Origin of the sequence: Streptomyces antarcticus (genome assembly GCF_026627255.1) — a bacterium.
Taxonomy (GTDB): domain Bacteria; phylum Actinomycetota; class Actinomycetes; order Streptomycetales; family Streptomycetaceae; genus Streptomyces; species Streptomyces antarcticus.
Window position 1 is genome coordinate 1 of sequence record NZ_JAPNLM010000036.1, and the last position, 55961, is coordinate 55961.

Sequence of the window (55961 nt, forward strand, 5' to 3'; positions counted from 1 at the left end):
AGGCCCTGCTCGCTCTCGCGCCGCCACCCGAAACCGGCGACAACGATCACTGACGGAGCCGGGCGCTACTGAGCCGCGCCTGTCAGGGACGCGGACCAAGAGGGCCCGGGACCACCGAAACTGCCCGTCCCCGCCCCTGTCGCCGTACGCCCCCCAGTGTCCATGCACGCAGCGTAACGCCCCCTCCCGGCCCTACGGGGAGATGCCGGGGGTCGTCACCACCGCCGGTGCACGGTGGCCTTGGCGCCGGTCACCAGGCTCGCCGGTGGAACGTCATCGGCCACGACGGCTCCGGCGGCGATCACGGCGTCACGGCCGATGCTGACACCGGGCAGGATCGTGGCACCCGCTCCGATCCACACGTTCTCCGCGACGTCGATGGGCGCGCCGGTGAGGTACAGCCGCCGCTCCTCGGGATCGACGGGGTGGCCGCTGGTGATGAACGTGACCTTCGGGCCGACCATCACGCGCTCCCCGAGCCGGATTCCGGCGTAGTCCAGGAACGTGCAGTTCTGGTTGATGAACACACGCTCGGCGAGGTCGAGGTGCAGACCGTGGTCCGTGTAGAACGGCGGATGGATCGTGACTCTCGGCGGCAGCGGCCCGCCGAGGATCTGCTCCAGCAGTGCGGCCTTGCCCGCTGCGTCCTCGAAGGGCAGGACGTTCAGGCGGGAGGTGAGCCCGGTGACCCGCAGGACCCTCTCCGCCATGGCCTGGAACTCGGCACTGTGGATGCGCAAGAGACGGTCGCTGGGCATGCCGCGATCCTGTCCCGCGAACGCGATCCGGCCAAGACCCATCCGGGGGGTTTCGTACGGCGCTTCGTGACGGCTCAGGCTCAGGCTCAGGCCCCCGCTCAGGCCTTCAGGGTCGCCCGCAGCGGGAGGTCGCCGGCGCTGCGGCCCGCCAGCACGGTGTACGCGCCCGGCTCCAGGACCCAGGCGCGGGCCTCGGGGGGACCAGTACCGCAGGGCCCGCGCGGAAAACCGGTACGTACGCCGTCATGCGCTCCCCCGGCGCGGCCGCCACGGCCGCCCAGCCGGCCAGCCAGCGCACCGGGCGGTCGACGGCCGAGTCGGGCCGGGCCAGGTGGAGCTGGACCACCTCGCGGCCCCGGCGGGCACCGGTGTTGCGGAGCACGACGGGGATCTCGTACCCGTCGGGCGCCGGTTCGGGCGGGCCCAGGTGCTCGTACTCCCAGGTGGTGTAGCCGAGCCCGTGCCCGAACCAGTACGCGGGGATGGTGCCCGCCCGCAGCCACGCGCGGTGGCCGATGTGCAGCCCCTCCTCGTACGGGAGGACCCCGCGGGTGGGGCGGGTGGTGCGGACGGGGGCGTCGGCGAGGGTGGCGGGCCAGGTGGTGGAGAGGCGGCCGCCGGGCTCGGAGCGGCCGAGGAGGACGTCGGCCAGGGCGTGGCCCCCCTCCTGCCCGGGGAACCAGGTGAGGAGGACGGCGCCGGGGGCGGCGCGCCAGGGCAGGTCGACGGGCCCGCCGACGTTGACGACGACGACGGTGCGGGGGTTCACCCGGACGAACTCCCGCACCAACTCGTCCTGCGGCGGCGGGAGTCGCAGGGTCGCCCGGTCGTGTCCCTCGGATTCGGCACCTTCGGTGGTCCCGACGGCCACGACCGCGGCATCGGCCTCGCGGGCGGCCTCCACGGCGGCGGCCAGGGCGTCCGCCGGGTCGGGGCCGGGTGGGGCGGCGGTCAGGACGGTCGCCCGGCCGGTGCCGGGAGCCAGCTCGCGGCGGGCGAGAGGCGCACGAAGGACCCTGTCAACGCCCGCGCCAGTCACTCCACTTGTCAGACGCCCACCGGAAAGGCCGCCTGGAACGCGAGCCTCACGTCCGCCCCGTCGGCGACCCTCCCGAGCACCTCGTCCAGAGCGAGGAAGGCAGCCCACCGCTCCTCACCGGCCGCCCGGGCCACGTGCCCGGCCAAGAGGTCTTCCAGCTCGGGGATCCGCTTCCCCTTCCACACCTTGTCGGCGACACTGACCAGCAACTCCTCGACACTGACGCCCGGCTCCCCCCACGTGGCATGGGTGGCGGCGAACCTGGCCCGTGCCGGGCCGAACCCGTGGGCGAGCAGCAGCTCGTGTCCCGCGGGCTCGTGCGCGGAGCCCGGCCCACTGAGTTCCCCGGTGTGCACGGCCTTGCCGATGTCGTGGGTCGCCGCCCCGAAGAGGACGTCCGCACGATCGAAGATCAGTCCCGGGCAGTACCGGGCCAGCCAGTCCGCCAGCTCGTACGCGACGTCGTGCACCAACCGCAGGTGCGCCGCCAGCCGGGGCGGCGCGGCCAGTGTCCTGAGCAGAGCCGACACCTCGGACGGCAGCGGGCGCACCGGCGGCTCGCTGGGCGCGGTGAGCGCCCGTGAGAGGAGGTCGGCCCCGCGGTCCGCGGGGGTGGGGGTGGGGGTGGGGGTGGGGCTGCTCTGCGGTTCCGGTTCCATCAGAGGAGTGTGCACGGGCGGTACGGGCGGGCAGGCCGGGCCCCCGCAGCCCTGGCGGGAGGGCGCGCGGGCTGCCGGGGCCGGGCCGGGTCGGTCACTCGTACTCCGTACCGCCCTTGCGGGTCAGGTACGCCGGGCTGACGGCCTTCGCGATGGCGCGGCCGCCCAGCACCGGGCTGTACCGCTCGGCCGCCGGCCTGATGACGACCCCCTCGCGCAGGTGGAGCTGCCGCCCGGAAACGGTCTCGCGACCGCTCGCCAGCTCCAGCACCGTGCCGAGCTCGTACGACCCCTCGTACAACCGCGGCACCAGCGGCAGTTCGCCGCCGGCCAGGACCCCGGCCGGGTCCAGCCACCGCACCTGTCCGTCGATCTCGGCGGAGACGTCGAAGACGGCGTACCCGGGCGGCGCCTCGGCGGCGCGTACGCTGGTCCCGTACGCCAGGTCCTGTACGCCCGCTCCGTACACCTCGCCGAAGATCCCGATCCGGGTCGCGCCGAGCCGGGCGGCGAGGGCCGCGGCGACCGCGGGGACGCCGTGGCCGCGTACGGCCCGCCAGTACAGGTTCCGCTCGTCCTCCTTGAGCGCCAGGCCCTTCGAGCCGAAGCCCTTGGAGGAGACCAGTGACCGTTCGCCGTCGACGACGTAGGTGAACAGCGAGGCGGTGCCGTGCAGTTTCTCCGTGAGGACGACCGGCTCTCCGGCCTCGAATATGCCGGGATAGCGCTGGAGGTTCTCGATGTCGACCCACGGCATCAGGTCCGGGGCGGACTCGACGTCACCGCTCATCGTCGTGGGTACGGGTGGCGACCACTTGGTGATGCCGAGCAGCTCCGCGAAGTCCGTGCCCTGTTCGGCGGCGCGCGCCAGGTCGACGTCCGCGAGGGCACGCGGCCGGCACACCAGCCCCTGGGAGATCTCGCCGCGCAGCCGGACCGCTTTGACCCGGTCCGCGGAACCCCCGGCGAGCTTCCCCGTCAGACCCAGCTCCTCAATCAAAGCGGGCGGCAGAACGGCTTGTTCGGGGATGTAGAGCGCGAACTCACCGGTTGCGTAAGCGCCCTTGGCGACGACAGCGCGGTAGAGGCCGACTTGGGCGAGGTCCAGGGCGTCGGCGTTCGGGTGCTCGTGGACGGTCAGTTCTTCGGCGGTGACCCGCAAGGTCGACATGGGAAGGCTCCTCGTACGTTTCGGTCCCGGCCGGACGCGCGCCCGTCCGGGCGGCGCGGCGGGGCGCGGCGACGTCCCCACTCTCGTCCACTGATTTCGCCTGGTCCAGCGCGTATCGCGGTGCTAGTCTGCCGCGCCCCGGCGATCACGGCCTGGCAGCATGGGCTCCACCGGCCCGCTCGGTACGTCACGCAGGAGGACCCCATGACCCCTCGCCCGGTCACCGTCGTCACCGGCGGCAGCAGGGGCATCGGCGCGGCCGTCTGCCTGCGGCTCGCCGCCGACGGGCACGACCTGGCCCTGGGGTATCTCCGCGACGAGGGGGCCGCCGCATCCGTCGCCGGGCAGGCCCGGGCCCTCGGCGCCCGTTGTGTGACCGTGCGCGGCGACACGTCCGAGGAGTGCGGCGTAGAGCGGCTCTTCGACATCGCGGGGGCCGAACTGGGCACGGTGAGCGGGCTGGTGAACAACGCGGGCGTGACCGGTCCGCTGGGCCGGCTCGCCGACGCCGCGACCGGGGACCTGCGGCGCGTGGTCGACGTGAACCTCTTCGGCTACCTGCTGTGCTGCCGCCGCGCCGCACGCGACATGGCGGCGTCCGGTGGCGGGTCGATCGTGAACGTGTCCTCGGCGGCCGCCACCCTCGGCAGCCCCGGGGACTACGTGCACTACGCGGCGACCAAGGCGGCCACCGACGCGCTGACCGTGGGACTCTCCAAGGAGCTCGGCCCGGACCGCATCCGGGTGAACGCCGTGGCCCCCGGCATCATCGAGACCGATATGCACGCGGCGATGGGCGACCCCGGCCGCCCCGCGCGGGCCGCGGCCGGCATCCCTCTCGGACGGGCCGGGCGGGCCGAGGAGGTCGCCGGGGCGGTCGCGTGGCTGCTGTCCCCGAACGCCTCCTACACGACGGGCGCCGTCCTCCGCGTCGCCGGAGGCCGCTGACGTCCCGCCGGGCCCGTCACCGCTTGGCCGGACCGTATCCGGCAAAGCCCCCTTGGGGCTTCGTAGTCCACCCGGACCCGGGCAGATCAGCCCAGGCGCACCGGGACGACGTCATACACGGGGACGATGCCTCGGTGGTCCAGCCCCGCCCCGGCCTGTGCCTCGCGCCCCGGCCCGGGCGATCGGGGCGTTGCGCTCGCCTTCCGCAGGCCTTGCGGCAGCAGCATTTCCTTGATCGCGACCGCCCGGTTGAGCGCCTGATCGAAGCCGCGCCACGCCCGGCCGCATCCAGCCCTGGCCCACTGGCCCGTCCAGGCGATACCGCGCGTCCGATACCGCACGTCCACATGGCCGTTGACGCCACCTGCAATGGTCGTCACGACATCCGCGTACCGCCGAAGCGGCGCGTGGATCAGCGCTCGGCCCCGCCCTCGGCGACCGGCAGGAGACTCCGGCGGAGCGCCCCGACACCGGGAGGGTGTCTTTCCCTAGTCGAACGCCGCCTGCGTGGCCGGGCCGTAGATCCCCTTCGGGTCGCCCTCGATGCCGCGGTCGCTCTGGAGCTGGGCCACACCGCGCCGGGTCTGGGCGTCGTAGACGCCGTTGACGGTGACGTACGTGAACCCCTGCCCGTGGAGCCGCTGCTGCAGGGCGCGTACCTCGGCCCCGCGGTCTCCCGGGCGCAGGGTGCCGTCATCGGCCGGCCGAGGCGCGGCCGAGGCACTCGGCGGGGGCTTCGGATCCCGGCTGCCGGACGGGCCGGGTGCCGGGGAGGAGGACGCGGTCCCGGCGGGGGCCGGGGTGGCCCGCGTCGAGGGGGTAGCCCCCGGTGCGGCCCCGGTGGCGGGGCCGTCGGCGGCGGGGTCGTCGGCGGCGGCGCCCGGGTTGCGCTGCGGGAGCACCGGCACGGAGAGCCCGGGCGGCCGTACGGACCGGTCCGGTTCCGGGTCGGGCCCGCTGAGCAGGAGCGCCAGTCCGCCGCCGACCACGGCCAGCGCGAGCAGGGCGAGGAGGGCCGCCGGCAGCCTGCCGGCGCGTCCCCGCCCCGAGCCGGGGCCGGGGTTGGCACCGGCACCGGAGCCGGAGGGACCGTCGGGGTCACAGCCGAAGGCCGGTCCCGTCCCGCTGGCGGGGGCCGGGGTGGTTCGGGTGCCCGGGATCGGCCCGGGGTAGGTGACCGGCCCGGTCTGCGGCCAGGCCGGACCCGTCGAGCCGGACGGGCGGCCCGAGGGGGCCACGTAAGGGCGTACGAGAAGGTGATCGTCGGGCACGGTCCGGCTCTCGTGGAAGGCGTGGAACATCATTGTCTCCCGGCGGGAACGGGGGGCCGGCACCGCGGTGCGGTACGGCCCGCCCACCCCTCCGGTCAGGCCCTGCGGCGCCGCGCGACGAGGACCATGGCCGTTCCGGTGGCCAGTACGGCGCCGCCGCCGACCGCGAGTTCCACCGTCACCACGCCGCCGCCCGTGCGGGCGAGGCCGCCGGGGCCGCCGCCCTGGCCCTCGATCCGGGGCCCGGCGGAGGCGCTGGGGGCGGCCGAGCCGTCCGGTGTGGCCGTCGGCGCCCGACCCGGCGCCGCGCTCCCGCCCGGAGCCGCCTCGGACGGGGGCACGGACGGGGGATCGGCCGGCGGCGGGCCCGTGCCTGTGCCCGTGCCCGCCGGGTCGGGTGTTCCGGGCGCCGCCGCACCGGGCTCGACAGGCGCCGGGACGCGGGGCAGGCAGCCGCTGAAGGGGAGGTGACGGGTGCCCGCGCCGCCCGCGCCGGTCAGCGACCGGGCGATGACGGAGCCGTTGACCGGACCGTCCCCGGCACCGAGGTCGACGTCCGCGTCGGGCGCGAGGATGCTGCCGGGCCAGGCCGCCGCGCCGTCCTTCACCACGCGCGTGGCCCCTGGAAGGTTCCACAGCAGTTTCGAGCGGATCACTCCGCCCGCCGCGCTGGCCGAGGTTCCCTCCGTCACCTCGCGCCCCTCCCCTTCGTCCCACAGCAGGAAGCGGGTGGCGCCCGCCGCTCCCTGCCGGTATCCGGCGCCCTCCACAGTGATCACCGTGGTCGCGCCGACCGGGACCGCGAGCCGGATCTCCGCCGCCTTCTCCAGTTCGGCCGCGGGGACGACGAAGGTGTTGTACCGGACATCGGTACCGGTGAACCGGAGACTCGATCCCGTCGATCCCGTCGGCCTCTCCGCCCCCGCGAGCCCCATCGGCCCCAGCGTCCGCCACTGCGCGGCGGACGACCGGCCCGCTTCTGCGAGGCCTGCCGAGACCCGGCGCAGCGTGGCGAACTCGGCCGCGAAGTCGACGGGCGAAGGGCCCTCGGTCATCGTGCCCGCCGGTGCCTCGGCGCGGCCGGTGAGGGTGCCGCCATGGACGCCGTTCCCGTGCAGCACCCGTACCCCGCCGGTGACATCGCCCGCGACGATCAGGGCGTTGCCGCCCGGGAGCGCCCGCGCCTCCGCGGCTCCGAGGTCCCGGCCGACCGTGGAGCCGCCGGGGAAGCCGGCGTCCCCGCCGACCGCGACGGCCCCCGCGGCGCCCCGGCCGCCCGGACCGCGCCGGTTGTCCCCGGCGGTGAACTCGCCGTAGCGGCCCGCGATGCCGAGTACGTCCGCACACCCGGCCGCGGCCGAGACCGCCTGCTCCCGTACGGCCGCGGGCCCGGTCGCACGATCCGCCGCCGGGGCCGCCGACGGGGCCGCGGAGGCGGGCGGCCCGGAGGCGAGCGCTCCGAGCAGGCCGGCGATCGTGGCCGCGGTGGCCAGCGACGCGCGGGCGGGTATCCACATGTGAGGCATCTCCGAAGTGCGGCGCAAGCGGTGCTGCTTGGTCGGCGCACTCTTTCCCTCCGGGATGCCCCGGGTCAAGCCGGATGCCCGATCCACCCGAATCCGCCCACTCTGTCGCTACGGGCCCTACTGCGCCGCCCCGCCGGTCAGTTGGGGATCCCGTCCCTCAGACGGCCCGACGTACCCCAGACCGCCGCCGCGGCGAGGAGCATCAGGGCGACTCCGCTGAGGGGTGCGGCGGGCGCGGAGATCCCGTCCACGGCGAGACCGCCGAGCAGCGCGCCCGCGGCGATGACCGGGTTGAACCTGGCCACCATGAGCGAGGACGCCGCCTCGGTGCCCGCCTGCGCCGACGTGATCATCCAGCCCTGCAGGCTCGCCGACACCCCTCCGTACGCCAGCCCCCGGACGAGCAGCAGCACGGTCCCGGCGACCGCGCCCGGGGGGACGGCAACGAGCGAGGATCACGGTGAGGGAGGCGCTGACCACGAGCAGCGTCCGGCGCGCATCGCGCGGACGGACCGGGAAGTTGCCCGCGACGGCGGCCACGCCGTAGCCGAGCAAGAGCCTGCTGACGTGGTGGGCGGCGACCCCGGAGACGTCCTGGAGGACCGGCCGGACGAACGTATAGGCGGCCAACCGCCCGGAGCCACGAGGGAGGTGACGATCACACTGACGCGGACCCCGCGGAGCGGCCGAGGAGCTCGGGGAAGGCGATGTGGCGGGTCGGCGGCAGCGGGGGCAGCAGCAGGAGCGGGGCGGCGAGTGTGAGGAGGCCGAGGACGCCGACCGCGCCGAAGGCGGTCCACCGGCCGCCGACTTCGCCGAGGCGACGGCCCAGAGGCCGCCGACGCTGACGCCGACCAGCAGCCGGGCCGCCAGGACGACGGTGAAGTCAGGGGCGAGGGCGGCGGCGAGGTTCGCGACGGCCATCAGGGCGATCAGCACGCACAGCACGAACCGCCGGTCGAGGCGGCCGGAGCCGACGGCGACAAGGGGCGCGCGGAACCCGGCGACGAGTCCGGGCACGTGGAGCATCGGCCCGGCGGTTCCGTCGGAGACGCCGAGGTCGGAGCCGACTCGGGTGAGCAGGCCGACGGGCAGCAGCTCGGAGGTGATCAGGCCGAAGATCCCGAGCGCGACGGCTCTCCTTCCGGCCGCCCAGCCCTTCCACACGCCGCGCCCGGACCCCCCGACCCCTGCCGGGGCATCGGGCCGCGCTCCCGCCCATGCGCCGGGCGCGGTCCGGCGCCCCGAAGGGGCCGCGCCGAGCTCAGCGGCTGCGAGGGGAGCGGGTGTTGGGAGAGACGTGCTGGGCGTAAAGGCTCCGTGGGCCTGGTGGGCCTGGTAGACGGGGTGGGGCTCGGGGGACGACGGCGGGTTGCCGGGCGCGGCGGCTGAGGTCATGGATCGGTACTCCGTACGGGCAGCAGGGCGGGAGGCAGGACACGGCGGTGCGGGGCGAGCGGGGGGGCCGCCTCCCCCGTCACCCGTACGGTCGTACCGAATCCCCCGCCCGCTCCGGCAATTCCCGCCGCGGCAACCGGGCCGCCGGTCGGGGCCCGTGCGCGGGCGCCGCCGGCCGGCCGGCGCGATGGCGGATCGTTTCGGCACAACGGCCCCCGTCACCCGGACGCGTGAGCCGCCGGATCCAGCCGGCCGGGCCGTACGGCAAGGTGGTCGGATGCAGTTGCGCCGGGCCGTGCCCCTCTCCCTCGTCGCGCTCCTCGCGAGCGCCGGCTGTGTCTCCGTCGGCCCAGACTCCCCCGTTCCGGTACCGGGTTCCTTACCGCCCGTCGGCGCCCCCGACCGGCCGGCCGCGCCGTCGGCCCTGCCGCTGGGGGAGCTGCCCGCCCCGGCCGCGGACGATCCGCGCCCGGCCCCGGACGCGTCCGCCGGGCGGCCGCCCGCCAAGGCGGCCCGGCCCCTCCCCGGCAGGTCCGCGAAGCCGGCCGCGCCCCGGCGGGCCCGGCCGCCCGGGCCGACGACCCCCCACCCGCGCCGCAAGCAGGTGGCGCCGCCCGGCATGGACGAGTTGTGCGCGGCCGCGGACGGGACCGTGCCCCCGTCGGTCGTCGACCTGTGCCTGCGGGAGTACGGTCGCTGACCGGGGCGGGTGCCGCGGGCCGCACCCCTCCCGGCACGGTGGACCGGCGCCCACGGCCACCGCTCGGCCGGACCCGACTGACCGGCCGACCGGCCGACCGACCGACCGGCGACGGGACTCCGACGACACGATCTAGGCTGCCGGGATGCGACGCGTGCTGGTGGTCGGGATCAGCGGGGCCGGGAAGTCCACCATGGCCCGGGCCCTGGAGGGACGGCTCGGGCTGCCGTTCCACGAGCTGGACGCGCTGCACTTCAGCGGTCCCGGGTGGGCGGTGAGCCCCACCTTCGCCGAGGACACCGCGCGGCTGGCGGGCACCGAGCGGTGGGTCTTCGACTCGCTCGGCTACCCGGACGTCCGTGACCTGCTGTGGGAGCGGGCCGACACCGTCGTCTGGCTGGACCACCCCCGGCACGTCGTCATGCGACGGGTGCTGCTCCGCTCGCTGCACCGGAGCCTGACGCGCGAGCGACTGTTCGGCGGGAACCGGGAGTCCTGGCGGGAATGGCTGCGCGCCGACCACCCCGCGTGGTGGGCCTGGCGGCAGTACGGGCCGCGCCGCGCCGAGATCCTGCGCCGGTCCGGCGACCCGCGGTTCGCCCCGCTGGAGCTCGTCCGGCTCCGGTCGCCCCGCGCGGCCGAGGCCTGGCTGCGGGAGCCGGGCGGAGCCGCGTAACACGGCCGGGGCCGCGTCGGGGACGGGTCAGGGGCGACGGCCGCAGACCCGGGCGCAGCGCAGGGCCGTGTCGCGGCGGGCGGTGCGCAGGCGGCGCACGGTGTCGTGTCCGCGGCGGCGCCACTCGGCCCGGGGCAGGCCGGCCCGCTGCCCACCGCCGGTGATGAGGGCGTTGACGGGGGTCATCGGGTCGGCGGCCAGGCCCTTGGCGAGCAGGACGCCGATCACGAGCGGCACCAAGGCAACGGCCAGGGCGGAACCGGCGGTGGTCACGTGTCGCAGGTGCGGGCGGGGCGTCGTGCCGTGCGGGGCCTCGGAAGTCATGGCCCCATTCGACCATCGGGGGCGCGGCGGGGAATCGGGGCGGATACTCAGGCCGTTGGGCATGAGGTACTCAGACAGCGGGGCGGGGTGGTGGGTGATGGCGGTACCCGGGCAGGGCTTCGAGCCCGCGACGGGCGACGAACGGGAGCCGCCGTCCGGTCCGGTGCCGCCGTCCGGATCGGTGCCGCCGTCCGGGCGGGAGCGCGAGCTCCGCACGGCGTACGAGGGGATGTTGCAGATCCGCCGTCTGGTCAACGGGCCGGCGGGGGCGGCGGTTCCCGCGCCGTGGGAGGTACGGCAGCCCGCGCGCGCGGTGGCTCTCGCGCTGGAGGCGGCGGGGTTCGCGCCGTCGGCGGTGGACGCGGAGGGCCGGCGGACACGGACCGGCTACCGGGTGGCCGACGGAGCCGAACCGGGGCGGGCGGAGGTGACCTGGCCCGGCCCGCCGGGCGGGGGCGCCGCCGAGGAGGAGCAGGAGCGGCTCACGGCCTGCGCGGGCGTGCTGGAGGGGCTCGGGTGGGTGTGCCTGCTCTACCGGGGCCCCCGGAGGCGCCGGTTCCTGGAGGTGGAACCCCCGCGCTGACCCCGGCCCCCGGCGGGCTCCCCGCCTGACTGCCCGGCTGCCCGGCTGCCTGCACAGCCGCCCGACTACCCGCCTGCCCGACCACGCGCCCACCCGACCGCGCGCCGGGCTGTCCGGCGGCCGAAATTCGCTACCCGCTGCCGGGACCGTACGGGCACAATCGCCCGGTGGGCATGCTCGAAGCGGCGGCGGAACGCATCGGCCGGGGCGAGACCGTGGAGTTCCGGCCGACGGGCGGGTCCATGGTGCCGCTGATCCGCAGCGGGCAGCGGGTCCGCGTCGCACCGGCCGATCCGGTGCTGGTCGAGGCCGGGGACATCGTCCTGGCGCGCGTGCGCGGGACCGTGTACCTGCACCTGGTCTCGGCGGTGGACGCCTCGCGCGGGCGGGTGCGGATCAGCAACAACCGGGGCCGCGTCAACGGCTGGACCGGCCACGACCGGGTGTTCGGCATCTGCCTCGCCGTGGACGGCGTCGAGCGCTCCGGCGCCGCCGCCAAGGCACGTAAGGCCGGGCCCACGGACCCGGGCGGCACCACAGGCACCACAGGCACCACAGCACCCAGGCCGCGCCGCGGCCGTCCGTTCTCCCCTTCGTCTCGGCCGACGGGCGCCTCGAGCTGCTGCCGCTGCTTCCCGCACACGCCGCCGAGATGGCGTCCGTCCTGGCCGACCCGGCCCTGCACGCCTTCACCGGTGGTGCTCCCCTCGGGCCCGACGCGCTCCGCGCCCGGTACGAACGGCTCGCCGCCGGTTCTCCCGATCCCTCGGCCGTGTGGCTCAACTGGGTGCTGAGGCTGCGTACGGAGGGATGCCTCATCGGCACCGTCCAGGCCACGATCACCCCGGCGCGGGACGTCGCCGAGGTCGCCTGGGTCGTCGGTACCCCCTGGCAGGGCCGCGGACTGGCCACCGGGGCGGCCCGCGCGCTCGCCGCGTGGCTGCGGGACGTACCGGTGGGCCGTCTGGTCGCGCACGTCCATCCCGGTCACGCCGCGTCGGCGGCGGTCGCCGCCGCCTGCGGGCTGCGGCAGACCCCGTACCGGCAGGACGGCGAGGTCCGCTGGGAGTCGACCGGCGGGGGCCGGACCGGTGTCGGTTCGGGGTGAGCAGGATCGACCCGCGTGTCCCCGAGTGCGCGGGCCCGATCACGTACGTCACCTCGCGGTCGCCGCGCGGCCCGAACACGGCAGCGTGCGTGCCCCGCCCCTTCACCGTCGGCCAGTACGGTGCGCGGCAGTACGGCGGGATCGTGGCGCAACGTCGCCCGGTGCGTGTCGAAGCCGTCCGGCGTCAGCGGTACCGGTCGGCGACGGCCGCCGCCGTCTCGGCGACCGCGCGGCGCAGCTCGGGCGGGCCCAGGACCTCGGCCTCGACGCCCAGCCGGAGCAGATCGCCGACCGCGACGGCCCGGGACTCGACGGGTAGATGGAGCCGTACCCAGCCCCGCTCGTCGGCCGGTTCGGCCTCGGCGAGCGCTCGCACACCCGCGGACCCGAACCACATCGGCAGCAGCTTCCGGCCCCGGGGGGAGAGGCGCAGTTCGGCGGTCTCCTGGTGCAGCGCCTCGGTGAGGCGGCCGGTGGACCGGCGCCAGTACGCGGCGAGGTCGAACCCGACGGGCCGTTCGAATGCGTCGTCCGTGGTGTCCACGGCCAGGAACCGGGCCACCCGGTAGGTCCGTACGGTGCCCTCGGCCTCGGCGACGAGGTACCAGATGCCGCCCTTGACGACGAGCCCGAGGGGGCGCAGCACGCGGTGCACCTCGCCGCTCCAGCGGCGGTAGTGGGTCCGCAGCACCCGCTGGTCCCAGACGGCCTGGGCGATCCGCGCGAGGTGCGGTACGGGCTCGGCGTCCCGGAACCAGGCGGGTGCGTCGAGGTGGAAGCGGTCCTGGAGGTGGCGGACCCGGCCGGCGAGGGCCGCCGGGAGCGCCGCCTGGAGTTTCAGCTGGGCGGCGGCCAGGTCGGCGCCGAAGCCGAGGTCCCGGGCCGGCCCCGGTGCTCCGGCGAGGAAGAGCGAGCCCGCCTGAGCATCGGTGAGACCGGTGAGGCGGGTGCGGTAGCCGTCCGCGAGCCGGTAGCCGCCGGCGGGGCCGCGGTCGGCGTGTACGGGGACGCCGGAGGCGCCGAGGGCCTCGATGTCCCGGTAGACGGTGCGGACGGACACCTCCAGCTCGGCGGCGAGCTGGGGCGCGGTCATGTGGCCGCGGTTCTGCAGCAGGAGGAGGAGGGTGAGGAGCCGGTCGGCGCGCATGGCGTCATTGTCGCCGCACCGCCCGGCCGTACTGCCCCGCCGTACCCGTCGGCCGTGCCCGCAACCGTCCGCACCTGTCCGCCGTACCGCCCCGCCGTACCCGCCAGCCGTACCTGACAGGAGGTGTCAGGTACGGCTGGCAGCCTGTGGGCACCACCGGGTCGGCCCCCGGTCAGCCGCTGACCGGGCCTTGGTCGTCCCCCTGTTCAACTGCCGGGCGGAGCTGCCGTCCGGCCTGCCGAGAGGACCGCCATGTCCACGTTCACCCCCGACCGGGCCCGGAGCCCGGAGCCATCGACCGCCTCCGTGGAGACCTCCTCCGTGGAGACCGCCGGCCGTTTCACGTACGCGGGCTGGGAGGAGCTTCCCGTCGGGTCCCCCGACGGCGCCCCGCGGCTCGCCCGCGCCCTCGTCACGAACACCTTCACCGGCGGTGTGGAGGCGTCCGGGACCAGTTGCGCGTACACGATCGCGTACACCGGGGAGAGCGTCGGCTCTTACACCGGCATGGAGCTGCTCTCCGGCAGCGTGGACGGCCGTAGGGGCTCGTTCGTCCTGGAGGAGTCCGGCACTTTCGACGCCGGCGGCACCACCTGCCGTTTCGCGGTGGTCCCCGGCTCCGGCACCGGGGACCTGACCGGCCTCAGCGGGTCCGGCGGGTTCACCCACCGCCACGGGGAGGCTTCGGTCGCGTACGCCTTCAGCTACCGGCTGGGCTGAGCGCGCCGCGGTCGTCCGGGTGGCGCGGCAGGCGCAGCGCGTTGGCGACCACCACGAGGGTGGAGCCCTCGTGGACGAGGACCGTGGGGCCGGTCCCCAGGCCCCGGGGGCCGTACCGCGGCTGACGGACGCGCCTCCCGGGTCCCCGGCGCCGGGCCACGCGGCGCCGGGCCACGCGGTACCGGGCCACGCGGTACCGGGCCACGCGGCGCCGGGCTACGCGGCGCCGGGCTACGCGGTACCCGTCATCTGGGCGAACACCACCACGTTGCTGTCGTAGTAGTTCTTCTTCGGGTCGAAGTCGCCGCCGCAGGTCACCAGGCGCAGGCCCGCGTGGTCGAGGTTCTTGTAGACCTCGAGCGTCGGGAACTCCGCCTTCGGGTACTCGGCGACCCTGTTCACCGTGAAGGTGACCGTCTTGTTGTCCTGCCTGGTCACCTTGATCGTGTCGCCGGCCTTCATCGTCTTCAGCTTCTCGAACACGGCCGAAGCGCCGTTCCAGGTGACGTGGCCCGCGATCACGGCCGGACCCTGGGATCCGGGGGTGGGGCCCGGCTCGTACCAGCCCGCGAGACCGGGGTCCTTCGGGGTCTCCATGGTTCCGTCCGCGTTCTGCCGGAGCGTCTCCAGGGAGCTGGAGACGCCGAGCGACGGGATCGAGATCTTCTGCGGCGCGGAGCGGGCGAGGGCGGGCTTGGCCTGGCCTCCTCCCGTACCCGTACCGCCGGACGCCCCGGCTCCGGGTGACGCGCCGGGGCCGCCCGGGGACACCTCCCCGGCGGGGGTGTCCGCGCCGCCGGCGGCCGGCGCCCCGCCCGGCTGGGCCTGTCCCTGGGGGGCCTGCCCCTGCGGGGTGGAGGGGGCCGCCGGGTCCTGGCCGGAGCATCCCGCGAGGAGCAGCGCGGCGAGGGCGGTGGCGGCCAGGGGGCCCGCGGCCCGGCGGCGGGGCCGCGCGGTGGACGCGCCGGGCTCGGTGACGCGGGTCGGGGCCGGCTTCACGCGGCGCCGCCCGTACGGTCCCTGCGGACGGGGACGGCGGTGACCCGCCTCCGTGCGGCCGTCACCGCGCCGACCGCCGCCACGGACAGGGCGATGGCCGCCCCGGCCATCGTCGCCGTCGGCGCCGACGCGCCCTGCGGGGCGGAGCCGCCCGTCTCGATGCCGCCGACCGGGATGGAGCCCACGGCCGCCCCCTTGACCTCTCCGCAGTTGGTCGGAGCCGTGGCCTCCTGGGGGAGCTTCGGGTCGAGCTCGCTCTTCCCGGCTCCCTCGAAGTCGTACTTGTCGTTGTTGTTGCGGTCGATCCCGTGCTGCACGACGTGCAGGTCCTTGATGCTGTCGACCACGTCCTGCCCGACGGGGATCGTCCGCTTGTAGGAGACCTTTCCCTGCTTGTCGGCGACGGGCATGCGGTCCACGGCGAGACCGCTGGCCGCCTCGGTGCTCCCGGACGTGGTGAGGGAGATGTTGATGTCGCCGTAGTCGACCGTGGCCTCGGTGTTGCTGAGGATCCCGTCGCCGTCGGTGTCATCGCTGGCGTCGGGGCAATGGAAGTCGTGGGCCTTGGTGGAGCCGTGCAGGTGCTGGGCCGACGGCTGTCCGGGCACCATGCCCTCGGACTCGATCTGCACGGTGAGCTGCCTGCCCTTGAGGCTGAGCATGACGGTCCCCCGGGCACCGGAGCCGTTCAGCTGCGCCAGGTCGATCTGGTACGCCTTCCCGCCGTCCGCGAGAGCTGGGCCGGAGAGGCCGACGGTCAGGAACACGGCGGCGGGTACGGCGGCGAGTGCCACGAGGCGGCCGGTGCGCTTGGCTATCACATTCGCTCCTGTTCCATGGATTCCCGGTATGGGAATCGCAGATCGTACGGGGTTGAAAAGAGTTCCCGAAGAGGGTCTCGCTCCTTCTTCGGGGCACCAACACCCTTGGATTGGTGCTTCTTTGAAGAATCTTCCGAATGCCTGACAGCCTGCGTCCCGGCCTGCGAGAACACTTCGGAACAGAGGATCGAAGAACGTTCCGGGCAGGCGGATGACAGCCTGCGCGGATGCCGCCGCACAAACGCTCGCGCATGCGGAGCGAATTGAAGGGCGAATTGTTCGGGGCGCCCGGGGGTGCCGCGGCCACGCCGCGGTACCGGATATCAGGCGACCACACACGGGGCCCCTGCGGTGAATTCGAGGGGCGCCGTCAGGCGGCTGTCCTCATCGCGGTCGACAGCGGGCCGCCGGTCATCCAGAGGCGCGCCATCTCGTCCGCCAGGACGGGCGACCGGGCGGCCTCGCAGAGCATCTCCGACAGCACGAGGATCGCCCGTGCGGTGCACTTCGGATCAGTGTTCCGGTGGAGCCAGATGATCGCGTTGACCATGGACCTCCGTCCCAGGGGAAGGCACGCCCGCCCCACGTCGGCCGCCGCCTCGAGGGAGCGGCCTCCGCCGAACGGCAGGGCTTCCGCTCTTCGGATGCCCGGTGGCGCGACCGAGTCGCGCACATGGCGGAAATGGGCTTCCGGCGGGGCCTGCCCGTTTTCGAAGGTGTTGCGGAACCCGACGAGGCGAATCCCCGGATTGTGCACTCGGAGTTCGATGTAGAGCTCGACGAAAAGGCCTCTCTGCTGCATGCGCACGGGGAGGTAACGCACCCTTGCCTCCCCGCCCCCCGCATTCTCCGAAAAGCCCCGCACCTCCGCCGCCTTGGACCGGATGGTCGACGCGAGGAGCCGGTACTCCTCGACGGAGGCGCACTCCACCGAAAACGACACGGGGTCCGGCATGACGGCGCGCATCAGGTGGCGGCGCCGGAACTCGGACTTCCCGGAGGGAAATCGACCGCGATCGTTTCGGTCCTGCCGCACTCACGCACGGAACATCCACCGCCTTTCACATGTCCCCGGCCGCCGACGGCCGGCGCCGTCCGCGTCGCCGGGAGGGGCTCGCTCCGGTCCTTTCTAGTCGCGGATGCGGCGGCGGAACGAATACTTGGCCTCTGATGCTAAGAACTCATCACGGTTCGGCAACGAAGGGGGCCCGGCACAGCACGAGGGGGCGCGAGCCGCTGTCGGCCCGCGCCCCCTCGCCCGTTCAGTCCTCGGCTACGGCGCCCCGAAGGTCAGCGTCAGCCGCGGAGTCCCCTCGTTGGCCTGGGCCTCCGAGGACCACAGCCACAGCGCGTCCGTACCGCTGCTGGTCAGTGCCAGGCCGTAGCCGGTGCCCAGCGCGGCCGCCACGGCGGGGGTGTTGAGACCGGTGGAGTGCACCGCCGAGCCGTCCGGGACGCCCGCGAAGGTACCGAGCGCCGTCCCGCCCAGGGCAGGGCGGTTGGTGTACGTGGTCCCCGCTTCGGTCCACGCCCCGGTGACCGGGACCACCGAGACGGTGTTCGCGGTGCCGGCGCCGCTCATCGTGCTCGTCTTCACGCCGAGGACGGCCGACTTGAGCACCGTGCCCGCGGGCGCCGCGGGCAGCTCGAAGCGCAGGTAGCTCGCGTAGAACGAGCTGCCGCGCACCGCGAGCGAGCCGGAGGTCCCGTAGTTGGTGCCGGGCGCGCCGGCGTTGGCGTAGGTGTCCTCGGATGCGGTCACCTCCACGACCGAGTCGGCCGGGGCGGAGGCGAGGGTGAAGTGGTTCTGCACCTGCGCCGCGCTCAGGACGGTCGGGTAGACGGCGGTCTCGTCCAGGCGGCCCGCCCAGAAGTCGCTGGTCGGCCGGTCCGGCCAGCCGCCCAGGTTGTCGCCGCCGGCGTGCCAGTAGCCCGAGAAGTTCTCGTGCGTGGTGACGTTCAGGGTGCCCTTCTGGACGCCGTCCACGTACAGGGTCATCCCTCCCGGCCCCTGCGTCGCGACGACGTGGTGCCAGGTGTTGTCGTTGTAGGCCGCGCTGGTGGTGACGGTGCGGGTGGCCCCGGTGTAGACGCCGAAGACCAGCCGGCCGTCATTGGTCATGTAGACGTGCTTGTCGTACTGGCTGCTCGTACGGTCCTGGTTGTTCCCGAAACCGACGAGCTTGCCGCCCCGGGTGGTGTTCGTCCGGAACCATGTCTCGACGGTGTACGTGCTGCCCACGTTCTGGCGCTTGTCCCCGTACACCTGGGTGTTTGTGCCGTCGAAGCCGATCGCCGTACTGGCGCCGGTGACGGCTCCGGGCGTCTGGCGCAGGGCCGGCCCGTTCAGGTGCACGCCCGCCTGGTTGCCGCTCACCGAGGAGTCGGCGGCGAAGGGCGGCACGGACTCGTCGTAGCGCCAGAACTGCTGTGCCCCGTCGGCGCGGACCTGGTTCGGGTAGCCGTCCACCGAGGTCGGCACCGTTACGCTCGCCGTCCCCGACAGGGCGCTGGCGTTACCGGCCGCGTCGGTGGCCGTCACACGGTACGTGTACGACTGGCCCGCCGAGACGGTGGTGTCGGTCCAGGAGGCCTGCGGGCGCCGGAAGAACAGCGAGTCGGCGTTGACCGTGGCGATGGGGGTGGCCGCGCCGTTGCGGTAGATCTTGTAGGTCAGGGCGCTGTCGTCCAGGTCGAGGCTGGTGCGCCAGCGGACCTGGGCCTCGCCGGGCGCGAAGCTGACCGCGCCGGCCACCGGCACGGTGGGCGCGCCGGTGTCCCCGGTGGAGGCGAACCGGGTCAGGCTCTGCTGCGCGGCCCCGTTGACGGTGGTGAACTCGCCGCCGACCCACAGGTACTGGACGCCGCTCTTGGAGCCGACCGCCATGACGCGCGGGCCGATGCCCTCGCCGATGCCGTCGTTGGTGTCGGGCGCCCAGCCCAGCTTGCCGGTGCCGGTGGTCGGCTGCGCGAGGAGGTGGTGTCGCTGGCCGTCGGGGAACTCTCCGACGCTGGAGCAGTCGTGGGCGTGAGAGGCGCTGTAGAGCACGTCCTGGTACGGGAGCACCGCCTGGGTCGCGCCGAGGCAGGTGTCGCGCCAGCGCTGGCCCAGGTCGGCGAGGTTGAGGGCGATGCGGCCGTCGAAGACGCCGCCGCCCGTGCCCTCGTTGGCGGTGTAGAAGCCGGTCGCGTCGGTCGCGACGTCCTTGACCACCGAGTTGTTCTCGATGAAGCCGGGGTAGGACGTGGCGAGCGCGCCGGTGGTGGCGTCGACGACGGCCAGCGCGTGCGTGTTCGTTCCGTTGACGGTGAAGAAGTCCCCGCCGAGGATGACCTTGCTGCCGTCGGGGGTGACCTCGACGGCCCGGCCGGGCTCGTCGGCGTCGGCCGTGAAGGGGCGCAGCGCCCCGTTGTCCGCGTCGACCGCCGCGAAGCGCTCGCGCTGCTGGCCGGCGACGGTGAGGAAGTCGCCGCCCGCGTAGACGGTGTCGCCCGTGACCGCCAGGGCGCGGACGGTGGCGGCGAACGCCGGGCGGAAGCCGGTCTTCACCGTGCAGGTCGCCACGTCGATCGCGGCGAGGCTGGAGACGGGGGTGCCGTTGACGGCGCCGAAGTAGCCGCCCGCGTACAGGGTCTGCCGGTCGGGCGAGAGGGTGAGCGCGCGGACGGTGGCGGTGCCGCCGCCGACGGTGAAGGACAGGGTGCAGGCGGTGGGAGCGCCTGTCGCCGCGTCGAGGGCGACGAAGTTCACGGCGGACTGCTCGCTGCCGGCGCCGCCCGTGGGCGGGCGTACGACGGAGAAGGTGCCGCCGACGAAGACCTTGCCGCCCGCTTCGGCGAGGGCCCAGACGACTCCGTTGGGCTGCCAGGTCGCCAGCGCGTCGGCGGTGAAGGCGACGGGCGGGGTGATCGCCGCCGCCTGCGGCACGAGGCCCAGGCCTATCGTCGCGCCGGTTGCGGCAAGGGACAGGCCGAGTGCGGCCGCCAGGCCTCTGGATCTACGCATGAACCCCCCAGTTCGGTGTGCGCTACGGCCGTGCCACGCGCGGCCGGGTGAGTCATGGCCTGAAACAGCCGTACAGCTGTCCGCAAACCATGCGTACGGGCGCACCCTAGGGCGGATCGGCGCTCGGTTCATCCCACTTGGCACATCGGATGCCGAATCGCTCCGCGGAAAGCCCGTACACCGGCCGCGCCGACGATCCGGTGTGAACACGCGTACGGGAAACGGGCCGCCCGGAGCGTGGGTCAGGCCGGGGCCAGGGGCCGGCGGAGCAGGGCCGCCGGGGAGGGGCGGGCGGAGGCGCTTCATCTCGCTCCTGCCGTGGCCGGCCGCCCGGGGCGGGCCGCACCGCGGTCAAGTTGCCGGCAGGTCCCCGGGCAGGGAAGCCAACGGGCGTACGGATGGCGCCGGTCGGCGCGGCGGGAGGGGCGGCGGGAGCGGGAGCGGAATGCCGTGATTCGTCGTGGCATGATCCGGATCGCGTCAACCGGAACCCATCGGCGCCACCCGTTTACCCCCCGTCACCCTGGCGAAAGCGCCACGCGCCGGGTCCGGGCCCCTCTACGGTGCCCTGGGGGGACGGGCACGGCACCGGAGGTGGGGCTGATGGACGACGAAGAAGACATGCGGCTGGCGAGGATGACGCCGGAGATCTCCCGCCGGACCCTCGTCATGCTGCGCGGCCTCGCGGGCCTGGAGCCGCCGGAGCAGGTGCCCGAGGACGCCATGATCGTCGCCGACGCGATCCTGGCGGAGTACGGCACGGACGGGCTGCGCGTGCTGGTGATGACACTGGCGGCCTGGGCGACGGCGCAGATCGAGAACGTCGCGGAACTCAGCCGGCGCAGCCACGAGGCGGTGCTGGACGCGGTGGAGCTGGCCTGCCTGGAAGCGAGCGCCGAGGAGTAGGCGGGCGTCCGGGCGGCGTCCGCCACACGGCCCGGGAAGGCTGCGCGCCGGCCCGGTTCGGGGCTCCGGGACCGTACCGCGGGAGGACCGGGAGATTACCCCGGGAAGAAGCGGTGCGCGACCGCTCTCGATCGGGCGGGTGTCGGCGACACTGGGATGAGCAGGAGCCACCGGGGGGTCGTGATCGGAGGCAGTCGTGAGCACACCTTCCCCCATCCGGATCGCCGCCGTCCTGTCCACGGAGCACCGCGGGAGGCTGATGTCGCAGGCCCGGGAGGTCCACTTCCGGGAGGGCGCACGGATCTTCGACGAGGGCTCGCGTGCGGAGTCGTTCTGGATCGTGCGCTCGGGAACCGTGACCCTGGAGATCCCCGTGCCCGGCCGTCGGCCCGCCTCCGTGGAGAACCTCGGCCCCGGTGAGCTGGTGGGCTGGTCGTGGCTGTTCCCGCCGTACGTGTGGCAGCTGGGCGCCGAGGCGATGACACCGGTGCGCGCGTACGAGTTCGACGGCCCCGGCATACGGATGCTGATGGACGCCGATCCCGCGTTCGGTTCCGCGGTGGGGCACTGGGTCGGGCGCGTGCTCGCCCTCCGGCTGCACCAGACCCGTACCCGCCTCCTCGACCTGTACGCACCGCACACCGCGGCCCGCTGACGCCGGTCCCGGACCGCCGCACGCCGGCGGCCCGCGCCGTCAGCGTGCCCCCACCCCCGCACACGGTCGGGCGGGGCTGCCCCCGCCGGGGGCCGGGTCCCGTCACCGCCGCGCCACCCACGTGTTCCGGGAGGGGTTCGGGGGCGTTTCGGGAGGGTCTCCGCGTCGGTGTTCGGCCGATTCGGCGGACCGCTCCCGCACTGGTCAGTCGACTCGCACCGCTGCGGTCTGCGGTCATCCGTACACGATCGGTGACGGAAAATGGGGGTGCGAACGGGCGTTCGCGGACCGCGTGGGCAAGACTCTGTCCGCTATCCGAAACAACAACCCAAGGGAGTGTTCGAAATGCGGTCCATCGCAAGGGGTCTCGGGCTCGGTTCGGCTGCCATGGCGCTCACCGCGCTCACCGCGCTGGCCTGGCCGGGAGCGGCCGGAGCGGCCCCCGCCGGCACCGCGAGCCTGTACGCCCCGTCCGCGCTCGTGCTCAGCGTGGCGGCCGGGGAGGACGCCGACGCCGGAACGGTACTGCGGGCGGTGACCCTCGTCTGCGCGCCGACGCCCGGCGGGACGCACCCGGACCCGGCCGCCGCGTGTGCCGAATTACAGGCCTACAGCCCCGAGTTGGACGCCCTCGCCGCACCGGCTCCGGACACCGCGTGTACGAGGGAGTGGAATCCGATGACGGTCCGGGCCGACGGGGTGTGGGAGGGCCAACGGATGAGCTACACGTACACGTTCGGCAACCCGTGCGGCCTGGGGAGCGCCACCGGGGCGCTGTTCAACTTCTGACCCCGCGTCACCCGGAGTCGGGCGGCGCCGTGCGACCGCAGTCCGGCTCGCGAGGGGGTCGGTGAGGGGTACGGGGGGTGAGGGGTACGGGGGCGGGAGGCCCGCGCGTGCCGGGGCGGCCCGCCTCACCCGTCAGCCCAGTTCAAGACTGGTGACCCCGTAGATCCCGGCGAGGTCGGCCTCGGGGGCGGGGCCGGTGTACATCCGGACCGTCTCGAAGCTCGGGACGAGGCCGAGGCCCGCGAGGAGCCCGGCGGCGGCCGCGTTCGCGTCCGGCGCGTCCACGCAGACCCGCCCGTCGGGGGCGTGCCGGGCGAGCCCGCACAGCAGCGCGGCCGCCACCTCGGGGCCGGCGGCGTACAGGGGGCCGACCCGGGAGGGGCCGGCGGACGGACGGATCCCAGCCCTCCTCCTCGGCCCAGGCCCGCATCAGCTCCATGTCGGCGGCGCCGGCGCCGCCGATCTCGAATCCCGTTCCCGTCATGTCCCGTGTTGTACCAGATGCCGGAAGGACCCGAGCCCGGCTCCGGAGGCCGCGCTACGGGGGTCAGCCCGCGCAGATCACGTCGTCGAGCCGGATGGGGAGGGAGTCAAGGCGTACGTACGCGGTGAAGGTGTCGGTGGCGTCGGCCGCCCAGCGCGTGGTGACGGTGGCCCAGCCGACCCCGGCCGACTGCGCGACGGTGACGGGGCCGATACCCACGCCCAGCGGCCGGTTCTGGGAGCAGAGCAGGACGTCCGCCTGCGGGTTCGCCTCCTGCTTGTCCTTGAGCACCTGCGAGACCCGGTACTCGCGGTCGTACGCGGTGGGCCCTTTCTCGCCGTAGAAGGAGGCGAGGAACCGGCTGATCTGGGTGGCGGTGTGATGGTGCGCGGCCGACGGCGCCGGCGGGGCGGCGAGGGCGGGTCCGGCGGACAGGGCCGGCAGCGCGAGCAGGACGAGCAGCAGGGAACGGGCGCGGGGGCCGTACGGCATGAGTCTCATGTCCGGTTTGTAGCCGCCGGGGCGGGTTGGCCGGGAGGGGCGCGGCCCGGACTCACTCCTGTGGGGGGCGGGATTCACCGGACCGATCGGGAACCCGGCCCCCGCTCCCGGCCCCGGCCCGGTGCTCCGGTCGCGGGCGGCCGCGGGACTCGGGGTTCGGGGCTCCGGTCGCGGGGCTCGGGGCTCGGGGCTCGGGTCAGGCCGCGTCGGCTGCCCGGCGCATCTCCGCCACGTCGAGCCTCTTCATCCGCAGCATCGCGGCGGTGGCGCGGGCGGCCCGCCGCGGGTCCGGGTCGGCGATCAGCTCGACGGCCTCGACCGGGCTGACCTGCCAGGAGAGCCCGAACTTGTCCTTGACCCAGCCGCAGGGTCCCTCCTGTCCGCCGTCCCGGGTGAGCACGTCCCAGTAGTGGTCGGCCTCGGCCTGGTCGGCGCAGTGGATCTGGAAGGAGACGGCCTCCGTGAAGGGGAACTGCGGGCCGCCGTTCAGGCCGATGAACCGCTGCCCGTTGATCTCGAACTCCACGACCATCACCGTGCCCGCCGGCCCGGGGCCCGCCTCGGTGTAGCGGCCGGTCCGCCCGAGCTTCCCGTCCTTGAAGACGGAGAGGTAGAAGTCGGCCGCCTCTTCCGCGTTGCCGTCGAACCACAGGCACGTGGTGAAACCCTTGCTGGTCATGACTGCCTCCAGGCCGTTGCGCGGAAGGTGGGTACCCGTCCGCACATACAGACCGGCCCCGGGCCCGAATCTCATCGGTGGGCCCGGGGCCGGTCCGTGTCCAGCCTGTGATTCGCTCGTACGGGCTACTTCCCGGGCGTCCCGGTGACGCCGAGCATGCGGTCGACGACCCGCTTCGCGGCCGAGCCGTCGTCGAGGTCGCAGAACTCGGCGCGGAACGCGGCCCGCGCCCCGGCGTACTCGGCCGCGACGGAGTCCGCGTCGCGGACGGCGGCGATCAGGCTCGCCGAGTCCGCGAGCAGCGGGCCGGGCGCCTTCTCCTCCAGGTCGAAGTTGAAGCCGCGCAGCGTGCCCCGGTAGTGCTCCAGGTCGTACGTGAACAGCAGGATCGGCCGGTCGGTCACCGCGAAGTCGAAGATCGCGGAGGAGTAGTCCGAGATCAGCACGTCGGCGACCAGCAGCAGGTCGGTGGCGTCGGGCCAGCGCGACACGTCGACGACGAAGCCGTCGCGGACGCCCTCGCGGACCTGCTCGCCCACGTTGTGGTGCCCGCGGACCAGCAGGACGTGGTCCTCGCCGAGCTCGCGGCGGGCCTCGTCGAGGTCGATGTTCAGGTCGAGCTTGTAGCCGCCGGAGAAGCCCTCGCGGTTCTCCCGCCAGGTCGGCATGTAGAGGACGACCTTCTTGCCCTCGGGCAGGCCGAGCCGGCGGCGCACCTCGGCGACCCGCTGCGGGTCGGGCTTGACCAGCGCGTCCGTGCGCGGGCTGCCGGACTCGACGACCTCGCCGGCGTAGCCGAGGGCGCGCTTGAGGAGCGGGGTGGCGTACGAGCTCGGGGAGGCGAGCAGCGTCCACTGGGCGCTGTCGTGCTCCAGGCCCTCCAGCACCTCGGGGCTCGTGTAGTAGTCGTGGACGTAGTCGTGGCCGATCTGCTTGATCGGGGTGCCGTGCCACGTCTGGACGACGGTCTGGCCGGAGCGGCGCAGGAAGTTACGCGGCACGTTGGAGTTGACCACGTAGTAGCGGGCCCGGGCCAGCACGTCCCAGGACTCGACGCTGTCGTACTGGACGGCGCGGGCGGTCTCGGGGACCTCGGCGCGGCCGTCGCGGACGAGCCAGATGTGCTCCAGCTTCTCGCCGCGGCGCAGGAGTTCCTCGTGGATGGCGCGCGGCGAGTCGCCGGCCCCGTTCCCCTGGAAGGTGTCGTAGACGACCATGTCCTTGACCGGGAGGGCGCGCTGCGCCGGGTAGGTCTCGTAACGGGCCACGCGCTGGGCGAAGTTGGAGCGGTCGTGCGGGCTGAGCAGCGGGTCCGAGACGAGCACCATGCGGTCGTGGAAGCGGGCCTCGACGCGCATCCGGCGACCCTGCACGGTGAGCGGGTGCGGTCCGGCGAAGAGCAGACCAGGGCCCATCTGCACGGGGGCGCCGCGGTCGACGCCGAGCAGGCCGGCGGTGGTTCCGCCCTGCGCGACCGGGCGCAGGGTGGGCCACCAGCGGCCCTCGGGCAGCGTGGTGCGGCCCGCGTACGCCTCGGGGAGGGCGGGGACGAAGGTGGTCTCGAAGGTGTCCCCGTCACGGGTGACCGGGTAGCTGAACTCGACGCCGTGCACGTTGTGCAGGACCAGCTCGTACGGCTCGTCGGTCGGTGCGAGGAAGCGGCCGCGCAAGGTTATTGCGCCGTCCTTCGCGGTGACCCCGTCGACCAGCGGCGGCGAGGGCTGCGCGGAGAGGATCAGGTGACCGGTGTTGCCGCGCTTGGCGAACAGGGAGCGTCCGCGGTCGCCGCCGGGCAGCGGGACGACCAGGCCGGTGAAGCCGCCGCGCTCGTCGTGGGCCAGCGGGTGTTCGGTGCCGTCGGCGCCGACCACCGTCAGGGCCCAGGGCTGCGGGGTCCACTCGCCGGGCAGGCACTCGGCGTCCGGGACGTCGGCCAGTCCGGCCAGCGGCACGCGGACGGTGAAGGGAACCCGGCCGCCCGCGGCGGCGGAGGTCTCCAGCGGGAACGACAGGGCGGTCCCGCTGGTGGAATGGACGGCCCGCAGGGTGGCGCCGGCGCCCACTTCGGCGGCCAGTTCACCGACGACGTCCAGGGCGTCGTCACCGGCCCGGCGGACGTCCAGCGCGCGGGCACGGACGGTCTCGACCTGGATGGTGAGGGAACCGGAGACGACCGGCAGGATGCGCACGTCGGGGGCGACCCAGTGCGCGGGCGGGTTCTGGCCGGTGTCGTGTTCGCCGCCCCGCAGGCGGGCGCGGTGCAGACCGCCGGCGCCGGTCACGGCGACGGAGGTGGTCCAGACGCCGTCGCGCCAGGTGCCGCCCGACTGGAAGATCGAGGGGTCGACGACGGCGGTGAAGCCGGCCCAGTCCGCGTGGCGCAGGGCCAGGTGCGGGGAGTTGACGGTGGCCATCGGGGAGGCGACCGTACGGGCGCTGACGACGGAGCGGCGGCGCTTGCCGCCCTCGCGGAACACCAGCATCTTGCGGGAGCCCAGGCGGCTTTCGGCGCCGAGGTGGCCGGGCAGGGCGTAGCCGCGCAGGAGCAGCTTGCCGTCGGCCCAGGCGGCCTGCTCGAGGCGGCTGACGACGCGGCGCTCGCGCGGGCCGAGCGTGAGGATCCTGGGGGGCACGGGCGGGCGGCCCTGGAGGAAGGGGTAGTCCGCCTGCGGGCGGGCGAGGCCCTTGACCGGGACGCTGTAGTGGTAGTCCCGCTGGTGGTCCTGGAGGGCGATGAAGTCCTCGACGCGGCCTTCGCGGGCCAGGAACGCCTTCAGGCGGTCGGCCACGGTCAGGTCGGACCAGGGGCCGGTGCCGATCTCGCGGACGAGACCGCCGACCTCCTTGACGAACGCGTCGCGGAAGTCCTGGCCGCCCTCACCGACGTACTTGTAGATGAGCGGCAGTTCCTCGCTCAGCACGTTGTAGTCGTAGTCGCGCAGGTAGCGGGCGTACTTGGCGCCCTCCTTGCCCTTGAGGGCCTCGCGGACCAGGCGTACGGAGGTCACGCGGTCGATCAGGGAGACCGGGTCGGTGGAGCGCTGGGTGATGGAGCGCTCGCCGGTCTCGCGGACGCGCCAGTGGTAGACGCAGTCGCTGATGATGTCGACGCTGGTGGCGAAGTAGTGCGCGGGGATGCTGACCGGGGCGTCCTCGTAGAGGATGCCCTCCGGGTACTGGAAGTCGTGCTCGTTCCAGAAGCTGCGCCGGTAGACCTTGTTCCACGCGGTGCGGTCGGTGACCAGCGCCGGGAACTTGGAGATGTGGGTCTTCAGCTGGGTCTTGGCGAACGCCGCCCGGTGACCCCAGGACTGCTGCATGCCGACGGAGCGGAAGCGCTTGACGTTGCCGCCCGCGAAGTCCGAGCCCGTCTCGTCGAGGGCCGCGATGAGGCGCTCGTAGGCGTACGTGGGCATGGTGTCGTCACTGTCGACGAAGGCCAGGTACTCGCTGTCCTCGTGCGCGTGCCGGGCGCCGACGTTGCGGGCGGCACCGAGGCCGGCGTTCTCCTGCATGACGACCCGGAACCGCTTGTCCCGCGCGGCGAAGGCCTTCGCGATGACGGCGCTGGTGTCCGTGGATCCATCGTCTACGAGGATGGCCTCGAAGTCGGTGAAGGTCTGAGCGGCAAGGGACTCCAGGCACTCGTCGAGGTAGAGCTCGACGTTGTAGACGGGGACGACGATGCTCAAGCGCGGGGGCATGGGTGGCGAATTCTCCAGCGTTTTATGCTTTATCGATGATCGGCTGATTACAGCATCGTACTCTGTAACAGATTCATAAAATCCCACCATCTTGGACATATCCAGACTGATCGCCGGGGCGGACGGCAAAGAATTAAGCCGCCCGCCACCTTGACGAAGGCCTCCGGAGCAGGTCCGGGACGGGCTCGCGGGTCAGATCTCCAGCTCGTTCTCGATCTTCTTCAGCTGGTGGCGGGCCATCGCGAGGTTGGCCCGGCCCCTGTCGAGGGCCAGGTAGAGGAAGAAGCCGGTGGCGCCCCGGCCCTTCAGCAGCCGGATGAGGTGGTACTGCCCGCCGAGGGTGATCAGGATGTCCTCGATGTCGTCCTGGAGACCGAGCATCTCCATCGTGCGGACCTTGGCACGCACCACGTCGGTGTTGCCCGCGGCGGCGACGGCCAGGTCCAGGTCCTTGCCGCCGCCGATGGTACCGAGGGCCATGCCGCTGCCGTAGTCGACGAGGGCGGCGCCGATCGCGCCCTCGATCGAAGTGGTCGCTTCCTTGAGTGCGGTCTCCACGTTGGCCATGTGAGGTTCCTCTTTCTTGTTGGCTGGTGAGCTGTTTCGGTGTGCACGGCTGTCGCGGTGCGGGTGTACGGAAGTGCGGGTTCGGAGCCTGACGGGCGTGGCGCCGCCGGCGCCTGGCTACGTCGGCGGACTGCCGGGGCCCCGCCGTCCGAGGCTGTGGTCTATGAGGTCGGCTATGCGCAGGCTGGAGCGCCGGGCCTCCAGGTGGAGGCGCCCGACGTTGACGCGGGGCTCCGCGAGCAGGGTGAGGACGGCCGCCTCGCCCGCCGCGTAGGTCGCCACGTACCCGTGTTCCCCGCGCACGAGCAGCTCGCGGAACACACCCTGGCCGGTGCTGTCGCTGAGCCGTTGGGCCACCCCGAGGGCGGCCGCGGTCAGGGCGGCCACGGTCTCGGCCTCGGTGGCGGCACTGTCCTGGGCCAGGACGAGTCCGTCGACGCTCGCGGCGAGGGCTCCGGTGAGCTGGGGAACACGGGCCCGGAGCCTGCGGAGCTCGGCGAGTATCTCGGCCTCCGCCTCGGCGGGCACCGTACTCATGTCGGCCTTTCTCCTTTCGGCCTGGCTCTCGGGCTGCCGCTCGGGCAGCCTGCGCTCGGAGCGGTCGGCGCGCAGGGCCGGTCGCAGCGGGAGCCTCACAGGCTTGCCTCCAGTGCGTCGCGTAACCGGCGGAGCAGTGCCACGTCCGGGGATTGGGCCTGGGTCATCCAGTCGGGCAGCGGTTCCGCGGCCGGGGCGGGTGCCGCGGCGTGCGGGGTGTCGACGAGTCCGGCCGCCGCGAGGCGCCGTACGTCGAGGAGCGTGTGAAAGGCGGGCCGGCCCAGCACCCACGCGAGGTCGGCCGGGGTGCGGACCCCGTCCGCGTGGTGCAGCAGGAGGCGCTGGCGCGGGGTGACGGTCTGCCCCGGCGCGGCGGGCCGGGGCACCACCGGGGCGGTGTCCAGCAGCGGGTAGGGCCAGACCGCGTCGAGCAGCTCCCGCCGGCGCCGGGTCTCGCGCTCGACGGCGGCGGCGGGGACGGAGCGCACGGAGCCGATCCAGTGGGTGGCCCCGCGGCGGAACCGGGAGGGGCCGCTGCCCGGCGAGAGCGCGAAGAACGCGGCGTCGAAGATCGCGGCGAGGTGGCAGATCTCCAGCTCGCCGCCCGCGAGCCCGCCGCTGTCGACGAGGAAGCGGGCGACCTGGCGGCGGGCGCCGGCCCGGTCCAGGGCCTCGCGCCAGCGCTCGGGGGCCAGGCCGCCGCCGGTGGTGAGCAGCACGTCGAGGCCGGGTGTGGCCGGACTCTCCGCGTGGACTATGCGGCCGTCCTCCAGGAAGAGGGTGCCGCGGTCGCGGAGCAGGGCGCCGGTGGCGCGCTCGGCGGCGAGCCGGGTGAGGAGCGGCGAGACTGCGGTCATCGGAGCCGGCAGCGGGACCGGCGCCGGCGTGGGGGCCGGGGTGGGGGCCGGGGCGGTCATCTGAGCACCAGCCCCTCGGCGAGGCTGCGGAGTCTGTGCCGGGCGAGGGCGAGGTTGCCCTCGGTCCGGTCCAGCCAGAGGTGGAGGAAGACGCTGCTGTCGAAGCTGGTCTCGACGAAGCGCAGGACGTGGTAACCGGTGCGGGTGGTGACGATCAGGTCCTCCACGGGCGGACCGGAGGGTGTTCCGCCGCCGGATATCTGCTCGGCCTCCGACGGCGCGAACGACTCGTATTCCGCGGCGGCCCGAGCCAGCTCGGCGGTCTCGGCCGCGGTGGTCTCGTGGTCGCCCACGGGCGAGTCCCCGGCGGTGCCGAGGGCCAGTCCGCTGCTCCAGTCGACCAGCGCGGCCCCCCGCGCACCAGGCAAGGCCATGGCTTCGAGCAGGCATTCGTCGATCCCGGGCACGCGGGCTCCCCTCCCGGCCGGACGTGCGGGGTGCACGGTCGTACGGCGCGACAGGAGGGAACCTACTCAACTTCCGGAGTGCGAAAAGGCGTTCTGGCATTTTCCGCTGGAACGTGCGCCGAAGCGTGTGACAGCTTGGCCGGAACCCGTCACCTTCTGATCAGGAAGCGAGCGGAAGATCGTCGGCGAGCCGGAACGAGCCTCCTTCGTGCCGCACGTAGCCCTCGTGGCTGAGGGTGCGAAGCAGGTGGTAGACGGTGGGCAGCGGGATGCCGGTGACCCGGGCGAGCCGTTTGGCCGTCGCGCCGTTCTCCGCGTACATCGCTTCCACGAGGCGCAGCGCGCGCTGCACCGAACCGATCAGGGTGGGCGTGCTGTCCTTCTGGCTGTGTTCGGTGCGCATGAGTGATCCCCCTGCTCCGGTACGAGGCCTGGCCGACCCATCAAAGTCGCTCACCGGCTCCAAAACCAGCTGACTCGCGTAAACCTGAGCATAAGATCACCGCCCGTCCGTCCGGCGGTTCCCGCTCCGGGGCCCACCGGACACCTCTCTGGCCCCTTCCGCCCCTCTCAACTCTGTGGTCGCTGGCGTCACTTCCGCGCCGCGCTACGGCAGGAGCCGCTTCGGGAAGTGCAGCTACGGGAAGGGCCGCTACGGAAGGAGCCGCTCGGCCATCACCTCGATCAGGCCCTCCACCGGGTAGGGCTCCAGCAGCGCGGGCACGGTCAGGTCGTCCACGATCAGGCCCAGCATCGCGAGGTACAGCAGGACCACGCCCTGCCGGTCCCCGGGCAGACCCGACTCCAGGTGCCAGGCGACGTTCGCCTCGAGCTCCGCGCCCTGGAACCCGGCCAGTTCGGCCTGGAGTTCGGGGCGCCGGGTGGCCTCCAGGCGCAGTTCCAGGGAGGCGATGTGCACGCTCCGCTCGCGGCGCATCCGGTCCAGGAGCTGCCCGAGCAGCACCTTGGTGTCGAGCGGGCCGACGAGGTCGGCGGGGTCGGGGACCAGTCGCTCGCGCGTGCGGTGCAGGATCTGTACGAGGAGCTGGGCCCGGTTGGCGAAGTAGTTCGAGGCGGTCCCCGTCGGGACGCCCGCCTCCGCGTCCACCGCGCGCAGTGTCAGGCCCCGCGAGCCCTCGCGCGCCAGGACTTCGATGGCGGCGTCGAGCAGCGCGGCGCGGCGCTGCGGGTTCTGGCGCATGGGGTCGTCCTCGGGGATCGGCGCCGGCGCCCGCCCTGCGCGGGGGACCCCGGGCGGGGCCGGCATGCGGCAGGGTGGCACTGCAGGTGCAGTCCTCCGGTCACGGTAGCGGATGCACCGCGTCCCGGCCCTCCCCACCGCCCCCTCCCCCGTGTCAGGCTGCCCGTCATGGAGCGGATCATCGAGGAGATACGCGAGGACCTGTCCCGCCGGATCGCGGCGGCGGCGGACCGGCTCGCGGAGCGGACGCTGGCCGAGGACCCCGCATACGCCGCCCTGCTCGGCCGGGCCGAACTGCGCGAGCGCATCCACCACAACCTCCGCCAGGCCGTCGACGGCCTGGTCCGCAGCTCCCGCGGCCTACCGGTCGAGCTGGCCGACGCCCGGGCCACCGGTACGCTCCGGGCCGAGCAGGGGCTGCCGCTCGCCTCCCTGCTGCGCACCTACCGCCGGGGCGGTCGGCTGCTCTGGCTGGCCCTCACGGAGGCGGTCTCCGCGCACGACCGGGCCGCGCTCCCCCGGCTGCTGCCGGGCGCGACCGCGCTGTGGGACGTACTGGACCAGATGACGGACGCCGTCACCGAGTCGTACCGGACCACGGAGGCCGCGCGCACCGACCGCGACCGGGAGCGCCGCGCGGCCCTCCTCGACGCGCTGCTGGACGGCTCGGCCGCCGTGGACGGGCCCGCCGCCTCGGAGGCCGCGGCTCAGCTGGGGCTCCCGGAGCGGGGGCGCTTCGCCGTGGTCGTGCTGGCCGCCGGCAGCGCCGACGGGGCGGGCCCGAGACCCGGCGGCTCCGGTGACCCGCGCGTGCTGTGGCGGATCCGCGCCGACGGGGAGAGCGGCCTGGTGCAGCTGGGCCACCATCCGCTGGAGTCCGTACGGGAGCTGCTGGCGCCGCTCGGCGTGCGGGCCGGGGTCAGCCCGGTGGTGGAGGCGCCGGCCGAGGTGGCCCGGGCGCACCGGCTGGCGGCGCTGGCCCTGCGCACCGCCCCGGCGTCGGGCGGTCCGCGCACCGCCCTGCTCGACGAGCGGCTGCCGGCGGCGCTGGTCGCCTCCCAGGCCGAACTCGCGGGCCGGCTGCGCCAGGTGGTGCTGGGTCCGGTGCTGGCGCTGCCCGCGGAGGACCGCCGGGTGCTGCTGACCACCCTGGGCACCTGGCTGGCCTGCCGGGGGTCCACGACGCACGCCGCCCAGCGGCTGTACTGCCACCGCAACACGGTCTCCAACCGGCTGCGCCGCCTGGAGCAGCTCACCGGCCGCGCCCTCTCCGATCCGGCGCACGTGGTGGAACTGGCCCTGGCCCACGCGGCGGTCACCCAGCGCGCCGGCGCGGAGGGCGCCGCGTCCCGGCCGGGGCCGCCGGACCGCGGACGCCGCACGGGGGGCCCGACCCGCTGAGGCCCGCGGCCCCGGGCCGCGCTCAGCTCCGGTCGCGCGGCCGCTCCTGCGCCGGTCTGGCGGACTCCGACAGGTACGGCACGTCGATGACCGCGACGCCCGGCGTGAACAGCAGCCGCGCCTTGAGCCGCAGGGCGATCTGGTTGTGCAGGGGCTGCTCCCACCAGTGGCCCACCACGTACTCCGGGATCACCACCGACAGCACGCCCGTGGCGTCGTCGGCCGCCAGTTCCTGTACGTACGCGAGGACCGGGCCCACCACTTCGCGGTACGGCGAGTGGAGGATCCGCAGGGTGATCCCGGGGTCGTGCGCGGCCCAGGCCTCGCGGAGCCGGGCCGCGTCCTCCTCGTCTGCCGCCACGGTGACCGCCGTCAGCGTGTCGGGGTGCAGGGCCTGCGCGTAGCCGAGGGCGCTCAGGGTCGGGGCCTGCATGGAGGCGACCAGCACCAGGACGTGGTGGCGGGCGGGCTTGCGCGGTCTGGCGTCGGGCGCGACGGCGACCTGCCGGGCGACCTGGTCGTAGTGGCGGCGTACGCCCTTCATGCCGAGGAAGAGCAGCGGCATGGCGATGACGACCAGCCAGGCGCCGTGCGTGAACTTGGTGAGGAGCACGATGACGAGGACCAGCGCGGTCATCACGGCGCCCACCGCGTTGATGGCGAGGCGGCGGTGGATGTGGACGCGCTCCTCGCGCGGGGTGGCGGGTGAGGCGAGCTCCTTGCGCCAGTGCCGGACCATGCCCGACTGGGAGAGGGTGAAGGAGACGAAGACGCCGATGATGTACAGCTGGATGAGGCGGGTCAGTTCGGCGTCGAAGGCGACGATGAGCACGATGGCGGCGAGCGCGAGGAGCACGACTCCGTTGGAGTAGACGAGCCGGTCGCCGCGGTTGAAGAGCTGGCGGGGCGCGTAGCGGTCCCTGGCCAGGATCGAGGCGAGCATCGGGAAGCCGTTGAAGGCCGTGTTCGCGGCGAGGATCAGCACGCCCGCGGTGACGGCCTGGAGCAGGTAGAAGAGGAAGTGCCAGCTCCCGAAGGTCGCCCGGCCGATCTGGGCGAGGGCGGTGGAGGTGGGGGTGCCGGGCGCCAGTCCCAGCTCGGTCGGGTCCGCGGCGACGTGCACCTCGTAGGACATGGCGAGGACGGTGATGCCGACGAACATCGTGACGGAGAGCGCGCCCATCACGGCGAGGGTGGTCGCCGCGTTCCTGGCCTTGGGCTTCTGGAATGCGGGTACGCCGTTGCTGATCGCCTCGACGCCGGTGAGGGCCGTACAGCCGGAGGCGAAGGCGCGCATCGCGAGGAAGACCAGGGCCAGTCCGGTATAGGTGCCCTCCGCGGTGATGGGCAGGTCGGCGGATTCGGCGCGGATGGTCTCGCCGGTCGCCAACCGGACGGCCGCGAAGGCGAACATGACGTAGATGACCAGGACGAACCCGTAGGTGGGGATGGCGAACACCCGTCCCGACTCGCGGACGCCGCGCAGGTTCATCAGGGTCAGCAGGGCGACGAAGGAGACCGAGAGCACCACCTCGTGGTCGTTCAGCGCCGGGATCGCGGAGGTGATGGCGGCGACGCCGGAGACGACGGACACGGCGACGGTCATCACGTAGTCGACGAGCAGCGCGCTCGCGGCGGTCAGGGCGGCGGTGGGCCCGAGATTCTCCGCGCTGACGACGTACGCCCCGCCGCCGCCGGGGTACGCGTGGCAGGTCTGCCGGTAGGAGGCGATGACCACCACGAGGAGGAACACGATGGCGGCGGCCGCGTACCAGGTGAGGTGGAGCAGCGCGACGCCGCCGAGGGCGAGGATCAGCAGGATCTCCTCGGTGGCGTAGGCCACGGAGGAGAGCGGGTCGCTGCAGAAGATCGGCAGGGCGAGCCGTTTGGGCAGCAGGGTCTCGCCCAGGCGCGCGGTGTCGAGGGGCTCCCCGACCAGCACGCGTTTCGCATGGATACGCCTCATCCGAGGATGATCGTCCACTTGATACGGGTTCATGGCGTTCTGTCGCCAGTGTCATGCCGCGATCCGGCCCCGGACGCGGCCAGTGGCGATCTTGAAGGGGCGCTGCGATGGTGATCAGGTACGGAAGGAGGACGGCCATGGACCGATCTGTCTACCTGGCCTACGACTACCCGGTGCTGGGCGCGTTCTGGACCGTGATGTGGATCTTCCTGTGGGTCATGTGGCTGATCCTGCTCTTCCGCGTGATCGTGGACGTGTTCCGCGATCACGAGATGAGCGGGTGGCTCAAAGCTCTGTGGCTCCTGTTCCTGATCCTCATCCCGTTCCTCGGCGTACTGGTGTACGTGATCGCCCGGGGCAAGAACATGGGCAAGCGCGAAATCCAGCACGCACAGGAACGCCAGGACGCGTTCAACTCCTACATCCGGGAGACCGCCAAGGATCCCGGCCGGGCCGGGGCGGACGACCTGGTCAGACTCTCCGAGCTGAAGGCGAAGGGCGACCTGAGCGAGGAAGAGTTCCAGAAGGCCAAGCAGAAGCTCCTGGGCTGACTCCGCGGGCCCGCTCACATCCTGGCCGCCGCGCTGCGGATGGCCTCCCGGATGCGGAAGTACGTACCGCAGCGGCAGATGTTGGCGATGGCGTCGATGTCGGCGTCGGTGGGGGCGCTGGTGCGCTTCAGCAGCGCGACGGCCGCCATGATCTGTCCGGGCTGGCAGAAACCGCACTGCGCGACGTCCTGTTCGAGCCAGGCCTCCTGCACGGGGTGCAGATCGTCCCCGTCCGCCAGCCCCTCGATCGTGGTCACGGTCCTCCCGGCGCAGGCCGAGACTGGCACGACGCACGGGCGGACGTCCACGCCGTCCAGGTGGCTGGTGCACGCCTTGCAGACGTCGACGCCGCAGCCGTACTTGGGGCCGTTGACGCCAAGCATGTCGCGGAGCACCCACAGCAGGGGCAGGTCATCGGGCGCGTCCACGGTGACGCTCCGCCCGTTGACGGTGAAGGTGTGCGAAGGCACGGTGCGGCTCCTGGCTCCGGACTAGCGGGGGTAGGGGGTGAAGTCGACGTCGAAGTCGAGGGGGAAGCTGCGCGGTTTCGAACCTGTGGCCCGGGCCCACGCGTTGGCGATGGCGCCGACCGCGGCCGGCACGCCGAGTTCGCCCGCTCCGCCCGGCTCCTCGCCGGTGGCCGGCAGCACGAAGACCCGTACGTCCTGCGGGGTGTCGCGCTGCCTCGCCCAGTGGAACTGGCTGTAACTGCCCTCCAGCGGCAGTCCCCTGTCCAGGTGCAGCCCGGCGCGCAGGGTGGTGGAGATGGCGTCGGTGAGGCCGCCGGTCATCTGGGCCTCCAGCCCGCGCGGATTGACGGGCAGGCCCACGTCCACCGCGATGACCGCCTTGGTGACGCGCACGTGCTCGGGATCACGGGTGTCGATCTCCACCAGGCAGGCGGTGCGCGACTTGTACTCCTCGTGGAAGGCGATGCCCTGGGCGCGGCCCGCCCCCATCGGCCGTCCCCACCCGCCCTCCGTCGCCACCTTGTCCAGGACGGCCCGCTGGGCGTCGTTCTTCAGGAAGGCGCGCCGGAAGCGGTACGGGTCCCTGCCGGTGGCGGCGGCCAGTTCGTCGACCACGATCTCCTCGGCGCCGCGGGTGTTGGCGGAGTACACCGAGCGCCAGGAGGCGGTGGGGATGCCCGTGGGCACCTCGGTCAGCGCCTGGGTGGTGAGCCCGAAGTGGTACGGGGACTTCACCGTGGTCAGGAACAGCGTCTGGGCGAGGGTGGCGTTGCCGATGCCGAGCGGCAGGTTCGCCGCGGTGGCGGTGATGATCTCGCCGAGCCCGTGCCGGAAGTCGGTCTCGACCGCGGCGACGCGGTGCTCGAAGCTGAGCACCTCGCCGAGCAGGTGGGTGGCGCGGATCCTGTGGTGCGTGGCGGGGCGCATCCGGCCGTGCCGGGTGTCGTCGACCCGGGTCCACATCAGCTTGACGGGGCGGCGGCAGGCCTTCGAGACCCGGGCCGCCTCCAGCGCGGCGTCGAAGAAGAGCCGCCGGCCGAAGGATCCGCCGGCCTGCACCACGTGGACGGCGACCTTGTCCACCGGCAGTCCGAGGTCGGCGGCGATCGTCTGCCGGGCCACGATCGGCGACTTGAGCCCGGACCAGATCTCGGCGCGGTCCTCCCGGACGTCGGCGATGGCGGAGTTGGTCTCCATCGGGGCGTGGCTGACGAAGGCGAAGTCGAACTCGGCGTCCACGTACGGGGTGAGCAGCGGCGGCACCAGCAGCGGCGGGGTGGCGGCGCGCAGCTTCGTGCGGACCTGCGCGTCGGAGAGCCCGTCGGCGGGGCCCGGCCCCCAGGTGACCTGGAGCGCGGCCTTCGCGTCGAGGGCCTGGCCGAAGGTGTCCGCGACGACGGCGACCCCGGTCGGCACGGTCACCACGTGCAGTACGCCGGGCATGGCCCTGACGGCTGCGAGGTTGGCGACGGCGCGGACCGCGCCCCCGAGGGTCGGCGGGCGGCGCACCACGCAGGGCTTGGCACCGGGCACGTCGAGATCGAGGGTGTACCGGAGGGCGCCGGTGACCATGGCGCGGGCGTCGACCCGGTTGGTGGGACTGCCGACCAGGGTGTGCCGGGCGGTCTTCTTGGGGGTGGCGCCGGGCACGGTCAGGCCGGGGTCGGCGGCGTCCGCGGCGAGGGAGCCGTATCCGGCGGTGCGGCCGTCGGGGGCGCGGACGGCGCCGTCCGCGGTGGTCAGCGCGGCCGGGGCGAGGTTCCAGCGGCGGGCCGCGGCGGCGACCAGGCGGGCCCTGGCGGTGGCGGCGCACTGGCGGACCGGGCCGTAGAGGGAGCGGATGGAGTTGGAGGAGCCGGTGAGCTGGTTGAAGAGCAGTTCGGGCCGCGCGTCGTCCAGTTCCACGCGTACGGAGGCCAGCGGCGCGTCGAGCTCCTCCGCGACGAGCATGGCCACGGCGGTGGTCAGCCCCTGGCCGACCTCCTCGCGCGGCAGCCGGAAGCGGACGGTGCCGTCCGCGTCGACGGCGAGGGCCAGCAGGGCGGAGGTGGGGGCGCCGGCCAGGATGAACAGGTCGCCGAGGTCGACCAGGTCGGCGATCGCCGGCAGCGACGGCACCACGGCGTGGGCGGGCTGCGGGGCGAGCGCGTCGGCCCCGGCGCGGGTGACCAGGGCGAGGGTCGGCGCCGCCACCAGGTAGGTCAGGAACGAGCGGCGGCTCTGCCCGGCGGCGCGGCCCTCCCCGGCGCCGGGGCCGGAAGCACCCTCGCCGCAGGCAGCGTCCGCGCCGGCCGTGGCGCCCGGCCCGACGGCGCGGCCCTCGCCTGTGGCGTCGCCCCGTCCGGTGCTGTCGCTCCGTTCAGTGGCGTCGCTCCGTTCAGTGGCGTCGCCCCGTGCAGTGGCGTCGCCCCGTGCGGTGGTGCCGCGCCGTCCGGTGGTGTCGCGCTGCCCGGTGGTGTCGCGCTGCCCGGTCATGTCGTGGTGTCCCCAGCCCTGCGCGGGCCCGCCCGCGCGGACCTCCCCCGTTCATTACCGACGCGTAGCGTAGCGACGACGGGATGGGCTGGGAAGCCCGGGACCGCGCCGGTGGGCGCCCCCGGCGGATCGCCGCCCGACGCGGACCGCCGTACGGAGCATCCGTTCGGGGGCGGCCGCGGCGGCCCCGTTGACCAGCGCCTCGTACGGGCGGAGCGGGGGGCGCCACCTCGCACACCTCGGCCGTACGATCGACCCGCGCCCTCCGCCTGGCCGGTTTTCCCGGCCGCCCCCGCCGCCCCTCCGGCGCCGCGGGGGCGCGGAACCGCACGCGGGCCCGGCCGGCGGCGCGTCCGGCCCGTCCGGAGGCGTCGAGGACGGCTCCGGACGCCACTGACCGGATTCGTTCGTACACCGCGAAGCCCCCGGATAGCCTCGGGCATATGCCAGAAGCAAGCACTTAGCTGATGTTGCCAAACGGCTTACGCGCCGTCGTGGCCTGTGCCACAGTCGTTACCGGTCCTTCCATCAGACTTGGCCGTGCCGCGCCTGTATCGGAGTGCTCATGCCGTCCCACCTCTTCGCGGACCGCTCCGCGCAGCCCCCCGAACCCGGGTCGGTGGACGCGCTGATCTCACAGACCCGGCGGCTCCGGGGAGACGTGGACGCGGTCCGCCGCGACACCGTCGTGGACGACGGCGACACCCAGGGCCGCTGGCAGCGCGCCCTGTGCGATCTCGCCGTGCACCACCTCGACGACCTCGGCCGGCACCTGGGCCAGCTCAAGGAAGGCCTGCCGCCCGCCCCCGAACCCGTCGAGCCGCCTCAGGCGGCGACGCCCGGGGCGAACCCCGGGCCCAGCCCCGAGGACCGCCGGACCCGGGTGGGCACCGCCGAGTGGAACCTGCTGACCGACGAGGTCAGTTGGTCCGACGAGCTGTACCAGATCTTCGGCCGGTCCCCCGACGCGGGCGCGCTCCCCCTCGACGAACTCGGCTCCACCCTGTTCTCCGAGGACCAGCCCCTGCTCACCGCCTGGGTCACGGCCTGCCTGGTGGACGGCCGGCCGATCGACGGCGAGTTCCGAGTCGTGCGGGCCGACGGACGGGTCCGGACCCTGCACATGAGGGGCGAACCCGTCCTCGATCCCGACGGCTGCACCGCCTCCATGTGGGCGGTGTTCCAGGACATCAGCGAACTGCGCCGCAGCCAGCGGGCGGTACGCGACTCCCGCGACAGCCTCCGGCTCCGACGGGAGATCGCGCAGACCGAACACCGGCTGGCGCTCGAACTGCAGGAAGCGGTGCTCCCCCCGTGGCGCGGCTCCCCCCGGTCCCCGCACGGCACCGCGGCCACCCTGGACGTGGCCGCGCACTACCTGCCGTCCACGACGAGGAACCTCATCGGCGGCGACTGGTACGACTCCCTCGAACTCCCCGGCGGACGCTCGATGCTGACGGTCGGCAACCTCACCGGGCACGGGGTCACCGCCACCTCCGGGATGGCGATGATGCTGGGCGCCCTGCGCGGCATGGCGATGGCCGGCATCGAGCCCGGCCCCCTGATGGGCTGGCTCAACCAGCTCCTCGAGAGCACCGCCCAGCCCGCACTCGGATCGGCCGTCTGCTGCAGCTACGACCCCGCGCGCCGTGTCCTGTCCTGGGCGCAGGCCGGCCACCCCGCTCCCCTGCTCTTCCGCGGCGGTACGGGCCGCTCCCTGCGGCCGCCGGAGGGCGTGCTGCTGGGCGCGACGTCCGGGGCCGTGTACGGGCAGGCCGAGCAGCGCGTCGAGCCCGGCGACGTACTGGTCCTGCACACGGACGGACTGACCGCGCGCGGCTTCGACTTCAGCCGGGCGGACGGGACCGAACGGCTGCTGGCCCTCGCCCCGCGGTTCTCGGCGGCGCGGTCGGCGCAGGACTGCGTACGGCTGGTGACCGAGGAGTTCGGCGAGGGCGAGCGCGAGGACGACGCCTGCCTGCTCGTGGCCCGGGTCGGCGGCTAGCCGAGCAGGCGTACGGCACGCGGGAGAGGGACCCGCACGGGCTTCGCGGCCGCGCCGGAGGGCGCGGCCCTGCTCGTCTCCGTGCACGGTACGGGACGACTGGACGCGGAAGGACCGGAGGGGCGCGTGGAGGGCTACACCTCCGTACCGCGCGGGCTGCGCGGCCGGGGGCTGTCGGGGAGGGCCCGCTCGATCTCCTCGCGGAGGTCCTCGATGCGCGCGTACCCGGCGTACTGGCCGGTGAGCCGGTACATCTCGCGCAGCCGGTCCCACGTCCGGTGCGAGGAGGTCTCGTTCATCGAGACCAGGGCGAGCCGGGCGTAGCGGTCCGCCTGTTCCGGATCGTCCGCGATGAAGCAGGCCGAGGCCAGCGAGATGTAGTCGAAGATCTGCGAGCGCTGGTAGCCCTCGCCGCGCAACCGCAGGGCCTCCTTGGCGTGCCGGGCCGCGGCCGGCGCCGCCGAGGCGTCGTGGTCGGCCAGCGTCCGGTACGCCAGGGCCTGCATGCCGTGCAGGTCGGCTTCGTCGAAGTGCTGCATCCAGCTCGGCGGCGGCACGTCGCCCTTGTCGGAGACGAACAGCTCCTCGGCCTCGCCCAGCGTGCGGCGCATGGCCTGGCCCTTGCCCATGGCGGCCTGCGCCCATGCCTCGACGGTGTGCAGCATGGCGCGGGTGCGCGGGAGGGTCTGCTCGCCGGATCCGGACTTGGCCAGCTTCATCAGGTCGAGGGCCTCGTTGGGCTTGCCGAGGTGGACCATCTGGCGGGCGGCCCGGGACAGCGCCTCGCCCGCGCGCGGCCGGTCACCGCCCTCCCGGGCGGCGTGTGCGGCGATGACGAAGTACTTCTGCGCGGTGGGTTCGAGGCCCACGTCGTGGGACATCCAGCCCGCGAGCACGGCCAGGTTGGCCGCGACGCCCCAGAGCCTTCGCTGGAGGTGGTCGGGGTGGTGGTAGGCGAGCATTCCGCCCACCTCGTTGAGCTGGCCCACCACGGCCTTGCGCTGGAGTCCACCGCCTCTGGAGGCGTCCCAGGCGCGGAACACGTCCACCGAGCGCTCCAGGGCCTCGATCTCCTCGGAGCCGATCGGGGCGGCCTCGTAGCGGTCGTAGCTCGCGGGGTCGGCCTGGAAGGCCTCCCCGAAGCCCGCCGCCTGCTTGGCGTGGGCCGGGTCGGTGTGGAGCCAGTCGTGCATGGCGTTGGTGAGGGCGGAGCCGGCGGTGAGCACGGCGCCCGCGCCCATCAGACCGCGTCGGTTGAGCATGAGGTCCATTCCCGTGAATTCGGTGAGGACCGCGGCTGTGCGTTCGGGCGCCCAGGGCATCCCGTCGGGGTTCTCCTGAGCCCCGTCAGGCTGCCGTTTGGTGGTGCGCCGCTGCCGTACGAACCCGAGGTCCTCGATGGTCACGACACGACCGAGCCGCTCGGTGAACAGTGCTGCCAGTACCGTGGGAACCGGTTCGCGCGGGGACTCCCCCGTGTCGATCCAGCGCCGCACCCGTGAGGTGTCGGTGGCCAGCTGGGGGTGGCCCATGGCCGCCGCCTGCCGGTTCACCATCCTCGCGAGTTCGCCCTTGGACCAGCCGGCCAGGCCGAACAGGTCGTTCAAGCGGGTGTTCGGACCTTTGCTCACGTCAAGCCCCCAGGTTCTCGGCTGAGTTGACATTAGCCCGGCGTCAGATGCCCAGCGACTATTCGCCAGGCTTCGCCAGGGCACGCTTCGTGGTCCGCCACCCACGCCCGGGTGTCAGGTAGGAATGCGCCTCCCCGACCCGGTTCACCGGCGGAACTCCCCAGGGTGAAGCACGGGATCCGGCGGGGTGGCGTACGTAAACCGTCGGCGCACGAAGGGATCCGTAACGCCATGTACGCAGCAACGACCTCCGTGTCCGCACCGGTCCGGCCGCACCGCACGCTCCAGGCGGGCGGCGGCCCCTACCTCGAACCCGGCCGCCCGGCCGCCCCGGTGCAGGGCGCCGTACGGGCCCGGCGGCTACCGGGCACCGGATCGCAGCCGCTGAGCGGCAGAATCGACCTCTCGGGGCCGCAGGGCGCGCAACTGCGCACCGCTCTCGCCTCGGTGCAGCGGATCTGTCCGGAGTTCGCGCCCGTACAGGTGCTGCGCCGCAGCGGCCGCTCGGTCCTGCTGGTGGGAACCACCGGACGGATGACCGCCGTCGCGAAGGTCTTACTGGATCACTCGCCAGAATGGCGCGAGCGGTACCGGCACGAAATAGCGGCGTACCGGGCGTTCGTCCGGCACCGCCCGCCGGTCCGGGTGCCGCGGCTGATCGCCGCCGATCCGGAGAACTGCACCCTGGTGGTCGAGCGGATGGCGGGCCGGGTCGCCGCGCTCCAGCGGCATCCGGTGGAGGCCCCGCCGCGGGTCGACCTGCGGGCGGCCCTGGGCGCGGTCTGCCGGGTCAACCAGTGGCGCCCGCCGGCCGATCTGTTCGGGACCCCGCTGAACTACGGGCGGCGGATCGCCCGTGACTACGAACTCGGCCTGCTGACCGACCGGGACCTCGGGGACCTCCAGAAGCTGCTGCACGGCGCGCGGCAGTCGGGCGCCGGGCTGCAGTTCAACCACGGCGACGCCCTGCTGTCGAACCTGCTGCTGTCGCCCGCCGGTCCGGTGCTGCTCGACTGGGAGCACGCGGGCTGGTACCTGCCGGGCTACGACCTGGCGACCCTGTGGACGGTACTGGGCGACGCCCCGGACGCCCGCGCGCAGATCAGCCGGCTCGCCCAGTCCGCCGGTCCGGCCGCGCGGGATGCCTTCCTGGTGAACCTGATGCTGGTGCTGACCCGGGAGATCCGGATGTCCGAGACGGCCATCCAGCGCTCGATGCTGGCGACCTCTCCGGCCCAGCCCCTGCCCGCGGGCGCCCTCTCCTCCGGGGAGGAGCAGCGGCTGCTGCTGCGCCGCCTGCACGACGACGCCGCAATGGCCCGCAGGGCGGTCCGCGCGGCGGTCGGCACCCGCTGACCCGTCCCCACGAACGCGAAGTCCCGCGGCCCCCACCGCCGCGGGACTTCGCTCGTGTGCGTACGGGGGCGGGTTCCCCGCACGTTCGGGCCGGCGGACAGGCGGCCTCCCGCGCGCGGGGGCCGCACGGTCCGCACTGCCGCATGCCTTGACTTCACATGATCCCCCGAACACCTTTTCTGACTCAGCATCAGAAATGTTGGAGCCGGACCTTCCTTCCCTCACCGCTGGAGCCTGCCCATGTCCGCAAGCGCTTCCCGCACCTCCCCCGAAAGCCTCCCCTCGAGACGGACCGTGCTCGCCGGGACGGGCGCCGGGGTGCTCGCCGCGACCGTGCTCCCGGCCGCCGCGGCCAGGGCCGCCGACGGCCCGCCGCTCGGTGAGTACGACGTGGTCGTGGTCGGATCCGGGGCCGCCGGGATGACCGCCGCGCTCACCGCCGCGAAGCGGGGGCTGAGCGTGCTGGTGGTGGAGAAGGCACCTACGTTCGGCGGGTCGGCCGCGCGGTCCGGGGCGGGCATCTGGCTGCCCAACAACTCGGTGATCCTGGGCGCCGGGGTGCCGGACACCCCGCAGAAGGCGGCCACGTACCTCGCTGCGGTGGTGGGGCCCGAGGTCCCGGCCGACCGGCAGGCGGCGTTCCTGTCCAACGGGCCGCGGATGCTGGACTTCGTGATGGCCCACAGCCCCCTGAGGTTCCGCTTCATGGAGGGCTACAGCGACTATTACCCCAACCTGCCGGGCGGCTTGCCGAACGGCCGGTCCATCGAACCGGACCAGCTCGACGGGAACGTCCTGGGGGCCGAACTGGCCCGCCTGAACCCGGCGTACCTGCCGGTGCCGGCCGGAATGGTGGTGTTCAGCCAGGACTACAAGTGGCTGAACCTCGCGGCGGTGAGCGCGAAGGGCCTCGCCGTGTCCACCGAGTGCCTGGCGCGCGGTACGAAGGCGGCATTGCGCGGGGAGAAGCCGCTGACGATGGGGCAGTCCCTGGCGGCGGGCCTGCGGGCCGGACTCCAGCGGGCGGGGGTGCCGGTGTGGCTGAACAGCCCGCTCGTGGACCTCGTCCAGGAGGGCGGCGCGGTCACGGGCGTCGTGGTGGAGAAGGACGGCGTACGGGGCACCGTACGGGCGCGCAAGGGCGTGGTCGTCGGCTCGGGCGGCTTCGAGCACAACGCGCAGATGCGGGCGCAGTACCAGCAGCAGCCGATCGGCACCCAGTGGTCGGTGGGCGCGAAGGAGAACACGGGTGACGGCATCCGGGCCGGGCAGCGGGCCGGGGCGGAGCTCGGGCTGATGGACGACGCGTGGTGGGGGCCGTCGATCCCGCTGCCCGGGGAGCCGTACTTCTGCCTCGCCGAACGGACCCTGCCGGGCGGCCTGATCGTGAACCGCAACGGCGCGCGGTTCGTCAACGAGGCGGCCCCGTACAGCGATGTGGTGCACGTGATGTACGACCGCGACCGGGGCGCGCCGGGCTCGCACATCCCGGCGTGGCTGATCGTGGACCAGCACTACCGCAACAAGTACCTGTTCAAGGACATCCTGCCGACGTTGCCCTTCCCGAACGCGTGGTACGACGCGGGCGCGGCGAAGAAGGCGTGGACGTGGGACGCCCTGGCCGGCCAGATCGGGGTCCCGGCGGCGGCCCTGCGGGCGACGCTGGGCCGGTTCAACGCGCAGGCGTGGACGGGCGACGACGCGGACTTCCACCGGGGGGACACGGCGTACGACCACTACTACACGGACCCGAACGTGCACCCCAACTCGTGCCTGGCGCCGGTCTGGGCGCCCCCGTTCTACGCGTTCAAGATCGTGCCGGGGGACCTGGGCACGAAGGGCGGCATCGTGACGGACGCCCGGGCCCGGGCCCTGCGCGCGGACGGTTCGGTGATCCGGGGCCTGTACGCGGCGGGCAACGCGAGCGCGGCCGTGATGGGCCACAGCTATGCGGGGGCAGGGTCCACGATCGGTCCGGCGATGACGTTCGGCTACGTGGCGGCGAACGACATCGCGGACGCGTGACGCGGAGGTACGGGTAGCGCTCCGGCTCGGCCCGGAGTGCCTAGCCCTGCTGGAAGAGCTCGGCGGGGAGCGGCTTCAGGAGGGCGTAGAGGTCATCGGTGATCGGGCGGTCCCAGCTGGCGATGGTGACCAGCACGTTGTCACTGCGGTCGAACTGCACGCAGGAGATGCGGGACTCCGACAGCTTGACCTTCCGGACGATGAGGAGGTTGTCGCCCTGCATGACGGGGCAGTCCTCGGCGCCGGTGACCTCGACTTCCTCGTCGTTCTCGAGCGCGTCGAGGAGCTGGGCCACCTCGAAGGGGACCTGGCCCTCGGAGAGGTCCCGGGCGGGAGAGCCCTCGGGAAGGTTGCCGATGATCATCGCGGGGCCGCGTCCGCCGAACAGGTCGTAGCGGAGGAAGACCCCCTGACAGCTGCCGTCGGGCGCGGGCAGCAGCCCGGCCCCGAGGTTGCCCGGCCAGTCCCCCGGGTCCATGGCGAGGACGTCGAAGTCCGGGCCGGCGGGTGTGGCGGCGCGGTGGCGGCGGAGGAAGGACATGCCGCCATGGTACGTGGCCGGAGGAGTTTTCCGGCCCCGGGCCCTCCATCCCGCCCGCCCGGACCCCGTGCCCCGCCCGGCCCGCCGGGGTGGGGCCGCGGACGTCGGCCCGCGCACCCCGGCGGCAGGTGGGCGGCCGGCACCCGGCCCGCCGGGACCGCTGCCGGGCGGGCGGATGCGGTCGAGCGGGCGGCGGGCGGATGCGGGCAGGTCCCGCGCGCGGGCGGATCCGTACCGGTACCCGCGCGGGCGGATCCGTACCGGTGCCCGCCTACGGGCCGCGGCTCAGCGCCGCGGCCCCTCGTGCCCCGGACCGGCACCGACCCCGGCACCGACCCCGGTCCGGCGGGTCCCCCCTTGCCGCCGCCCGCGATTGCGCCCGGGCATCCGTACCCCGGGAGCCTCACTCCGCGGTACGGGTGTACGCCTCCAGTGCGGCGCGCAGGCCGGCGCGGTCCGTGCCCAGCTTGCGGCAGACCGCCGACAGGGCCGGGTCGGGGGCCCGCCCCCGGTCGGCGCCGGGGTGGGTTCCGTCCTCCCGGGCCGCGTCCTGCGCCGCCCGGAGTTCCTCATCGGTCGGCTCGTCCTGCCAGGACGACGCGCACGGCAGGGCCCCGCCCAGCGCGAGCAGGGTCGCGGCGGTCTCCGCGGCGAGGCCGTCGGCGCCGCAGTCCCGGGCCGTGACGACGGCCTGGGTCAGCAGGTCCCGGTCCCGCAGCTCGGTGCCCGCGGCGGCCAGGACGCGGGCGAGTTCGTATCCGGCGGGGGAAGCGGACAGCAGGGCCACGGACTCCCGCAGGAGTTCCGGCCGGTCCTCGGGGGCCGCGACCTCCGCCGCCACCCGCAGGGCCTGTCCGATGCCCGAGGGGGCGCCGAAGGCGCGGGCCCGCCGCACGGCGTCGGCGGCCAGGTCGCGCGCCCGCCAGGGGTCGTCGGCGGCCACCGCGCGGGCCAGGTGCAGCTGCCAGGGACACCAGGCCGGGTTCTGGATGCCGCGCGGGGTCAGCCGCCGGTCCACCGCTTCCAGCTCGATGACGGCCGCTTTCGCGTCTCCGCGGGCGAGGAGCAGTTCGGCGTAGACGGTCTGGGAGTCGGGGAAGACGACGGCCGCCGGGAAGGGCTTGCCGTAGTCGTGCTCCCGGGCCAGCTCCCAGGCCTCGTCGGTCTTCCCGCGCGCGAGCAGGGTGGTGACGAGGATGGCGATGGCGTACCAGTGCACGGGCGTACGGCGGCCCACGCGCTCGGCGAGGCGCAGCCCGGCCCGGGCCAGCTCCTCGGCCTCGGCCAGTCTCCCGCGGCGGTAGCGGACGTAGCCGCGCAGGCTCTGCGCGAAGGACAGGTGCGCCCCGCGCCAGCCCTGCCGTTCGAACTCGGCGGTGCCCGCGGCGAACAGCTCCTCCGCCTTCCACGGCCGGTCGGCGTACAGGTGGACCATGGCCGTGAGCACCGGGACCTCGAAGCCCCGGTCGGCGTACGCCCAGCTGAAGGGCTCCCGCAGGACCCGCCCGGCGTGGTGCAGGACCACGTCGATGGGCTCGCCGCGCAGACAGGCGTCCCAGGCGCGCAGCCCGATGACGTACCGCTCCGTGAGGTCGCGGCCGGTGAGCCGGTCGGCGAGCTTCGCCAGCCGCCGGGAGCGGGCCGGGGAGTCGGGCTCGGCGGCGTTGAAGGCGTCCCACATGAACTGCTCGGACTGCAGGCGCAGCCGCGCGCGGGCGTCGTGGGTCTGCGGGATCTCGCGGGCCAGCAGTTCGGAGGCCTCGAAGAGGTGGTCGCTGTGGGCGAGCACCTGGGCGAGGCGGGCGACGATGCCCTGGCGCAGGGCCGGGTCGTCGAAGGGTTCGGCGAGGGCGGCCCTGAGGTGGTTGACGGTGTTGGCCGGTTCGGTGAGCAGGGAGGCGCAGCCGAGTTCATACAGGACGGCGGCGCGCTCCTCGAAGCCGGGGGGCTCGCGCAGGGCGCGGGCGAGCTGCCGGCGGGCGGCTTCGGGCGCGCCGGCGCGGAGGTTCTCGGCGGCGGCCTGGCGCAGGGTCCGCACCACCCACGGGTCGCCCTCGGGGTGGGCCTCCAGGAGGTGGCGGGCGGCGGCGGAGGAGCCGAGCCCGGCGTCGATGACGGCGACGGCGGTCTTGCCGTGCAGCGCGACCCGGAGGGCGTCGGGGATGGCGCGGTAGATGGCGGTGGCGATGAGCGGGTGGACGAACTCCAGTCCGGCGTCCGGTCCTTCGTTGGCGGCCGACAGGATGCGGGCGTCGCGCAGCCGGCCGGTGGCGTCGACGGCCTCCTCGGTGCCGAGGGCGGCGACGCGGGCGGCGAGTTCGCCCGGGATGTCGGTGCCGAGGACGGCGCAGGCCCAGGCGAAGCGGACGGTCGAGGGGCCGAGGCGTTCCAGGCGGGCGACGAGGCCGCTGCCGCGCTGTGCGGCGGCGAGGTCGCGCAGGAGCGGGGCGTTGGCCTCGATCGGGAGGAGTCCCTTCTCCCGTACCTTGGCGGCGAGTTCGACGGCTTCGAAGGGGTTGCCGGTGGTGACGACCCAGGCTTCCCGGCAGAAGGCGTCCTCGGCGTGGTCGCCGAGCGATTCGCGGACCAGCGCGGTGACGGCGGCCGGGGTGAGCGGGGCGAGGGACCGCGGGCGCTGTCCCGCCCGGCCGGGCAGCGTGCGGAAGGCGTCGGCGTGCGCGGGCAGTTCGTCGGGCCGGTAGGCGACGACGAGGAGCAGCGGGAGGTGTTCGGCGCGCGGGGCGTAGGCGGCGAGCCAGCCGAGGGATTCGGGATCGGCCCAGTGGGCGTCGTCGAGGACGAGGACGACCGGGGCCTGCTGGACGACGAGGTGGGTCAGGACCCAGTCGAGGCCGTCGCGCAGGCCCTGGGGGTCGGGCGGGGCGACCTGTTCGGGGGCGCACAGTCCGAGGGCGGGCCCGACGATGGCGTACCAGCTGCCGAGGGACGCGCGGAGCGCGTCCTCGGGGGTGCCGGCGAGCTGGGGCTGGATGAGCTGGCGGGCGACGTGGAAGGGCTGGCTCTGCTCCTGTTCGCCGCCGCGGGCGGAGAGGACGGTGCAGGAGCGGGCGTGGGCGCGGCGGCGCAGTTCGGAGAGGAGGGTGGTCTTCCCGAGGCCGGCCGGGCCGGAGAAGGCGAGCAGGGCGCCGCGGGTGCCGGGGCCGGCTCCGGTGAGCTGGTCCAGTGCGTCGTCCACGGTGCCGAGTTCGGCTTCGCGCTCGATCATCGTGCGCCGTGTGCGGGTCCGGCGTTCCGTCATGGCGGGTACCCCCAGGCCTGTTCGGGGCCTCAGCGTACGCCCGCGCGGAGCGGGAGGGAGCCCGCTCCGCGAAAGAATCCGATCTTCGTTTCGCGGCCCGGTCCGGGGGGCGGGGACCTTCGTGTGCCGGGGGTGCCCGGCCCGTGCCGGGCGGGCTGTCAGTCCTCGGCGGAACGCGCCGCGAGGGCTTCGAGGACCGTCACGGCCTCGGCGGCCCGGTCGGCGGCCACGAAGAGGTGGTCGTGGTGGTAGCCGGCGATGACGTTGCAGCTCAGGCCGTGTGCGCCGAGCTCCGTGGCGAAGGCGGCGGTGAGGCCGACGGCGTCGAGGGCGGAGTGGACGCGCAGGGTGATCCATCCGGCCGTGTAGTCGTATGCGAGGCCGGCCGCGTCGGCGTCCTCGCGGCGCAGTACCAGCGTGAGCCCCTCGGGTTCCAGGACGGTGGCGACGGGGGTGATCCCGGCCGGGACGGGGGCAGTGGCGGGGATCGTGCAGAAGGCGTAGTGGCCCTCGTTCAGTTCGGGTCGCATGCCGCTCAGCAGTTTCCGCAGGTCGCTCTCTCCAGCCATGGCGCCACCCTACCTATCATGCCGATATGCCCGATTCGGCGCCCCCGGCGGAGAGCGTGCGGGGCGAGTGGCACGCATCCGGGCTGGAGCTGCTCTTCGACCTGACGGCGGTGGCGGGAGCGCCACCGTCCGCTGCCCCGGCCGGTCGCGGTCCGGGTGGACGCGCCTACGGGGTCGGCGCCGGCGCCTTCGTCCTGCTGCTCCAGCTGTGGTCGCTGTCGCTGCGCAACGGGGCGTTCGGAGTCCCGCTGCTGTCGGTGGACGCCCTCCCGGTCCGCCTGGTCCTGCCGCTGCACTGCTTCACGGCCGGCTCGGTGGCGGCGCTCGCGGCCGCGCTCGGCGACTCGGCGGCCGACGCGGAGGGCGCGGTCCCGGACGCGGTGCGGTGGCTGCTGTGCGGGATCCTCTGGATGTACCTGCTGATCGCGGGCTCGGCGGCGCTGTGCTCGGGGCGCGGCGCGGGCCGTGCGCTGTTCCCGGTGGGCCCGGCGCCGACCGTGGTCGCGGCGCTGGGCGCGGCGGGGGGCGGCTGGGGTCCGGTGGAACTGGTGTGGGTGCTGCTCCTGGCCCTGCGGTGGCCGCTCCTGGCGGAGCGGAGCCGGCCCGCTCCGGCGGCGGTGCGCCCGTAGTCGCCTGCCGGGGCGGGCACGTCCGCACGCCTGGCGGCGCGGGTGCCTCCGTCCGTACGCCTGGCGGCGCGGGCGCGCCCGTACGTACGGCTGCCCGTCCGGCGGGGCCGAGCGCGGCACCGCCGTCGGCGGCCACCGGGGCTGCGGCTCCGCGCCCCGGTGGTGCGCCGCGTCCGTACGGTCCGGGCAGGCCGACCGGCCGACTACGTGAGGTCGAACTCCCCGCCCCGCGCGTCCAGGACGAACTTGCGCCACTCGTCCGGCGCGAAGATCAGCGAGGGGCTCTCGGGGCGGTCTCCGTTGCGCATCGCGATGAAGCCCTCGACGAAGGCGATCTGGACGTCACCCGCTCCCCGGCTGGTCGACCGCCACTGCGCCTCGGTGAGATCGAGGTCCGGCTTGCCCCAGCCGGCCAGGGGCTGCGAAGTCATGCTCTCGGCCACGTGCGTGCTCCTCCCGGTACGTCGTCCGGGGGCCAGGTTATCCACCGCCGGGGGTGCCGCACAGGCCACGGTGCGTCACCCGTGACCGGTCCGGCACTCCCCGCGCGCCTTCCGGCCGCGCTCAGGAGGGCGGCTCCTCCGCTCCCACCAGCCACATCGCGAAGAACTGCGCGCCGCCGCCGTACGCGTGTCCGACCGCCCGGCGGGCGTCCGGAACCTGGTGCTCCCCGGCCTGTCCGCGCACCTGCAGCGCCGCCTCCGCGAAGCGGATCATGCCGGAGGCCCCGATCGGGTTGGTGGACAGCACCCCGCCGGACGGGTTCACCGGGAGGTCGCCGTCGAGTTCGGTGACCCCGGCCTCGGTGAGCTTCCAGCCCTCGCCCTCGTCCGCGAAGCCGAGGTTCTCCAGCCACATCGGCTCGTACCAGGAGAACGGCACGTACATCTCGACCGCGTCGATCTCCCGGCGCGGATCGGTGATCCCCGCCTGCCGGTAGACGTCCGCGGCGCAGTCCTTGCCCGCCTGCGGGGACACGAAGTCCTTCCCGGCGAACAGCGTGGGCTCGCTGCGCATCGCCCCGCCGTGCACCCAGGCAGGCGGCCTCGGCGAACGGGCCGCTCCGGCGCGGTCGGTGAGGATCATCGCGCAGGCGCCGTCCGAGGAGGGGCAGGTCTCGGAGTACCGGATCGGGTCCCACAGCATCGGCGACGCCTGGACCTTCTCCAGGGTGATGTCGTGCTCGTGCAGGTGGGCGTACGGGTTCTTCAGCGCGTTGCGGCGGTCCTTGTACGCCACCAGGGAGCCCACGGTGTCGGGCGCGCCGGTGCGCCGCATGTACGCGCGCACGTGCGGGGCGAAGAAGCCGCCAGCTCCGGCGAGCAGCGGCTGCTGGAAGGGGACGGGCAGCGACAGCCCCCACATGGCGTTGGATTCGGACTGCTTCTCGAAGGCGAGGGTCAGGACCGTGCGGTGGACGCGGGCCGCGACCAGGTTGGCGGCGACGAGGGCGGTGGAGCCGCCGACCGAACCGGCCGTGTGGACACGGAGCATGGGCTTGCCGACCGCGCCGAGGGCGTCCGCCAGGTATAGCTCGGGCATCATCACCCCCTCGAAGAAGTCGGGGGCCTTGCCGATGACGACCGCGTCGATGTCCGCCCAGGTCAGCTCGGCGTCCGCGAGGGCGCGGCTCGCGGCCTCCCGGACCAGTCCGGCGATGGAGACGTCGTGCCGGGCGGCGACGTGCTTGGTCTGGCCGATCCCGACGACGGCCACCGGTTCCTTGCCCGTCGTACTCGTCGCACTCAACGGGGGTCCCCTTCCAGGACGGCGACCAGGTTCTGCTGGAGGCAGGGGCCGGAGGTCGCGTGGGCGACGGCCCGGTCGGACTCGCCGCGGTGGATGCGGGCCGCCGCCTCGCCGATCCGGATCAGTCCGGCGGCCATGACCGGGTTGGCGGCGAGGGCGCCGCCGGAGGGGTTGACGGCCACGCCGTCGCCGAGGCCGAGCGCCTTGCGGAGCACGACCTCCTGGGAGGAGAACGGCGCGTGCAGTTCTGCCGTGTCCACGGGCCCCTCGAAGACGCCCGCCTGCTCGGCGGCGATCCGGGTGGACGGGGAGTCGGTGAGGTCGCGCAGGCCCAGGCCGTGGGCCTCGATGCGGTGGTCGATGCCGGTGATCCAGGCGGGCCGGCCGCACAGCCGCCGCGCCGTGTCCCCCGCGGCCAGGATCACCGCGGCGGCGCCGTCGCCGATCGGCGGGCAGTCGCCGGTGCGCAGCGGGGCCACCAGGTAGTCGCCCTGGGGGACGGTGCCGGTGAGCTGGGCGTGCGGGTTGGCGGCGGCGTCGGCGCGGCTGCGGGCGCCGATGGCGGCCAGCGCCTCCTCGTCGGTCTCCCCCGCGTCGACGAGCGCCTGGGCCTGGAGGGCGGCGAGGGCCACCGAGTCGGGCCAGAGCGGGGCGAGGTAGTACGGGTCGAGCTGGCGGGTGAGGACGTCTCGCACCGAGCCGGGCGAGGACTTCCCGTAGCCGTAGACGAGCGCGGTGTCGGCCTCGCCGGTCTGGATCTTCACCCAGGCCTCGTACAGGGCCCAGGCGCCGTCCATCTCGACGTGCGACTCGGAGATCGGCGGCCAGGCGCCGACTCCGTCGAGGGTCATCGTGAAGGAGAAGGCCCGGCCGGCGAGGTAGTCGCTGGAGCCGGAGCAGGTGAAGCCGATCTCGCCGGCCTTCAGTCCGGTCTGGGCCAGGACCTGGTGCAGCACCGGCATGACCATCTCGACTTCGCTGAGCTCGTCGGTGCGGCGCAGGTGGTCGCTCTGCGCGAAGGCGACGACGGCGACTTCCCGTGCGTGCCTGCTCGTCCTGGCCATCAGATGAGCTCCTTGTACGCGTCGTAGTCCGCGTCCGGCTCGCCGGTGGGGCGGTAGTGGTCGGGGTGGCGGCCGCCTTCGGTCCACACCGGTTCGACGCGCAGCCCCATGCGGACCTGGTCGTACGGGATGCCACCGATCCGGCCGTGGAGGGCGAGGCCGGCACCGTCGAGGGCGATGTGGGCGTAGACGTAGGGGACTTCGATGTCGAGGTTCCGCGCCTTGATGTTGACGATGCAGTAGGTGGTGACGGTCCCGGCGGGGCCGACCTCCACCTGGTCGGTGGTGGCGACGCCGCAGGTGGGGCAGGCGCCGCGGGGCGGGACGTAGACCTTGCGGCAGGAGGGGCAGCGCTCGCCGACGGTCTTGCGTTCGGCGAGGGCGTTGATGTAGGCGGTCTGGGCACGGCCGGGGCTGTACGTGTAGTCCAGGCGGGCTTCGGCGACGATCCCGGTGACGGCGTCGGCGAACACCCCGTCGTGCGGGGCGGCTCCGGCGTCCGCGGCGTCCGCGGCGCCCTCGTGGGGCTCGAAGCAGGCGATGTCGGTGATGGCCCCGATGCGGTCGGCGGCCCACCGCACCCGTACCCGCATGCCGGTGCGCACGGCTGCGGGGCCGGGGGCGTCGAGGGCGTGCAGGATCGCGGTGTCCGCGCCGTCGAGGGTGACGAGGACCCAGGCGAAGGGGGTGGCGAGGGGCTGGTTCGGGCGGGGGGCGGGGTTCCACGCCCAGGTGGTGACGGTGCCGGTGGCGGCGACCTCGACGAGGTCGCGGATCTCCTCGGCGGTGACGGGGTCGTACTCGGTCGGCGGGACCATCACCTTGCCGTCGGAGGTCCGCACGCCGAGCACGACGCCTTCGCGAAGGCCGGTGAGGAAGGCGCTCTGGACGGGCCCGAGGGAACGGGTGAAGGGGAACTCGACGACGAGGGGCGCGCGGAGCACGTCGGGTGGGGAGGCGGCTGTCATGGCGGGCAACTCCGATGCGGTTGGTTCCGGTACGGACGGACGACGAACGCGAACCTCGGCCGGACGGCCGGCCCCGGACCCCGGCCGGCGCCCGAGGGCGGGGGCGAGCACCGGGCCCTCACTCGTGTGAGGCCAGGGACCACCTCCAGCCCCGCCGGCGTTTGAGGCGCGGGGTCCGGGGCGGCGCCCCGGTCCTGAGCCCCGGCGGGGATCGAGGCAGGGTCCGGCTGGGGGCCCGGCGGCGGCCCCGGCCGAGCCGTGAGGGGTCCGGGGCGCCGCCCCGACGGGCCCCGGCGGGGGCCGGGAGACGGGCGCGAACCCGTAGCGGGAGCGAAGCGGCGGGGCCCGGACTACTCGCGGCGGTACACCGCGGGCCGCTTCTCCGCGAAGGCCCGCGCCCCCTCCTTGGCGTCGGTCGTGTCGAAGACCGGCCACCCCCGCAGCAGTTCCGCCGCCAGACCCTCCCGCTCGGTCATCTCGGCGGTCTCGTACACGGAGGCCTTCACCGCCTCCACTGCCAGCGGCCCGCACGCGTTGATCCGCTCGGCGATCTCCAGCGCCGCCGCCAGCGCCGTGCCGTCGGGCACCACCTGCCCGACGAGTCCGATCCGGGCCGCCTCGGCCGCCGCGTACGGGCGCCCCGTGAGCAGCATCTCCAGGGCGTGCGTGCGCGGGATCTGGCGGGGCAGCCGCACCGTGGAGCCGCCGATGGGGAAGAGCCCCCGTTTGACCTCGAAGAGCCCGAAGGTGGCGCTCTCGCCCGCGACCCGGATGTCGGTGCCCTGCAGGATCTCGGTCCCGCCGGCCACGCAGTAGCCCTCCACCGCCGCGATGACCGGCTTGCGCGGCCGGTGGTGGCGGAGCATCGCCTTCCAGTGCAGGTCGGGGTCGGCCCGGAGGCGGTCCCGGTACTGGTCGCCCGCCATGCCCTTACCGGCGAGCGCCTTGAGGTCCATGCCGGCGCAGAAGTCGCCGCCGGCCCCCGTCAGCACCACCGAGCGGATCCCGTCGTCGGCGTCCGCCTCCAGCCAGCCGTCGTACAGCCCCACCAGCAGCGGCAGCGAGAGCGCGTTCTTCGCCTCGGGCCTGTTCATGGTGAGCACCAGCGTGGCGCCGTGCCGTTCCACGGTCAGGTGTTCTGTCCCACCCATTGCCGTCCTCCCGTCTCAAGACCTAGAACAGGTTGCAGTAGGGGCGAGTGCAGTTCAATAGTTTTCTGACACTCAGTCAGTTTTCTTGGACGGCTCCCTTCCCACTTGCGGTGGGCGGCGCTCTAATGGCCGCCGAGCAGACCAGCCATGGGTCCGGCCATGGGAACTGTCAGGGTCAGGAGGAACGGTGGAGTACAACCTTGCCGACCTGTTCGAGTCGGTCGTGGACGTGGTCCCGGACCGCGAGGCCCTCGTGTACGTGGACCACCCGGGGACCGGCTCCGAGCGCCGCCTCACGTACGCGGAGCTGGACGCGGCGGCGAACCGCATCGCGCACCACCTGCTGGACAGCGGGCTGATGGCCGGCGAGCACCTGGGCCTGCACCTCTACAACGGGGTCGAGTACCTGCAGACCGTGCTGGCCTGCCTGAAGGCCAGACTGGTACCGGTGAACGTCAACTACCGCTATGTCGAGGAGGAACTGGTCTACCTCTACAACGACGCCGACCTCGCCGCCCTCGTCTTCGAGGGCGAGTTCACCGCACGCGTCGCGGCCGCGCTGCCGCAGACCCCGGGGCTCCGCCACCTGATCCGGGTGGGCGCGGCCCCCGGGGACGCCCCGGAGCCGCCGATCGCGCCGGTCGCGTACGCGGACGCCGAGGCGTCCGGCTCGCCCGAGCGCGGATTCCCGGCCCGCAGCGCCGACGACCTCTTCATCATCTACACCGGCGGCACGACCGGGATGCCCAAGGGCGTGATGTGGCGGGCGGAGGACCTCTTCTTCGCGGGGCTGTTCGGCGGCGAGCCAACGGGCGAGCCGGTGAAGCGGCCGGAGGAACTGGCCGAGCGGGTGGCCGCGCGCGGCGCCGGGCTCACCTTCTTCCCCGCTCCCCCGCTGATGCACGGCACCTCGACCCTGACCTCGTTCATCGCGTTCAACTACGGCCAGC

At 74.0% G+C, this 55961-nt stretch carries 51 protein-coding genes and 1 pseudogene (1 of these 52 running past the window's edge); 16 read left to right on the forward strand and 36 right to left on the reverse strand.

The annotated features are described in order from the left end of the window. Positions 1 to 215: 215 nt before the first annotated feature. The 4 genes and pseudogenes from OTB16_RS34405 to OTB16_RS34420 all read right to left on the reverse strand — a co-directional run bounded on the left by OTB16_RS34405 (position 216) and on the right by OTB16_RS34420 (position 3627). Entirely contained in the window at positions 216 to 758 is a 543-nt protein-coding gene (locus tag OTB16_RS34405) for a DapH/DapD/GlmU-related protein (RefSeq protein WP_267726201.1), read from the reverse strand. 98 nt (positions 759 to 856) lie between these two features. Beyond that, positions 857 to 1758: pseudogene (locus OTB16_RS34410) on the reverse strand (glycoside hydrolase family 3 protein); the annotation flags it as partial. Between the two features lie 47 nt (positions 1759 to 1805). Then, a complete protein-coding gene (locus tag OTB16_RS34415; protein ID WP_267726202.1) occupies positions 1806 to 2456 on the reverse strand; it encodes an HD domain-containing protein in 651 nt (216 codons plus the stop codon). Positions 2457 to 2550: 94 nt separating this feature from the next. Next, entirely contained in the window at positions 2551 to 3627 is a 1077-nt protein-coding gene (locus tag OTB16_RS34420; protein ID WP_267726203.1) for an RNA ligase (ATP), read from the reverse strand. A 204-nt stretch (positions 3628 to 3831) separates the two neighbouring features. On the opposite strand from OTB16_RS34420, the gene OTB16_RS34425 reads away from it, so the two are divergent. Further along, entirely contained in the window at positions 3832 to 4575 is a 744-nt protein-coding gene (locus tag OTB16_RS34425; protein ID WP_267726204.1) for an SDR family NAD(P)-dependent oxidoreductase, read from the forward strand. 86 nt (positions 4576 to 4661) lie between these two features. Here OTB16_RS34425 and OTB16_RS34430 read toward each other — a convergent pair whose 3' ends face one another. The 4 genes from OTB16_RS34430 to OTB16_RS34445 form a co-directional block, all read right to left on the reverse strand. After that, positions 4662 to 4955, reverse strand: coding sequence for a protein kinase family protein (locus tag OTB16_RS34430; protein ID WP_267726205.1), 294 nt, complete (start codon positions 4953 to 4955; stop codon positions 4662 to 4664). Positions 4956 to 5063: 108 nt separating this feature from the next. Then, the gene (locus OTB16_RS34435) at positions 5064 to 5879 is read right to left on the reverse strand and encodes a peptidoglycan-binding domain-containing protein (protein ID WP_267726206.1); all 816 of its coding nucleotides are present in this window, start codon (positions 5877 to 5879) and stop codon (positions 5064 to 5066) included. 62 nt (positions 5880 to 5941) lie between these two features. After that, positions 5942 to 7363, reverse strand: coding sequence for a choice-of-anchor A family protein (locus OTB16_RS34440; protein ID WP_267726207.1), 1422 nt, complete (start codon positions 7361 to 7363; stop codon positions 5942 to 5944). A 146-nt stretch (positions 7364 to 7509) separates the two neighbouring features. After that, entirely contained in the window at positions 7510 to 7785 is a 276-nt protein-coding gene (locus tag OTB16_RS34445) for a hypothetical protein (protein WP_267726208.1), read from the reverse strand. A gap of 1262 nt (positions 7786 to 9047) precedes the next feature. Between OTB16_RS34445 and OTB16_RS34450 the strand changes: the two genes are divergently transcribed. Both OTB16_RS34450 and OTB16_RS34455 read left to right on the forward strand, forming a co-directional pair. Beyond that, on the forward strand, positions 9048 to 9470 hold the full coding sequence (locus OTB16_RS34450) for a hypothetical protein (protein ID WP_267726209.1): 423 nt from the start codon (positions 9048 to 9050) through the stop codon (positions 9468 to 9470). A gap of 145 nt (positions 9471 to 9615) precedes the next feature. Further along, positions 9616 to 10146, forward strand: a complete 531-nt coding sequence (locus tag OTB16_RS34455) for a P-loop NTPase family protein (protein WP_267726210.1) — start codon at positions 9616 to 9618, stop codon at positions 10144 to 10146. A gap of 27 nt (positions 10147 to 10173) precedes the next feature. Here the strand turns inward: OTB16_RS34455 and OTB16_RS34460 are convergent, their stop codons facing one another. Continuing rightward, on the reverse strand, positions 10174 to 10470 hold the full coding sequence (locus OTB16_RS34460; RefSeq protein WP_267726211.1) for a hypothetical protein: 297 nt from the start codon (positions 10468 to 10470) through the stop codon (positions 10174 to 10176). Positions 10471 to 10531: 61 nt separating this feature from the next. On the opposite strand from OTB16_RS34460, the gene OTB16_RS34465 reads away from it, so the two are divergent. Continuing rightward, the gene (locus tag OTB16_RS34465; protein WP_267726212.1) at positions 10532 to 11053 is read left to right on the forward strand and encodes a hypothetical protein; all 522 of its coding nucleotides are present in this window, start codon (positions 10532 to 10534) and stop codon (positions 11051 to 11053) included. 619 nt (positions 11054 to 11672) lie between these two features. Next, positions 11673 to 12161, forward strand: coding sequence for a GNAT family N-acetyltransferase (locus OTB16_RS34470; protein ID WP_267726271.1), 489 nt, complete (start codon positions 11673 to 11675; stop codon positions 12159 to 12161). Positions 12162 to 12345: 184 nt separating this feature from the next. Here the strand turns inward: OTB16_RS34470 and OTB16_RS34475 are convergent, their stop codons facing one another. Beyond that, the gene (locus tag OTB16_RS34475; RefSeq protein WP_267726213.1) at positions 12346 to 13308 is read right to left on the reverse strand and encodes a helix-turn-helix transcriptional regulator; all 963 of its coding nucleotides are present in this window, start codon (positions 13306 to 13308) and stop codon (positions 12346 to 12348) included. 252 nt (positions 13309 to 13560) lie between these two features. On the opposite strand from OTB16_RS34475, the gene OTB16_RS34480 reads away from it, so the two are divergent. Beyond that, a complete protein-coding gene (locus tag OTB16_RS34480; RefSeq protein WP_267726214.1) occupies positions 13561 to 14028 on the forward strand; it encodes a DUF3224 domain-containing protein in 468 nt (155 codons plus the stop codon). A 231-nt stretch (positions 14029 to 14259) separates the two neighbouring features. Here the strand turns inward: OTB16_RS34480 and OTB16_RS34485 are convergent, their stop codons facing one another. The 4 genes from OTB16_RS34485 to OTB16_RS34500 form a co-directional block, all read right to left on the reverse strand. Further along, positions 14260 to 15027, reverse strand: coding sequence for a class F sortase (locus tag OTB16_RS34485; protein ID WP_267726215.1), 768 nt, complete (start codon positions 15025 to 15027; stop codon positions 14260 to 14262). After that, the gene (locus OTB16_RS34490; protein WP_267726216.1) at positions 15024 to 15848 is read right to left on the reverse strand and encodes a hypothetical protein; all 825 of its coding nucleotides are present in this window, start codon (positions 15846 to 15848) and stop codon (positions 15024 to 15026) included. The genes OTB16_RS34485 and OTB16_RS34490 overlap by 4 nt, the downstream gene beginning before the upstream one ends. A gap of 370 nt (positions 15849 to 16218) precedes the next feature. Then, the gene (locus tag OTB16_RS34495) at positions 16219 to 16884 is read right to left on the reverse strand and encodes a ribosome-inactivating family protein (RefSeq protein ID WP_267726217.1); all 666 of its coding nucleotides are present in this window, start codon (positions 16882 to 16884) and stop codon (positions 16219 to 16221) included. A 237-nt stretch (positions 16885 to 17121) separates the two neighbouring features. Further along, complete coding sequence (locus tag OTB16_RS34500) at positions 17122 to 19854, reverse strand: LamG-like jellyroll fold domain-containing protein (RefSeq protein WP_267726218.1); 2733 nt, start codon at positions 19852 to 19854, stop codon at positions 17122 to 17124. A 603-nt stretch (positions 19855 to 20457) separates the two neighbouring features. Here OTB16_RS34500 and OTB16_RS34505 point away from each other — a divergent pair. The 3 genes from OTB16_RS34505 to OTB16_RS34515 all read left to right on the forward strand — a co-directional run bounded on the left by OTB16_RS34505 (position 20458) and on the right by OTB16_RS34515 (position 22204). After that, entirely contained in the window at positions 20458 to 20760 is a 303-nt protein-coding gene (locus OTB16_RS34505) for a hypothetical protein (protein WP_267726219.1), read from the forward strand. Positions 20761 to 20956: 196 nt separating this feature from the next. Then, positions 20957 to 21415, forward strand: a complete 459-nt coding sequence (locus OTB16_RS34510; protein WP_267726221.1) for a Crp/Fnr family transcriptional regulator — start codon at positions 20957 to 20959, stop codon at positions 21413 to 21415. Positions 21416 to 21760: 345 nt separating this feature from the next. Then, a complete protein-coding gene (locus OTB16_RS34515; protein ID WP_267726223.1) occupies positions 21761 to 22204 on the forward strand; it encodes a subtilase-type protease inhibitor in 444 nt (147 codons plus the stop codon). Between the two features lie 132 nt (positions 22205 to 22336). On the opposite strand, the gene OTB16_RS34520 is transcribed toward OTB16_RS34515, so the two are convergent. The 10 genes from OTB16_RS34520 to OTB16_RS34565 form a co-directional block, all read right to left on the reverse strand. Next, positions 22337 to 22603, reverse strand: a complete 267-nt coding sequence (locus tag OTB16_RS34520; protein ID WP_420717856.1) for a GNAT family N-acetyltransferase — start codon at positions 22601 to 22603, stop codon at positions 22337 to 22339. Between the two features lie 148 nt (positions 22604 to 22751). Continuing rightward, positions 22752 to 23189 carry a hypothetical protein gene (locus tag OTB16_RS34525; RefSeq protein ID WP_267726225.1) on the reverse strand — a complete coding sequence of 146 codons (438 nt, stop codon included), beginning with the start codon at positions 23187 to 23189 and terminating at the stop codon, positions 22752 to 22754. Between the two features lie 196 nt (positions 23190 to 23385). Next, complete coding sequence (locus OTB16_RS34530; RefSeq protein ID WP_267726226.1) at positions 23386 to 23868, reverse strand: VOC family protein; 483 nt, start codon at positions 23866 to 23868, stop codon at positions 23386 to 23388. Positions 23869 to 23993: 125 nt separating this feature from the next. Further along, on the reverse strand, positions 23994 to 27560 hold the full coding sequence (locus tag OTB16_RS34535; RefSeq protein WP_267726228.1) for a bifunctional glycosyltransferase/CDP-glycerol:glycerophosphate glycerophosphotransferase: 3567 nt from the start codon (positions 27558 to 27560) through the stop codon (positions 23994 to 23996). 204 nt (positions 27561 to 27764) lie between these two features. Continuing rightward, entirely contained in the window at positions 27765 to 28139 is a 375-nt protein-coding gene (locus OTB16_RS34540) for a hypothetical protein (protein WP_267726230.1), read from the reverse strand. Positions 28140 to 28256: 117 nt separating this feature from the next. Then, complete coding sequence (locus OTB16_RS34545) at positions 28257 to 28676, reverse strand: roadblock/LC7 domain-containing protein (RefSeq protein WP_267726232.1); 420 nt, start codon at positions 28674 to 28676, stop codon at positions 28257 to 28259. A 95-nt stretch (positions 28677 to 28771) separates the two neighbouring features. Next, complete coding sequence (locus OTB16_RS34550; RefSeq protein ID WP_267726273.1) at positions 28772 to 29533, reverse strand: transcriptional regulator; 762 nt, start codon at positions 29531 to 29533, stop codon at positions 28772 to 28774. A 56-nt stretch (positions 29534 to 29589) separates the two neighbouring features. Then, positions 29590 to 30000, reverse strand: a complete 411-nt coding sequence (locus tag OTB16_RS34555) for a hypothetical protein (protein WP_267726234.1) — start codon at positions 29998 to 30000, stop codon at positions 29590 to 29592. Positions 30001 to 30160: 160 nt separating this feature from the next. After that, complete coding sequence (locus OTB16_RS34560; RefSeq protein WP_383900109.1) at positions 30161 to 30403, reverse strand: helix-turn-helix domain-containing protein; 243 nt, start codon at positions 30401 to 30403, stop codon at positions 30161 to 30163. 249 nt (positions 30404 to 30652) lie between these two features. Beyond that, positions 30653 to 31201: a TetR/AcrR family transcriptional regulator gene (locus OTB16_RS34565; RefSeq protein ID WP_267726236.1), complete on the reverse strand. Its 549-nt coding sequence runs from the start codon at positions 31199 to 31201 to the stop codon at positions 30653 to 30655. A 168-nt stretch (positions 31202 to 31369) separates the two neighbouring features. On the opposite strand from OTB16_RS34565, the gene OTB16_RS34570 reads away from it, so the two are divergent. After that, positions 31370 to 32602: a helix-turn-helix domain-containing protein gene (locus OTB16_RS34570; protein WP_267726237.1), complete on the forward strand. Its 1233-nt coding sequence runs from the start codon at positions 31370 to 31372 to the stop codon at positions 32600 to 32602. Positions 32603 to 32624: 22 nt separating this feature from the next. On the opposite strand, the gene OTB16_RS34575 is transcribed toward OTB16_RS34570, so the two are convergent. Beyond that, positions 32625 to 34568 (reverse strand): APC family permease, encoded by a 1944-nt coding sequence (locus OTB16_RS34575; RefSeq protein ID WP_267726239.1) that lies wholly within the window; start codon positions 34566 to 34568, stop codon positions 32625 to 32627. A gap of 137 nt (positions 34569 to 34705) precedes the next feature. Between OTB16_RS34575 and OTB16_RS34580 the strand changes: the two genes are divergently transcribed. After that, positions 34706 to 35119 (forward strand): SHOCT domain-containing protein, encoded by a 414-nt coding sequence (locus OTB16_RS34580; RefSeq protein WP_267726241.1) that lies wholly within the window; start codon positions 34706 to 34708, stop codon positions 35117 to 35119. 14 nt (positions 35120 to 35133) lie between these two features. On the opposite strand, the gene OTB16_RS34585 is transcribed toward OTB16_RS34580, so the two are convergent. Next, the gene (locus OTB16_RS34585; RefSeq protein WP_267726243.1) at positions 35134 to 35589 is read right to left on the reverse strand and encodes a (2Fe-2S)-binding protein; all 456 of its coding nucleotides are present in this window, start codon (positions 35587 to 35589) and stop codon (positions 35134 to 35136) included. Between the two features lie 21 nt (positions 35590 to 35610). Then, on the reverse strand, positions 35611 to 38064 hold the full coding sequence (locus tag OTB16_RS34590; RefSeq protein ID WP_267726245.1) for a xanthine dehydrogenase family protein molybdopterin-binding subunit: 2454 nt from the start codon (positions 38062 to 38064) through the stop codon (positions 35611 to 35613). Positions 38065 to 38629: 565 nt separating this feature from the next. Here OTB16_RS34590 and OTB16_RS34595 point away from each other — a divergent pair. Then, positions 38630 to 40069: a PP2C family protein-serine/threonine phosphatase gene (locus OTB16_RS34595; protein ID WP_267726247.1), complete on the forward strand. Its 1440-nt coding sequence runs from the start codon at positions 38630 to 38632 to the stop codon at positions 40067 to 40069. Positions 40070 to 40203: 134 nt separating this feature from the next. Here the strand turns inward: OTB16_RS34595 and OTB16_RS34600 are convergent, their stop codons facing one another. After that, a complete protein-coding gene (locus OTB16_RS34600; RefSeq protein WP_267726249.1) occupies positions 40204 to 41700 on the reverse strand; it encodes a DNA-binding protein NsdB in 1497 nt (498 codons plus the stop codon). A gap of 231 nt (positions 41701 to 41931) precedes the next feature. Here OTB16_RS34600 and OTB16_RS34605 point away from each other — a divergent pair, with 231 nt between their 5' ends. Both OTB16_RS34605 and kstD read left to right on the forward strand, forming a co-directional pair. Continuing rightward, a complete protein-coding gene (locus OTB16_RS34605; RefSeq protein ID WP_267726250.1) occupies positions 41932 to 43056 on the forward strand; it encodes an aminoglycoside phosphotransferase family protein in 1125 nt (374 codons plus the stop codon). Positions 43057 to 43296: 240 nt separating this feature from the next. Further along, a complete protein-coding gene (gene kstD, locus OTB16_RS34610) occupies positions 43297 to 45081 on the forward strand; it encodes a 3-oxosteroid 1-dehydrogenase (protein WP_324290920.1) in 1785 nt (594 codons plus the stop codon). A gap of 40 nt (positions 45082 to 45121) precedes the next feature. Here kstD and OTB16_RS34615 read toward each other — a convergent pair whose 3' ends face one another. The 3 genes from OTB16_RS34615 to OTB16_RS34625 form a co-directional block, all read right to left on the reverse strand. Continuing rightward, the gene (locus OTB16_RS34615; RefSeq protein ID WP_267726252.1) at positions 45122 to 45622 is read right to left on the reverse strand and encodes a hypothetical protein; all 501 of its coding nucleotides are present in this window, start codon (positions 45620 to 45622) and stop codon (positions 45122 to 45124) included. A 403-nt stretch (positions 45623 to 46025) separates the two neighbouring features. Next, entirely contained in the window at positions 46026 to 48848 is a 2823-nt protein-coding gene (locus OTB16_RS34620; protein WP_267726254.1) for an ATP-binding protein, read from the reverse strand. Positions 48849 to 49039: 191 nt separating this feature from the next. Beyond that, complete coding sequence (locus OTB16_RS34625) at positions 49040 to 49450, reverse strand: ACT domain-containing protein (protein ID WP_267726256.1); 411 nt, start codon at positions 49448 to 49450, stop codon at positions 49040 to 49042. 26 nt (positions 49451 to 49476) lie between these two features. On the opposite strand from OTB16_RS34625, the gene OTB16_RS34630 reads away from it, so the two are divergent. Continuing rightward, positions 49477 to 50079 (forward strand): hypothetical protein, encoded by a 603-nt coding sequence (locus OTB16_RS34630; protein ID WP_267726258.1) that lies wholly within the window; start codon positions 49477 to 49479, stop codon positions 50077 to 50079. 203 nt (positions 50080 to 50282) lie between these two features. On the opposite strand, the gene OTB16_RS34635 is transcribed toward OTB16_RS34630, so the two are convergent. The 5 genes from OTB16_RS34635 to OTB16_RS34655 form a co-directional block, all read right to left on the reverse strand. After that, positions 50283 to 50522 (reverse strand): DUF397 domain-containing protein, encoded by a 240-nt coding sequence (locus tag OTB16_RS34635; RefSeq protein ID WP_267726260.1) that lies wholly within the window; start codon positions 50520 to 50522, stop codon positions 50283 to 50285. Between the two features lie 121 nt (positions 50523 to 50643). Next, positions 50644 to 51828, reverse strand: a complete 1185-nt coding sequence (locus OTB16_RS34640; protein ID WP_267726262.1) for a thiolase domain-containing protein — start codon at positions 51826 to 51828, stop codon at positions 50644 to 50646. Continuing rightward, the gene (locus OTB16_RS34645) at positions 51825 to 52892 is read right to left on the reverse strand and encodes a thiolase domain-containing protein (RefSeq protein ID WP_267726264.1); all 1068 of its coding nucleotides are present in this window, start codon (positions 52890 to 52892) and stop codon (positions 51825 to 51827) included. Before OTB16_RS34645 ends, OTB16_RS34640 begins: the two co-directional genes overlap by 4 nt. Then, on the reverse strand, positions 52892 to 53860 hold the full coding sequence (locus tag OTB16_RS34650; RefSeq protein WP_267726265.1) for a Zn-ribbon domain-containing OB-fold protein: 969 nt from the start codon (positions 53858 to 53860) through the stop codon (positions 52892 to 52894). The genes OTB16_RS34645 and OTB16_RS34650 overlap by 1 nt, the downstream gene beginning before the upstream one ends. A gap of 350 nt (positions 53861 to 54210) precedes the next feature. Further along, positions 54211 to 55011 carry a crotonase/enoyl-CoA hydratase family protein gene (locus OTB16_RS34655; RefSeq protein WP_267726267.1) on the reverse strand — a complete coding sequence of 267 codons (801 nt, stop codon included), beginning with the start codon at positions 55009 to 55011 and terminating at the stop codon, positions 54211 to 54213. Positions 55012 to 55198: 187 nt separating this feature from the next. Here OTB16_RS34655 and OTB16_RS34660 point away from each other — a divergent pair, with 187 nt between their 5' ends. Next, on the forward strand, positions 55199 to 55961 hold the 5' portion of the coding sequence (locus tag OTB16_RS34660; protein WP_267726269.1) for an acyl-CoA synthetase. The gene runs 875 nt beyond the window's last position; 763 of the gene's 1638 nt are visible here — the first part of the coding sequence; the start codon lies at positions 55199 to 55201; its stop codon lies off the right edge, out of view.

What these genes read in the sequence shown, in the direction of transcription:
- OTB16_RS34505 (WP_267726219.1), top strand. Translation starts at nt 20,458, where the DNA reads ATGGACGACGAAGAAGACATGCGGCTGGCGAGGATGACGCCGGAGATC.
- OTB16_RS34460 (WP_267726211.1), bottom strand. Translation starts at nt 10,470, where the DNA reads ATGACTTCCGAGGCCCCGCACGGCACGACGCCCCGCCCGCACCTGCGA.
- OTB16_RS34595 (WP_267726247.1), top strand. Translation starts at nt 38,630, where the DNA reads ATGCCGTCCCACCTCTTCGCGGACCGCTCCGCGCAGCCCCCCGAACCC.
- OTB16_RS34630 (WP_267726258.1), top strand. Translation starts at nt 49,477, where the DNA reads ATGCCCGATTCGGCGCCCCCGGCGGAGAGCGTGCGGGGCGAGTGGCAC.
- OTB16_RS34440 (WP_267726207.1), bottom strand. Translation starts at nt 7,363, where the DNA reads ATGTGGATACCCGCCCGCGCGTCGCTGGCCACCGCGGCCACGATCGCC.
- kstD (WP_324290920.1), top strand. Translation starts at nt 43,297, where the DNA reads ATGTCCGCAAGCGCTTCCCGCACCTCCCCCGAAAGCCTCCCCTCGAGA.
- OTB16_RS34615 (WP_267726252.1), bottom strand. Translation starts at nt 45,622, where the DNA reads ATGTCCTTCCTCCGCCGCCACCGCGCCGCCACACCCGCCGGCCCGGAC.
- OTB16_RS34500 (WP_267726218.1), bottom strand. Translation starts at nt 19,854, where the DNA reads ATGCGTAGATCCAGAGGCCTGGCGGCCGCACTCGGCCTGTCCCTTGCC.
- OTB16_RS34435 (WP_267726206.1), bottom strand. Translation starts at nt 5,879, where the DNA reads ATGATGTTCCACGCCTTCCACGAGAGCCGGACCGTGCCCGACGATCAC.
- OTB16_RS34405 (WP_267726201.1), bottom strand. Translation starts at nt 758, where the DNA reads ATGCCCAGCGACCGTCTCTTGCGCATCCACAGTGCCGAGTTCCAGGCC.
- OTB16_RS34580 (WP_267726241.1), top strand. Translation starts at nt 34,706, where the DNA reads ATGGACCGATCTGTCTACCTGGCCTACGACTACCCGGTGCTGGGCGCG.
- OTB16_RS34570 (WP_267726237.1), top strand. Translation starts at nt 31,370, where the DNA reads ATGGAGCGGATCATCGAGGAGATACGCGAGGACCTGTCCCGCCGGATC.
- OTB16_RS34525 (WP_267726225.1), bottom strand. Translation starts at nt 23,189, where the DNA reads ATGAGACTCATGCCGTACGGCCCCCGCGCCCGTTCCCTGCTGCTCGTC.
- OTB16_RS34540 (WP_267726230.1), bottom strand. Translation starts at nt 28,139, where the DNA reads ATGGCCAACGTGGAGACCGCACTCAAGGAAGCGACCACTTCGATCGAG.
- OTB16_RS34625 (WP_267726256.1), bottom strand. Translation starts at nt 49,450, where the DNA reads ATGGCTGGAGAGAGCGACCTGCGGAAACTGCTGAGCGGCATGCGACCC.
- OTB16_RS34550 (WP_267726273.1), bottom strand. Translation starts at nt 29,533, where the DNA reads ATGACCGCAGTCTCGCCGCTCCTCACCCGGCTCGCCGCCGAGCGCGCC.
- OTB16_RS34515 (WP_267726223.1), top strand. Translation starts at nt 21,761, where the DNA reads ATGCGGTCCATCGCAAGGGGTCTCGGGCTCGGTTCGGCTGCCATGGCG.
- OTB16_RS34650 (WP_267726265.1), bottom strand. Translation starts at nt 53,860, where the DNA reads ATGACAGCCGCCTCCCCACCCGACGTGCTCCGCGCGCCCCTCGTCGTC.
- OTB16_RS34645 (WP_267726264.1), bottom strand. Translation starts at nt 52,892, where the DNA reads ATGGCCAGGACGAGCAGGCACGCACGGGAAGTCGCCGTCGTCGCCTTC.
- OTB16_RS34415 (WP_267726202.1), bottom strand. Translation starts at nt 2,456, where the DNA reads ATGGAACCGGAACCGCAGAGCAGCCCCACCCCCACCCCCACCCCCACC.
- OTB16_RS34560 (WP_383900109.1), bottom strand. Translation starts at nt 30,403, where the DNA reads ATGCGCACCGAACACAGCCAGAAGGACAGCACGCCCACCCTGATCGGT.
- OTB16_RS34530 (WP_267726226.1), bottom strand. Translation starts at nt 23,868, where the DNA reads ATGACCAGCAAGGGTTTCACCACGTGCCTGTGGTTCGACGGCAACGCG.
- OTB16_RS34590 (WP_267726245.1), bottom strand. Translation starts at nt 38,064, where the DNA reads ATGACCGGGCAGCGCGACACCACCGGGCAGCGCGACACCACCGGACGG.
- OTB16_RS34565 (WP_267726236.1), bottom strand. Translation starts at nt 31,201, where the DNA reads ATGCGCCAGAACCCGCAGCGCCGCGCCGCGCTGCTCGACGCCGCCATC.
- OTB16_RS34545 (WP_267726232.1), bottom strand. Translation starts at nt 28,676, where the DNA reads ATGAGTACGGTGCCCGCCGAGGCGGAGGCCGAGATACTCGCCGAGCTC.
- OTB16_RS34605 (WP_267726250.1), top strand. Translation starts at nt 41,932, where the DNA reads ATGTACGCAGCAACGACCTCCGTGTCCGCACCGGTCCGGCCGCACCGC.
- OTB16_RS34465 (WP_267726212.1), top strand. Translation starts at nt 10,532, where the DNA reads ATGAGGTACTCAGACAGCGGGGCGGGGTGGTGGGTGATGGCGGTACCC.
- OTB16_RS34455 (WP_267726210.1), top strand. Translation starts at nt 9,616, where the DNA reads ATGCGACGCGTGCTGGTGGTCGGGATCAGCGGGGCCGGGAAGTCCACC.
- OTB16_RS34620 (WP_267726254.1), bottom strand. Translation starts at nt 48,848, where the DNA reads ATGATCGAGCGCGAAGCCGAACTCGGCACCGTGGACGACGCACTGGAC.
- OTB16_RS34575 (WP_267726239.1), bottom strand. Translation starts at nt 34,568, where the DNA reads ATGAGGCGTATCCATGCGAAACGCGTGCTGGTCGGGGAGCCCCTCGAC.
- OTB16_RS34475 (WP_267726213.1), bottom strand. Translation starts at nt 13,308, where the DNA reads ATGCGCGCCGACCGGCTCCTCACCCTCCTCCTCCTGCTGCAGAACCGC.
- OTB16_RS34655 (WP_267726267.1), bottom strand. Translation starts at nt 55,011, where the DNA reads ATGGGTGGGACAGAACACCTGACCGTGGAACGGCACGGCGCCACGCTG.
- OTB16_RS34425 (WP_267726204.1), top strand. Translation starts at nt 3,832, where the DNA reads ATGACCCCTCGCCCGGTCACCGTCGTCACCGGCGGCAGCAGGGGCATC.
- OTB16_RS34480 (WP_267726214.1), top strand. Translation starts at nt 13,561, where the DNA reads ATGTCCACGTTCACCCCCGACCGGGCCCGGAGCCCGGAGCCATCGACC.
- OTB16_RS34420 (WP_267726203.1), bottom strand. Translation starts at nt 3,627, where the DNA reads ATGTCGACCTTGCGGGTCACCGCCGAAGAACTGACCGTCCACGAGCAC.
- OTB16_RS34450 (WP_267726209.1), top strand. Translation starts at nt 9,048, where the DNA reads ATGCAGTTGCGCCGGGCCGTGCCCCTCTCCCTCGTCGCGCTCCTCGCG.